Genomic DNA, 57,671 nt, shown 5'->3' with positions numbered 1-57,671 from the left:
CGACAGAAGGAGCATGGTGGGCAGCAGCCAAGATCATGGCGAGCTTTTCTGGGTCGACAGGGTCTTGACGAAAGGTACGAATATCGCGACGATTGCTGATGGCTTTATACAAACCGTTTTTTTCTTCCGCGGTTAAGCGTTTCATGAGAAAAACCTCCCTATGTGCATTCAGGTCTCTTTATTTTACTTACAAAGTATGCTTCCTTCCAGACATCTGCTTGACATATTCATGTCCTACGCTAAAGGGGAGAGTAGTCCGAGCAGAGGGGAGAGAGTACGAGCATGCAAAACATCTTAATCGTGGAAGACGAGTTACCCATCTCTCGGGTATTGAAAGCGTACTTGGAAAAAAACAATTTTCAGGTCGAACAGGCATTTAACGGCGAGGAAGCAGAGCGGAAGTTTGATTCACTCAATCCTGCGCTCGTCTTGCTGGATGTGATGCTGCCTGGACGAAGCGGATGGAGTATTCTCGAATATATTCGGGAGAAAAGCTCGTGTCCCGTCATCATGCTGACCGCGTTGGGACAAATCGATAACAAGCTGGCGGGCTTGAACAAAGGCGCCGATGACTATATCACCAAGCCCTTTATTGCCGACGAAGTGGTCGCTCGCGTACATGCGGTATTACGTCGTCCGAAACAATTGATAGAAGGCGATCATGTGAAGCAGTTCGGTAGTCTGAAAGTCGACTTCAAGGCGTATTCTGTCATGCTGCACGGCATCGAACTGGCGTTTACGCCTAAGGACTTGTGCCTGTTTCTTTTTTTGGCACAGTACAAAAACCAGACATTCACCAGAGAACAGCTCATCGAGCAGGTGTGGGGGATGGATTACGAAGGAAGTGATCGCGCAGTAGACCTCGCGATCAAACGCATCCGGCGATCCTTGGAGAATTGGCCGACATCCGAAGGGGAAATCCGTACCTATCGTGGCTTGGGCTACAAGCTGTGTGTATATGAGTGAGAAAAAACGCACCTCTTTATTTCGGTATTGGACGACGCGATACCTGATCATCTTGTGTATCGGCCTTTTCGTGATCGGGATTGCCTCCAGTTATTGGATTTCTTATAGCGAAACTCAAAAACGCCTTGATTTTATGAGACTGATGGCGGCGGAAGTAGCGGATCGGGTCGTTGATGTGGAAGGCAAGGTAAAAATGGCTCCGTTCTTGTTTCGTATAGTGGACAGTCGCCAGGAGTCACTCGGAGTCAATTACAAGCCAATTATGATGATTTTAGATGAACACAAGCAACCAGTATTTGGCGTACCAGGTCCTTTTTCCGGGGAACTGAAGCGCATCGCGCCTGATTTGGTGGAAGCGGATGACAGTCTGTCACGGTTTGAGCTTGCGCGGGGCGAAGAAGTGCTTTTCGTGAAGGAAAGCATTAAGGTTGATGAGCGAGTGGTTGGATGGGTCATGCTGTTCACCCCACAAAAACAGGTGATTCGAAGCATGACGGAATTCCAGTTGCTCGCGATCATGCTTCTGGGTCTCGGCTTGCTTGGCTGGCTCGTCATTTATTTGCTGACGAAAAAGCTGTCTCAGCCGATTAAGGATGTGGCGGATGCTGCCAAGCAAATCGTGCTGGGGAACTACGAGATTCAATTGGATAAAAACAAGCGCGAACAAGAAGTGTATGAGCTGATCCATTCCTTTGAAGAAATGGCAGAACGACTGAAGCAGCTGGAAATGATGCGTACCGAGCTATTGGCAGGGGTGACCCATGAACTCAAAACACCTGTTACGTCCATCAGTGGGTTGGTACAAGCCGTGAGGGAAGAGGTTGTGAGCGGTGAGGAAGCCAAGGAGTTTTTGGATATTTGTACGAATGAAACGGCACGTTTGCAAAAGATGGTAGAGGATTTGCTCGATTTTAACTCTTTTGCTGTCGGTGACATTCGCATTCGCAGGCAACCTCAAAACATACAGGAGCTGATCCGGGAAATTACGCACCAATGGGAAATTGTGCAGGAAGAAGAGAAGCTAAGCTTGCACATCGAAAATGCCTCTGATCCGATTTGGATAGAGACCGACCCACTGCGTGTGCAGCAAATCATGTACAATCTCCTAAACAATGCGGCACAAGCGATGGAATCGGAGGGGCGGATTTTCGTGTCGCTATCTGCAACAGCAGATGAGATTCGCATTGACGTGAAGGACAATGGACGTGGGGTACCGCTAGAAGAACAGTCTTTGATTTTTGAGCGATTCTACCGAGGCGAGGACAAGAAGCACATCATCCGTGGGCTTGGGCTTGGCTTGTCTTTTAGCAGAATGATTGCCCAAGCGTTAGGCGGTAGGTTGATTCTGACAGAAAGTACCTCGTCGGGAAGCACATTCACCTTGATTTTGCGTAAATAACATACGTATGGACAAAAAGCGACCAGGTTAGCTCCGGTCGCTTTTTTATACATCATGGACACCCCAAAGACCGCGATACGTTATTTTACAAATTCCAAGACCTGATCAATGATGTGATTGGCCCCAATCGGAGTAACGCCACGATTCCACAGTTGTTGTTCCACGATATAAACCTGATTTTTTTGAACAGCGGAGAGACCTTTCCATACCGCTGAGCTTTTCATTTCAGCCAATTTATTTTTTGCTTCTTTTTCTACATTCTCCATCAAAAAGATATGGTCTGGATTCAAGGCTGGCAGCTCTTCAAAAGAAATCGGCATCATCGGCTTGTTACCTTCCAGTTTCACCCCTTGTAGATCTAGTTCCTGATGAATGATTCTCCCGATACGTGTATCGTCGACCCCATATACTCGAAGCTCCTTTGGCATGACACGCATGACGACAAATACTTCATTGCCCGCGCGCTTATCCAATTCTATTTTGGCAGCCTCTACCTTGTCCAAATATTTCTTCAGTTCTTGTTGTGCCAGCTCCTCTTTTCCTACGATTTTACCGAACTCTAGAAGCATTTGACGCCAGTCTCCTTGCAGTTCACTACTTATGAATATCGTAGGGGCAATTTTGCGCAGTTGGTCGGCAACTTTTTCATGGGAAGGTCCAAAAGCGATAATCAGGTCGGGTTCAGACTCAAGCAGGCGCTCCATGTTCAACGACTCTGAGCTGCCAATGGGAATGACACCTTCCATCTCTTTGGCGATATAGGGTAAAAACTGATCATTCACTAAGGAAGTAGTGGCTGCGTAAGGCTTTATTCCAAGCGTTAATAACGGATCAGAGAAATAGTCGAGCAGAACGGCAATTTTTTGTGGGCTGGCTGGGATCTCCACGTCCGAATAAGCATCTTTATAGGTTCGAGTGAGCAGAGACTGACTTTCTGTCTGTTCGTTGGCGCTTTGTTCCTTTGGCGAAGCAGTAGAGCCACATCCTGAAATATGTAAAATGACTGCTAAAAGGAGGAGGAGAAAAAATAGCCTCAACTGGAATGCACGATACATGGGAATAACCTCCTAATGAAAAATGTCGGAATCAATATTGATTATCATTATCAATTAGATTCGAGCTAATTATAGGCTGACTTTATTCGATCGTCAATATTTACTGAGAATCGTTCTCTTTTATTGTATCCAGTATGAATTCATCTGACTTTTCCCTGACGTATTCGTTCCGTATAGTGATCGCAACCAAAAAGACAAGTCTTCAATCAAGTAGACGGTAGGAGGACTACGAGTGACACAAATGGAGAAAAAGCGAACGTTGTTTTCGAAGGTAGGAAGCAACAAGAAAAGATGGATGGTTGGTATATTGGCTGTCGGAGCCGTGGTCATTTCAGGTGGAATATTCGGCTACCAGTCGTTTTTTCCCTCACAAACGGCGCAGGCCGCTTTTCAAGTGGAGACGGTAAAAAGGGGAGACATCTCAGAAGTCGTGCAGGCATCGGGCACTGTCCAGGCTTCCAAGCGCTCGGCTCTCTCGTTTTCTGATGCAGAAGAAGCCAAGGATGCGATCTCTACCATTCAGGTCGGCGTGGGTGATGCTGTGAAGGCAGGGCAAGTTCTGGCGACGATGGACGATTCCGTAGCGAGAATCCAGGTGACCAATGCGGAAGCCAATCTTTTATCGGCACAAGCCAAGCTAGAAGAGGCACAAAAGCGGAAGAGTCCTGCTGAAATCACTTCCTTGCAAGCCACCGTCAATCAGACCAAGAACGAGTGGGAGCTCGCAAAGCAAAACATTGACGGGAAAAAAGCGACGAATGACGTGGAGAAGGCAAAGGCAAATCTGGAGAGTGCCCAAAAGACATACACTTCCCAGAAAGCATTGTTTGCGGCAGGTGCGATTGCCAAGAGTGAATTCGACAGTGCCCAGTCCTCGTTGGACCAAGCTCAGCGCGATTATAACTCGGCAGTCTTGACAGCCGGACAGACGACAGGGCAGGCCAGTGTGAAGGTAGAGCAGGCATTGGCTGCGTATCAAACAGCGCAAGAAGCGTTGCAGGAAGCGAAGGAAGGACCCGATGCCGCTACAGTATTATCGGCCAAAGCAGCGGTGGAACAGGCAAAAGCGGGGCTGCAACAAGCACAAAAGGCATGGAGGGCAGTCACCTTGAAAGCACCGATGGACGGAGTGATCGTCCAAGTGAATGGTAATGTAGGCGAAATACCCGGCAACGATTTCATTATCATGGATAATTCGAATAGCGGAGACTTAGAGGTATTGGCCCAGATTAGCCAGAGTGACATCGGAAAAGTGCAGGAAGGCTTGCCTGTGACGATTACGACAAGTTCTTATGCGGACGAGACGTTCCGTGGAAAAGTTAAGCTGATCTATCCAGAAGCGAAAACCGACGCTGGAGTCACTACTTACGATGTGCTTTTGTCTGTGGCAAATCAGGATAACAAATTGAAGATCGGGATGACGATGAACGTCGCGATCGAAAGAGGTACCCATAAAAATGTGCTTGTGGTACCTGCGCAAGCGCTGCAAACGCAAAATGGCAAAGATGGCGTATATGTGCTAAGAGATGCTGCTGCACAACAAGCCGGTGAAGGAGCGGAAGGGAATCAGGCTGAGGCGAAGCAAGTGAATAACCGCAGTGGAGGCAGAGCAAATATGCCGTATCGATTTGTTCCGATCAAAATGGGGTACTTCACTGCCGATCAGGTAGAAGTGACGGAGGGGCTTACCGAAGGAGAGCGTGTCGTTATCCTCGTGAATACACAGACCTCATCTGGAACGATTCAAAATGGAAATCGAATGGGCGGCGGTGGTATGCCGGGATTCGGCGGAATGGGCGTCCAGATAAGGGGACGGTAGGCAGATGAAACCGGTCATTCAAATAGAAGCGCTCAAAAAACAGTACGTCATCGGAGATCAGGAGATTTATGCGCTCAGAGGTGTCAGCTTGTCGATTGAGGAAGGGGATTTCGTGGCCATCATGGGGCCCTCCGGTTCAGGCAAGTCTTCCATGATGAATGTGATTGGCTGTCTGGATAAGCCCACCTCGGGAGAATTTTTTTTAGACGGCTATCCTGTATCACAAGCACATGACGATGAATTGGCGGTCATCCGCAATGAAAAAATCGGCTTTGTTTTTCAAAATTTTAATCTGTTGCCACGTACAACCGCAGTTGAAAATGTAGAGCTGCCTCTATTATATGGAGGCACGCCTGCACGGGAACGAAGAGAAAAAGCCATCCGAGCATTAACGAGTGTCGGGCTGGCAGAGCGATTGAACAACAAGCCCAATGAGCTGTCAGGTGGACAGCAGCAACGCGTGTCGATCGCGCGAGCTCTCGTCAATGATCCCGTCATCCTGCTGGCAGATGAGCCGACAGGGGCGCTGGACACAAAGACGAGTGAAGAGATCATGGGTATTTTTCAAAAGCTGAACGATGCAGGCAAAACGGTTATTTTGGTGACACATGAACCTGATATTGCGGAGTATGCCAAGAGGATCGTCCGATTTCGTGATGGGCAAATCATCGCGGATGAAGTGGTGGAGGATCGCAGGAGGGTGTCGATGGAGGGTAGAGCAGATGAGCTTTATTGAATGTGTACGCATTTCATTTCGCAGCATCAGGGCAAATGGCTTGCGCTCCGTTCTCACGATGCTGGGAATCATCATAGGTGTGGCTGCTGTTATCGCGATGGTGGCGATCGGAGAAGGGACTTCCACGTCTGTTACATCACAGATCAATGGTTTAGGGAGCAACCTGCTGATTGTCTCACCTGGTCAGGCGACACAAGGCAGGGTAAGCCTTGGGGCTGGCTCTCTGAATACGTTGACGATGGCAGATGCAGAAACCCTGATGCAAAAAGAGTCCATATCGGGTGTGGCTCCCAGTGTCAATGCGCGGGGCCAGATTGTCTGGGGAAGCAATAACTATTCCAGTACGCTCGAGGGGACGTCAGCCGATTTCCCTCAGGTGAGGAATGTAGAAATAGGACAAGGGCGTTTCTTTAGCAACTTTGAAGTGAAGATGCAATACAACGTGGCTGTCGTGGGGACAGAGGTGGTCAGCAACCTGTTTAAAGGAGCGAATCCGGTGGGGCAAACCGTTCAGATCAACCGGATTCCCTTTACGATCATCGGCGTATTGCAGAGCCAGGGAAGTACAGGCATGACAAACAACGACGATCGGATCATCATTCCGATTACCACTGCGATGAACAGGTTGACCGGAGATAAAAATGTAGGCTCGATCTACGTCTCGGCAGCATCGTCGGACTTGATGGAGAAGGCACAACAAGATATTCAGCAAGCCCTTCGTGCCAATCACAAGCTACGGCCTCAAGCTGCCGATGATTTCCGCATTACGTCTCAATCAGACATTTTAAGCACAGCACAGTCAGTCTCCAGCTCGATGACCGCGCTCTTATCTGGCATTGCTGCTATCTCGCTGATTGTTGGCGGGATCGGCGTGATGAACATTATGCTTGTATCAGTCACGGAGCGGACACGGGAGATCGGGATTCGCAAGGCGATTGGAGCCAAGCGGGGAGATATTCTCCGCCAGTTTTTGATCGAAGCGGTTACGCTTAGCCTGATTGGCGGGGTGATTGGTATTGCCTTAGGGGTAGGGGCTGCGTTATTGGTTAGCAAGCTCGGTCAGATGGCGACCTCCATTAGTCTGTCGCCGATCATGTATGCATTTTTGACCTCTACATTGGTTGGTGTCATTTTTGGTGTGTATCCGGCGAGAAAAGCAGCACAGCTCAAACCAATTGACGCACTGCGGTATGAGTGAGTGTGTAATTTTACCAATCCGGGCATACTAGCCGTGAGAGGTGTTGGTGCTGATGGAAAAAAGCGTTCAATTTTCCGTACCATGGCGAGAAGCGACACGCATTGTGAAAAGGATCAAAACAAGCAAATTGCGTTATTTTGTCAGACAACAAGAGGGCAAGACCAGTGTTGCGTTCGTCTTTCCTCGAGTTAGCGTCAGCCAATATGTCTATTTGTATATCATTTTTGGACCTAGAGCTGCTGATGTGCTCAACAACGATAGCAAATAGAATGATCCCTGATGGCCCGAGCAGGCGTCAGGGATTTGCAATAATTCACAGGAAAACAAAACCTGACACTTTTCGATAGGACTGTTTCATAGTACAATTCCAATATGAACGAACTTGGGGAAGTTCGGGATGGCGGCACCCAATCTGTGCAGAAGGGCCGCCTCTTTTTTTGCTATTGTACAAATGTTCGATTTCGACAGCATTTTTACTCATAGGATATATTAGGTACAACTACCTGAATATACAGCTAGAACGAGTGAGTAGTTGGATATAAAATGAGCGTATTCACGTGAATACAACGTACTACTCTCTCCCAAGATTTGATCTTGGGGCTTTTTTTTTGTTCAAAATGCATGAAAAAAAGCCGTTTCTCATAACAGCTCTGTTATCGATAGAGTAGGTTGAAAGCTTCCTTTCAGCAAGGCGTCAATCAATTGCTCTTGTGTGAGAGAAATCGTGATGCCCATCCCAGGTAGATCGACAGAAAAAACATTCTCTCGGTACAAATACCAAAGATCGCCTGTCGGCTCAATGGAATAGACGTGTATATTTTTCTGTGAATGCTGGCCTGCTTTCTGGATTTCCCGCAACGCTGTAAATAGTTCTCCCCATACAGGCAGATAAGGCTTCGTTTGGTACTGTACAATCGCTTGAATCAGTTGGTTTTTCACGAGAGAAATAGCATCCATGGTTGAGTGGTTCAACGAAAGCATGACCGTTATACTCCTTTTGCATGGCTTGGCGCATTAGTCTTGTGTGATGGCGATTTTTGTCGAAGTTATGAATAAGTGTAAAATAGTTATCAGTTCGATGCAAGAGAAGAGAAGGTAGAGATGAGCATTTGGATATTTGACGGTTGCTGCTGATTTGGATAGCATAGGAAAAGCGGTTTTGACAAATGGCAATAGCGAGAAGCGGGAGATGAGATTGTGGCAAAAAAACACCGGTTAATCATCGAGTTTTGCGGTGGATTTGGACAAGGGCTGGCCTTGCTGTATGCTTTGCGGTCGCCTGATGTTCAAGTGGCAGGAATCATTTGCAGAGACACGCAGTCAAGCTTGGCTAGTAAGCTGATTGATTTTGCGCAGCCAGGCTATGAAATTCCAATCGTTACAGGTGCCAAGCAACCGCTTTTCTCGGGAACGATAGAGACAACCACCTCGGAAGGTGTACGGCTCCTTGCAGAAAACACGCAGGATGAGGAAAGTGACTTGACGCTCGTGACGTTTGACCGTTTGACGACGCTAGCTTTGGCTGTCACGCGTGATCCATTGTTGGCGCGTAAATTTACGCGAATTGTGGTGCAGGGTGGAGCCATACGCGTACCAGGAGACGTTACGGCCATTGCTGAAACAAACATGCATGGTGATCCAGAAGCAGCTGCGTTCGTTTTGGCAGCCCGCTTGCCGCTGGTGCTTGTTCCATTAGATACAACCAGCTCGTTTCGTTTGACGGAAGAGCAAGTACATATGCTAAGAAGTCTCGCACAAGCAGTTGGCCTGATCGATAGACCGACGATGTCAGACATGCCATTCGCCGCTTCTGCTCGTGCGCTCCATGCATGGGTAGCGATGCTCGCGGCTCTCTCGCCAGAAAAGATGCGGATGGAGCAGATGAAGCTCTCAGTCGAATGCAAAAGCGAATGGTCACGCGGTGCCATTCTAGCCGATCTACGGGCGAAACCGAGTGTAGGAACCGATACAGCCGTATGTGTTGAAGTTGAGAGAGAAGAGGCAGAGCGCTTTTTGCAAACCGTTTTGGATCAGGGAGGGGTATAGGCGCATGGAAAAAATCATTTTGGATGTCGATACCGGGATTGATGATGCGCTGGCGATTGCTTATGCCGTTCACTCGCCTGCTCTTGAAGTGTGTGGGATTACCACGACTTTTGGCAATATTACGGTGGAGGAAGCAACACGCAATACCTTACAGGTGCTAGAACTGCTGGGTGCCTCTGCGATTCCAGTCTATCAGGGGGCATCGAAGCCGATTGTTCGCGATCTCACAGGAAAAGCAAGGCTGTTCCACGGTGAAAACGGGCTAGGCAATGTCGTCCTTCCTGAGCCATCGACAACGGCTCAGCCACAGTGTGCCACACAATTTCTCATCTCTACGATAAAGGAACATCCTCACGAATTGACACTCGTGACCGTCGGGAGCATGACCAATCTGGTGCAGGCGATTATAGCTGCTCCAGAAATCGTATCCCTTGTCAAAAGAGTGGTCGTGATGGGAGGAGCTGTAACAGTGCCGGGGAATCGCACACCTGTAGCAGAGGCGAATATTTGCGCCGATCCGGAAGCGGCAGCGTATGTCTTCCAGTCTGGTATTCCAGTGACGCTGGTAGGCCTGGATGTGACGATGCAAACGCTGCTCACCCGCGAACACTTGCAGGAATGGAGAACGAAGGATACACGCTTGAGCCATGTTTTCGCGGATATGTGCGAGGTGTACATGAATGCCTACGCCACAGTGGGTAATTTGCGCGGCTGCGGTCTGCATGATCCGTTAGCGGTAGGTGTTGTCATTGATCCGACGTTTGTGAAGGCAGTCCCGATGCATGTTGCGGTAGATACGTCCGGGGGAGCCAGTGATGCCCGTACGATTGGAGACAGACGGGAGCATCCAGCGCAGCCGCCGAATGTGGACGTGTGTCTAGAGGTTGACCATGAGCGCTTTGTCAGCCATTTTTTACAGAATGTATTAGGAAATTAGGAGGTAGTTATTGTGTTAAAAGAGTTTAAAGAGTTTGCGTTAAAAGGAAATGTGATGGATCTCGCTGTCGGTGTCGTGATCGGTGGGGCTTTTGGTAAGATTGTTACCTCCCTCGTTAATGACATCATTACCCCATTGATTGGGATGCTTTTGGGCAAGGTCGATTTCTCCGGTCTCTTCATCAATTTGAGCGGAGTTCCTTATAAGACGATCGCTGAAGCAAAATTAGCTAAAGCTGCAACGCTGAACTACGGGTTGTTCATCAATTCCGTCCTTGATTTTGTCATTATCGCTTTTTCTATTTTTATCGTCATCAAACAGCTTAACCGCTTCAAGCGCAAGCAAGAAGTGGAGAAAGCACCTGAGACAACGAAAGAGTGCCCGCATTGCATTTCGGCTATTCCGATCAAGGCTACACGTTGCCCGAACTGCACCTCCATGCTCGAGACAAAAGGAACATTGGCACACGAATAAGACAAATACACGAATCAAACGAACAGAGGAGGGCGATTATGCCTTCCTCTGTTTTCGTTTCACGCGGTTTTTATACTGAGAGTGAAGTCTTTTAATCGTATGGTAATAGGTCTTGTCTTTGAGCTTGGCAAACAACCCGTGGGATGGAAAGTCGTAATTGACCTCAATAATGGAGAGGCTTCCGGCTTTATCAATGGCAAAATCAACGCCGATTTGCGCACTGTGCCGATATTTATTAAAGTGGGCACATACACGGTGACTGATTTGGATCAAATCAGAGACGACACTTTTCAATTTGGCCGGCTCGACTGCTCCAGATTTTTTCAAGGCATGCGGGACTGTGACGGCATATCCGCCACCACGAGCGACATTGGTAATAATACTGTCGGAACCGGCTACCTTGGCTAGCATGCCGGCATACTGCCATTTGCCTAATCCATTGCGCATCATCATGACGCGAATATCAAAGGGGCGGCCATCGATTTCAGCTAAATCCAGCCCTTTTTGGATGACATAATTTTTTTCTGTGCACAGGCTGGTGAGCTGTTGCTTCAAGTCTGCCAAGGTCATAGCGTGCATCGGCTCTCCACGTTCCTTGACGAACTGGTAGCCCCCGTCGCCCGTTTTCCAGACACGAATAATGCCTTTTCCCATATGGGTTCGCGTCGGTTTGATATAGACGGTAGAATACTTCGCTACATACGAGTCCAAATGTGCAGGCTGATACAAGGAAGTAGGCGGGAGGTAAGGGCGAATGTGCGGACTTTTTGAAAAGAACTGATGAAGTTTCCACTTGGAAGAAGAGATCACACCATGCACCTCACTTTCGAAAAATCCATTCGTCCTAACATATGCAACTATATTCACGACCGTTTTTGCTGGCTCTCGATGAGACTGGCGTTTTTCAAAAAATGCCGAGGAGTGAGAAGGATTTAGAAAGTTGTGGGGGAATATATGTTCTAATCATTGGACAAGGATGGCGAAAATCATGCGGCAATATCGCCCAGTGCAACCTCCGACTCTGGAACGAGCGAACGTCCAAAATGAGTACCGTTACCGAGAATACATGCCCAGCAAAAGCCTGGCGAACTATATCGCCTGCTACTGGACCTCAGAGTACAACGGGGAGGGTATCGCACGTATGAGCCGAGTCATTCCGGATGGATGCGTCGATATCATTTTCAATCTCGGAGCTACTTCTGTAAAGAAGGGGGCATTTCTAACGGGACTGATGCGGACGTACGAAGACATGCTAGTAACCGAACCACAAGCCTTGATCGGCATTCGGTTTTACGTTGAGGGAGCAGCTCGCTTTTTGCGCTACCCCGTCGCTATAATCAACGGACATCATCCCCATTTGCAAGACATCTGGGGCAAAGAGGCGGATGAGGTGATAGAGGGCTTACTCGAAGCTTCCGACACGGCGGAGCGGATCGCTTGGTTGGAGCAGGAGCTAATCAAACGATTATGGATGGATGATCCAGCAGACCAGTTGCTATTGACAAGCATGAACTATTTATATGAATACAGAGGAAGTCTTTCCATGGCTGCGCTCGCCGAGAAAGTGAATTACAGCGAGAGAACCTTGCGCAGGACGTTTCAACAACAGTTGGGTATGAGCCCGAAGGAACTGGGCCGAATCATTCAATTTCAAGGGCTACTACAAATGCTGGCTAAAGGAACACACACTTCGTTTACAGATGCAGCTCTCCAGTGTGGCTATTACGATCAGTCGCACTTGATCAAGAGCTTTCACACTTTTTACGGTGTAGCTCCCAGTAAAATTGTCTCGCCAGATCGTACGAATCGATAGTCTTGAAAAGTTGTCCGTTTTTTACAATCTTCTTTTTGGGAGACTCGTTACCCTATAGAAAGGATGGTGAATTCATGTGAATGAACAAACATTAGATACATACTGCCGGAAGCAGCCCGGTGCCACTCACGACTATCAGATGGATTGGGAATGCGATCGCTACCATGTCGGAGGCAAAATATTTGCCATGATCGGAGGCGATTCCAAAGGTGTTCGCATCCTCACCTTGAAATGCGATCCGATGCGTGCGGAGGAATTGCGCGAGACCTACGAAGGGATCGTACCCGGCTATCACATGAATAAATCCCATTGGAATTCTGTCTACTTGGACGCTGCCATTCCCGAAGGCTTGTGGGAAAGGATGATCGAGCATGCGTACGAAACGGTGCTCCAAAAACTGCCCAAGCGCGTCCAGCAAGAAATCAAGAGCGAACAGGAGTGAATGATATGGGAATCAAGCTTGATATGGTAGGGATTGTTGTACAGGACATGAAAAAAGCGCTGGATTTCTATCGGGTTCTCGGTTTCGATATTCCGGAGGGAGCAAATGAAGAGCCACATGTGGAAGTAGCGCAGGAGGGTGTTCGTCTGGCCTTTGATACCATTGAAGTTGCCAAGGGTGTGTATGGAGGATGGGAAGCACCTGTTGGGCATCGAATTGAGCTGGCTTTTTTGTGTGAGGATGCTGCGGCACTTGATGCGTTGTATACAAAAATCGTTTCACATGGCTACGAGAGTCATCGTGAGCCGTGGGATGCGTTCTGGGGCCAGCGGTATGCCATTGTGAAAGACCCGGATGGGAACCTGATTAGTTTGTTTGCGTAATACGAACCTTACATAAGAAGACAAGCCGAGCCTATGTGAAAAAGGTTCGGCTTGTTTGCTTTTTGGACCGAATCATTGGCTGATATATAAAACTTTTTAATAGGAAAACATACCCATAACTTCACTGGTTTTCCTCACTATAACGGGTTAGTGCTGTGACAGCTTGAACGGGGAGAGGCTTGTCCATGGTTATTATTTCAAGAAATAAAATTTACTAATAATCGATTGACTTGTGTAATTTTGCTACATATAATGAAAGCGATAACAGGAACGAATTTTTCAACGATTCTCGATTTTTAAATGGGGGCTTTTGACATGGATCAACCTGCAAAATTGCTCGATTATCGTGCGAAAAATGAGCATGTACTCATCGGCCTCATGTCGGGAACTTCGCTGGATGGCATTGATGCCGCACTCGTAGCGATCCGCACAGATGAACAGGGCGAGATCGAAAAGGTGACTCTCCGCGATTTTTTTTATATGCCTTACTCCGATGAATTGCGTGAGTGGGTCATGAATCTGTGCAGTGTCGAAACAGCGAGAGTGGATCAGTTGACTGCGGTTCATTACGGCTTATCTGAATGGTATGCCTATGCGGTACAGCAATTGATGCAGAAAGCTGGTGTTACGACAGCCGAAGTAGATGCAGTCTGTATGCACGGACAAACCATTTGGCATATTGCCGGGCGCACGCCATTTCCCGGACCACAAGGAATGACAGAGGTCAGGGCGTCCTTGCAAATCGGCGAGCTGTCCACACTGGCAGAACGTACGGGTATTCCGGTAGTGGGGAACTTCCGCGCTCGAGATTTGGCAGCTGATGGAGAAGGAGCACCGCTTGTACCGTATGCGGACTATATTTTGTTCCGCCATCCGCAAAAAGGCAGACTGCTGCAAAACATCGGTGGAATCGCCAATGTCACATTACTTCCTGCAAGCGCAGCGATTGAACAGGTCGTCGCTTTTGACACAGGCCCTGGCAATATGATCATGGATCAAATCGTCCAGCTCATGACCAATGGACAGATGAGATATGACGAGGGTGGCAAGCTGGCCGCAGGTGGCACCGTCTCTTCGGTGCTACTGGAAAAATGGCTACAGGACCCGTATTACCAGATCAAGCCACCGAAGAGTACAGGCCGCGAAGTATACGGCAAAGCTTTTGCCCAAGAGCTGTTCCAAGATGCGGATCAACTCGGAATTAGTCAGACGGATCTGTTAGCAACCGTGACAGCATTGACTGCCACGACAATTGCGAACGCCTATGTGCAATTCGTATTACCCACAACCAAAGTGGAGGAAGTGATCGTCTCAGGGGGAGGCGCTCATAACCAGACGCTTCTCGCCATGCTGCAGCGTCAATTGCCGACAGGAATGACCGTGATGACGGCGCAGCAGTTTGGGATGCCTGACGATGCGAAGGAAGCCGTCGCTTTTGCCATTTTGGGTCATGAGACACTAATGGGACGACCATCCAATGTGCCATCTGTAACAGGGGCGAAGAGGGCCGTACCGTTAGGAAATATATGCTTCTAACATGAGATCAACAGAGGGGGTACCATCGTGAAAAAAAGAGTATTGGCAGGGTTTTTCCTATCATTGTCTCTCGTGCTTTCCGCTTGTTCTGGTGGAGGAACAGCACCCGCAGAGCAAGGCAAGTCAGCGGAAGGTCAAGCAAAAACAGAACTGATCGTGGCAGCCGAGCAAGAGCCAGTGGGCTATGACCCGCACAAGGTTCCAGCGGCATCCAGTGTGCGTGTCTATGCGCTCATTTACGATAGCCTGACCAAGCTGGACGAGAACATGAACATCATACCGAACCTGGCAGAGAAGTGGGAGATTGCGTCAGACGGGAAAACCGTCACCATGTTCCTGCAAAAAGGCGTCAAATTCCACAATGGCAAAGACATGACGGCAGAGGATGTAAAATTCAGCTTTGAACGAATCATGAATCCAGACACAGGTTCGATCGCGAAATCATATTTTTCCAGCGTAGAAGCAATTGAAGTGAAAGATCCAACGACAGTTGTCTTCAAGCTGAAAAATGCGGATGCCTCATTCGTTGCAAATACGGCAAGCGCCTATGCTTCCATCGTGCCAACAGGTTCCACAGACCTGACCAAGGAAGCAATCGGTACCGGTCCCTTCAAAATGGAAAAAAGTGAGTCGGGACAATATGTCCTGCTGAAGAAAAATGCGGATTACTTCAATAAAGAACTGCCAAAGGTAGAGTCCATCAAGTTCCAAATCATGAAGGACGAGGCTGAGCGTCTCGCTGCGATTCGCTCTGGTAAAGTCGACATCAGCATGGTGTCTGCTGATTCTGCGAAGCTCTTGGAAGGCAAGCCAGGTGTACAGATCAAGAACTACCAATCTTTGGAGTACAGTTACCTGGGCATTAACGTAAACAAAAAGCCTTTTGACAATCCAAAAGTGCGCGAAGCGATCAGCTATGCCGTTGACCGTAACCAAATTATCCAGACGGTCTGGAAAGGGGAAGCGACTCTGACTGGTCCGATCGCTCCTGCTTTGACCAACTCGGCTTTGGACCCAGCTACTTATCCGACCTATAAAACAGATGTAGAAAAAGCGAAGCAATTGCTGGCGGAAGCGGGCTATCCAAACGGTTTCGAGACTCAAATCGAAACAGCAGCAACTTACCCAGATATGGTGGAAACGGCACAAGTGATTCAACAACAGCTCAAAGCAATCGGCGTCAATGCGAAGATCAACCAGCTTGAGTGGGGGAACTACATCGAAACGTGGAAATCCAAGGACATGAACTTGATGGTAGGCCGCAACACTTCTGGTGTAGATGCTGACCGTTCCATGCGCTTCTTCTTCTCGACAACTGGTTCTGCTAACGTGTGGAACTACTCCAATCCTGCCTACGATGAACTGGTGCAAAAAGCACTGACGACAGTAGATCAAGGAGAGCGCAAAAAGCTGTATGACGAAGCACAAACCATGCTGGTAGCAGATGCACCAAACCTGTTCCTGGCATCTCCGAAAAACTACTACGCGGTACGTGACAACATTGATTTCACGCCGTCGGCAGCGGGCGAAGTATACTCGCTGATCAAAACTTCGATCAAGTAATGTAGCATACGTGTGAGGAAGGCTCCGCCAGAGGTTAGGCGGAGCCAAGTTTCTAAATATGGAGGGAAACTCGTGGGATCTTACCTAATCAAACGTGTCGCCAGCCTGATTCCCATCCTGTTTGGCATATCCGTCTTGATCTTCACGATCCTGCATCTGGTGCCGGGCGATCCAGCTTCCATCATGCTAGGAACGAATGCCACACCGGAAGCAATTGCGGCGTTGAATAAAAGCATGGGGCTGGATCAGCCGTTGATTAACCAGTATCTGCATTGGATCACAGGAATCCTGCAAGGGAATTTTGGTGTGTCGGTCCACACAGGAGAAGAGATTTTGCCCCAAATTCTCAAGCGTTTTGCCATCACCATGCAACTGACTGTATTTGGCGTTCTGATTGGGTGGGTGCTCGCGATTCCGTTCGGGATTCTTTCGGCGATTCGCGCTCATTCCAAAACAGACATCGTGGTTCGTGTGTTTACGCTGCTAGGTATTTCTGTTCCGAACTTTGCCATCGGGACCCTGCTATTGCTCGGTTTTTCCCTTTATTTCAACTGGTTCCCGCCCATTGATGTGGTGAACTTCTGGGAAGATCCGATCGAGGCGTTCAAGGTATTCATACTGCCTGCGACAACGATGGGGATTGTAGTGGCTGCTGGTGTGATGCGGATGACTCGTTCAGCGTTTTTGGAAACCATGGACAAAGATTTTATTCGGACAGCACGGGCCAAAGGTAACAGTAAGTGGACAATCGTCATAGGTCATGCGTTCCGCAACTCTTCGATTCCGATTGTCACGATCGCAGGTATGCAGATCGGTTACCTGTTGGGCGGGTCTGTGATCGTCGAGCAGCTATTCTCGATTCCTGGTTTGGGCCAGTACATTCTGGAGGGAATTTATCAGCGGGATTATCCGGTTGTACAGGGAGGCGTTTTGTTCGTCGCTCTGGTGTTTGTCCTGGTCAATCTGCTCATCGACCTGATCTATACCTGGATTGATCCGCGTATCAAGTATTGACAAGGGGAATGCGACATGAGCACATTTCGAAAGCGTTTTTTGGCGAATAAGACAGCCGTCTTCTGCTCCATTTTGCTGGCGTTGCTCTGTTTGACGGCAGTGCTGGCTCCAGTGTTGGCTCCGCATGACCCGACACAAATGTTTCAGGATCATCGGATGGAAGGCAGCTCAGGTGAGTTTTTGCTAGGTACGGACCAGTTTGGTCGTGATCTTTTGAGCCGCATCATCTACGGTGCGCGCGTATCGCTGGTGGTCGGGCTTTCTGCCGTTCTTGTCAGCGCCGTTTTCGGTACGCTGTTTGGCTTGATCGCTGGCTACTTCGGGCGCTGGATTGACGGTTTTATCATGCGCTGTATGGACGTTCTGTTTGCTTTTCCGGAAATTTTGTTGGCGCTGGCGATTGTAGCAGTATTAGGGCCGGGAACCTTTAACACGATCATGGCCATCGGAATCGTGAACATTCCGATCTTCACCCGGACGGTGAGGGGAGCGGTTCTCTCTATCAAAAATCTGGAGTACGTAGAAAGCGCTCGTGCCATCGGTGCGAGTACACCGCGTATCTTGTTTCAAGAAATTTTTCCGAATGTAACGGCACCGCTGCTGGTTCAATCCTCTCTGGCGATTTCAGGCGCGATCCTGACCGAATCGGCCCTCAGCTTTTTGGGCTTGGGGATTCAGCCACCAGACCCGTCATGGGGCGGGATGATTTCAGAGGCGCGTCGCTACATGGAGTTGGCTCCGGGCATGATTATCTGGCCATGTGTGGCCATGACGGTGACGATTCTTGCTTGTAACATGTTTGGAGATGCTGTCCGTGATATTCTCGACCCGCGTCATCGTGGGAAATAGGAACGATAGGCAGAGGTGAGAACGAATGAACGTACAACAGATCAGAGAACGAATGGAGTTCAGTCTGACGCAAGGGATTCATCAGGGCATTTTTCCGGGAGGCGCTGTCAGTATGCTGCGAAAAGGCGCGCCCGCTTTGACAGTCTGCATGGGAAAAACAAGCTATGGACACGATGGAAGGCCGGTTCATAGTCAAACGCTATACGATATGGCCTCTTTGACCAAGGTGATGGTGACATTGCCGCTCATTCTCATTAGTGTGCAGGAAGGCAAGCTCTCGTTGACTGACTCTGTGACGACCTACCTGCCAGAATTGGCGAGCGCCCACGATCAGGAACGCAAAGGGCAGATCAAAATCATTCACCTGCTCACACATACATCGGGACTTCCTGCATGGCGTCCGTACTTTTTGCTGGGGAAAAATCGGGAGGACTATTTGCGGCTCATCGCAAACGAGTCGATGCTGGACGCCCCGGGACGAAGCGTTGTGTACAGTGATCCGGGATTCATGCTGTTGGGCTTTTTACTGGAGCGCATCTGGGACGAGGAACTGGACGCGCTGGCGATGCGACTGATTTTTCAACCGAGCCAAATGTTTCATACGAGCTACTTGCCGCTGGAACAAACACGTATGCAAGGAATGGACATAGCTGCTACGGAGAAGGGCAATGCCTTTGAACAAGAGATGGCAGTGACTTTTTTGTCGGAGCTGGCAGAAGCCAGACATCCTTTGGCGCTGGAATGGCAGCAAGCTTTGACCGGATACGGTTGGCGAGAAGGAGTGATTAGTGGCACGGTTCACGATTGCAACGCGCACGATGGCTTGGAAGGTGTCAGTGGGCACGCCGGACTTTTTTCTACCTTGGCTGATACAGAGCGATACATGCACATTTGGATGAGTGGGAAGGCTTCCGTGCAGCTTGATCCGACGCTGTGTACCTTGGCTACTCGCTCACTCACAGACCATTCGATTCATCGCAGAGGATTGGGGTGGATCATTTCCCCGACAGGCGGCTCCTTAGAACAGCTTGCCGCAGGTTGTAGTGGGGGAGACCTTGTCTCGGAATGCGCTTTTGGGCATACCGGCTTTACAGGAACGTCTATCTGGTCGGACCCGGCGAGAGACGTGACGCTGATTACATTGACAAACCGCGTGCATCCTGTCGCGAACCCGTTGATCGGGGCGTGGCGGACCGCTCACCATAACCGATTATTTTCTGTAATCAAACCTGACCACACATCCTGATGAAAAGGGGGAGTACTCATGGCAGCAATGCTTACGATTGATGATTTGCGAACTTCTTTTATCCAAGCAGGCAAAAAGCTGACCGTGATCGAGGGTGTCAGTCTCTCTGTAGAGCCTGGTGAAACTGTCGGTGTGGTCGGTGAATCCGGATGTGGAAAAAGCGTGACCAGCATGTCCATCATGCAGCTCTTGGGACGGAATGTGGAGATGACCGGGAGCATCCGTTTTCAAGACAAGGAGCTGCTCTCACTTACGGATAAACAAATGCAGACGATTCGCGGCAATCAGATCGCGATGATTTTTCAGGAGCCGATGACTTCGCTCAACCCATTGCATTCGATCGGTAAACAGATTAGCGAGCCCTTGCGTCGGCATCTCGGACTATCGAAACAGGAAGCCAAGCGACGAACGATCGAGCTTTTGAAAGAAGTCGGGATTCCGCGTGCCGATGAAATCATTTCCGACTATCCGCACCAATTGTCAGGCGGGATGCGTCAACGTGTGATGATTGCGATGGCGATGTCTTGTGCGCCCAAGCTCTTGATTGCCGACGAACCGACAACGGCTTTGGACGTGACGATTCAGGCGCAAATATTGGAACTCATGAAAAAAGTCCGGCAAGAGCAAGGCACTTCCATCCTGCTTATCACACATGATCTAGGAGTCGTGGCGGAGATGTGTCATCGTGTCATCGTCATGTATGCAGGTCAAATCGTAGAGGAAGCCGACGTCAAGCAGCTGTTTGACGAGCCGAAGCATCCGTATACGAGAGGACTTTTGAAATCGATGCCTTCTGTCAGTGTTAACCAAGAGCGTTTGGATGCGATTCCGGGCTCGGTGCCCCTTTTGAGCGAAATGCCTGCGGGATGTCGTTTTGCACCGCGCTGCTCACAGGTCATGGATATTTGCCGCGAGAAAAATCCAGAACTGACGCCTGTCGCAGACAACCAAAAGTGCCGCTGCTGGCTGTATCGCGAGGAGGACGTGCAATGAGGCAACCACTGCTAGAAGTCAAATCATTGACCAAACATTTCACGAGCAAGCAAGGATTCTTCAGCAAGGAAAAAGTCGTCCGTGCCGTCGATGGGGTCAACTTGACGGTTTACCCGGGCGAAACCGTTAGCATCGTTGGCGAATCAGGCTGTGGGAAATCCACAACAGGACGCTGCATCCTGCGCCTGATTGAGCCAACTGACGGAGAAGTGTTTTTTGAAGGACAGGATATCCGCAAGCTCAATGAAACAGAGCTGCGCCGGGCAAGACGCAACATGCAGCTCGTGTTTCAGGATCCGTTTGCCTCGCTGAACCCGCGAAAAACAATCGGACAGCTTTTGGAGGACCCACTCATCATCCACGGAATCGGCAATTCAGTAGAACGCAAAAAGCAAGTAGAGGAGATGATCCAGATCGTCGGTCTCTCCAAGCAGCAGCTGGATCGTTTTCCGCATGAGTTTTCCGGTGGTCAGCGCCAGCGGATCGGCATAGCAAGGGCACTGATATTGCGCCCCAAGCTGATTGTGGCTGATGAGCCTGTATCTGCTTTGGACGTGTCAATTCAGGCGCAAATTTTGAATCTGATGCAAGATTTGCAAAAGGAGTTCAATCTGACGTATTTGTTCATCTCGCATGATTTGAGTGTCGTCCGCCATATATCGGACCGGGTAGCGGTGATGTATCTCGGAAAAGTGGTGGAGGTAGCGGATAAACAATCGTTGTATGAGAAACCAACACATCCATATACACAAGCACTGTTATCAGCGGTGCCTGTACCGAATCCCCATTTGACGACCCAGCGGATTATTTTGGAGGGAGACCTGCCTAGTCCAGCGAATCCGCCGTCTGGCTGCACATTCCATCCGCGTTGCCGCCACTGTATGGACATTTGCAAAACGGTTGCTCCTGTGGCTAGCGAGGTATCGAGAGGGCATTTTGTCACTTGCCATCTGGAGCAGTCATGAAGTGAGCATGGGGCAGTAAGATTGAAAAGGAGGTTCGATAGAGCATGAATCTGGAGAACTTGCAAGCATTGACGACTGAAGAAAAAAACGAGAGCAGCAGTGATTTGGATCAATTGAGTGCCCGAGGCATCGTGCAAATGATGAACGATGAGGACAAGAAGGTTCCTTATGCGGTAGAGCGCGTTCTCGATCAAGTATCCGATGCGGTAGAGGTCATCTCACACGCATTGGAAAAGGGCGGGAGACTGTTTTACTTTGGTGCTGGAACGAGTGGACGTTTAGGGATCTTGGATGCGTCCGAGTGCCCGCCGACCTTTGGTACACAGCCTGAGCTCGTTCAGGGTGTGATTGCAGGTGGACCATCTGCAATGGTACGCGCGGTAGAAGGCGCAGAGGATTCTTTTGAATTAGGTCAAGAAGATGTGCATAAATACGGCGTGACCAAAAATGATGTGGTCGTAGGAATCGCAGCCAGTGGACGGACTCCGTATGTTCTCGGTGTTTTGGCAGAGGCACAGAAGATCGAAGCCAAGACGGTTGCTGTCTCTTGCAACAAGCCTTCGTACATCAATGAAGGCGTAGATGTCGCGATTAATGTGGTCGTAGGACCGGAAGTATTGACCGGATCGACGAGACTCAAGGCAGGAACAGCCCAAAAGCTGGTGCTAAACATGCTGACGACAGCGACGATGATTCGTTTGGGCAAAGTGTACGGAAATCTGATGGTCAGCGTGCAAGCAACCAACCTCAAGCTGAAGGAACGAGTAAAGCGGATCATCATGGAAGTGACCGGAGCGAGTTACGAGGAAGCAGAGCAACTGGCTGATCAGGCAGATGGTGATGCGAAGACAGCTATTATCATGAAGCTGACGGGATCGAGCAGGGAAGAGGCCACTCGTTTGTTGAATGTTACCAATGGAAGAATCAGGGAAGCCATTCAGCAGTTGGACTAAGTTTTTGGGAAAGGATGGAGAGATTCCATGTTGCCAGAATCCATTCGCGAAGAGCTGCGTGCCATCGTCGGAGAGAAAAACTGTCTCGACAAACAGGAAGCATTGGTCGCCTATTCGTATGACGCGACGCCGATGCAGCAAGCATTGCCGGATGTGGTCGTCATGCCGAAGAGCACAGCCGAAGTCCAGCAGGTCATGCGAGTTGCAGCACGACATCACATCCCGATTGTGACGCGTGGAGCAGGCTCTAATCTATGCGGCGGAACGATACCAGTCGGTGGCGGAATTGTTTTGGTATTGAGCCGGATGAATCAGATCGTAGAGATTGACGAACAAAATTTGACGATAACGGTACAGCCGGGGGTTCGAACGGTCGATATCCATCAGGCGGTAGAGGCGCTTGGTTTGTTTTATCCACCAGATCCAGGCAGCATGGTCATCTCCACGATTGGCGGGAATATTGCGCTTAATTCGGGTGGACTGAGAGGATTGAAGTATGGAACAACCAAGGACTACGTGCTGGGTCTCGAAGCTGTGTTGCCGAACGGAGAGGTCATCCGTACCGGGGGCAAGCTGATGAAGGATGTGGCGGGCTATGATCTGACCAAGCTCTTGGTCGGTAGCGAGGGCACATTGGCGATCATTACCGAGGCTATTCTCAAGCTGATTCCGAAGCCGCAGACACAGCGGGTTATGCTGGCGATGTTCGCAGATATGGCACAGGCGGCGAGGTCTGTTTCTGATATCATTGCCAATCGTATCATTCCTGGCACGCTTGAATTTCTTGATCAGGGCACGATCCGTGTTGTCGAGGATTTCAAAAAGATCGGGCTTCCGACAGATGTGGCGGCGATCCTCCTGATCGGTCAGGACGGAGAGCCACAGACGGTTGATCGGGACATGGAGCAGATCGCTGTTATTTGCGAGAAGAATGATGCTGTCCAAATTAAGGTAGCGAAGACAGCCGAGGAAGCTGATGAGGTAATGACCGCCCGACGCAGTGCGCTCGCCGCATTGTCACGGATGCGTCCGACGACCATTTTGGAGGACGCAACAGTTCCCCGCGCCGCGATTGCGCCGATGGTCGCTGCGATTCAAGAGATTACGGAGCGTTACGGACTGCAAATTTGTACCTTTGGTCATGCAGGAGACGGCAATTTGCATCCGACCTGCATGACAGACGCTCGCAACACGGAAGAGATCGAGCGTGTGGAGCATGCCTTCGAGGAAATTTTCGCAGCGGCAATCGATTTGGGGGGAACGATTACGGGAGAGCATGGCGTAGGAATCGTTAAGGCACCGTATTTGGAGTGGAAAGTAGGGGCCGCAGGTATGGAGATCATGAAAGGCATCAAGCACGCTTTCGATCCTCACAATCTCCTGAACCCTGACAAAATGTTTGCCAAACAGTCCCGGAACAGAGTGGTGGTCCAGCGTGCTTAAAGAAGCCTTGGTGAATAAACTCGATTACGACGAGCTGTCCAACTGTATGCGCTGCGGCTTCTGTCAGCCAGCCTGTCCGACCTTTCGGGAAACAGGCTATGAGGCAGCTTCTCCACGAGGTCGCATCGCCTTGATGAAAGCCGTAGCAGACGGTGTCATGGAGCCGGACAAAGATTTCGTCGATCAAATGAATCTGTGTCTAGGCTGCCGGGCATGTGAGCCGGTATGCCCAGCAGGTGTTCCGTACGGTCAACTGATCGAGCAGACGAGAGAAGCGATCGAAGAAGTGCAGGAGCATCCATGGTGGGTCGAAGTCGTCCGCAAGCTCGCATTTTTCCACCTGTTCCCTCATCAGAAACGCATGTACCAGCTCGGCGGACTCTTGCGCTTCTATCAGCGCTCAGGAGTGCAAAAAGCCGTTCGCAAGCTAAGCGTGTTATCCATCCTGCCTAAGCAAATGCGGGAAATGGAAGCAATCATGCCTGAAGCATCTGGAAAAGGTATCGTGGACTTTTTCGGTGGCACGGTTATTCCAGCCGTGGGCGAGCGCAAGTATCGCGTAGGAATGTTTCACGGCTGTATCATGGATGTCTTATTCAATGAGACGAATCGCAACACCGTGCGGCTTCTGAGTGAGGCAGGCTGCGAGGTAATCATCGCTCCAGACCAGGTGTGCTGCGGTGCTCTCCATGCACATAGCGGTGAGCGTGAACAGGCTCGCCATCTGGCGCGAAAAAATGTGGCTGCTTTTCACACGGCTGATGTGGATATCATTGTATCCAATGCAGGCGGTTGCGGGGCGATGCTACAGGAATACGACCATTTGCTGGCGGAAGATGCAGAATGGCAGGAGAAGGCACAATGGTTCGCTTCACGCGTGAAGGATATTAGCGAGGTGCTTGCACTCCTCGTCGAACCAACAGAATGGCAGTCATTGCCCCAACGGATCACCTATCAATCCTCCTGTCACCTACGCAACGGGATGAAGGTGACCAAAGAGCCAGTGAATCTGCTGCAAGCCATTCCGGGAGCCACATACGTACAACTCCGAGAGGGAGATCGCTGCTGCGGCTCAGCGGGCATTTATAATCTGGTGCAGCCTGAGATGGCCGGAAGCCTTTTGGATGAAAAAATGGGTCATGTAGCGGCTACCCAAGCAGATATTCTCGTGACCTCAAATCCGGGCTGTCTGTTGCAAATGAAAGCAGGCATTCATCGAGCTGGGCTGGAAGGAAAGATGGAGGCCGTGCACATCGTCGATTTGCTGGCGCGTGTCAGTCAGAAATAATAGAATCGTATAGTCGAGAAAACGTGTAGGGAATCATTCTGCAAGACGGGGTGGTTCCTTGCACGTTTTTTTCATAGAAAAAGGGGATAAAAATAAAAGGACTATTAACGGAAATTGCATGTAAGAATGGCCAAATGCATGGCAGTAAAAATTCGGAGAGGAAGTGGTAGGAAGCGATGGAAATCAAAGGCGCAGTTATAGGTCCTTACGATTTGCTTGATGAGGTTTTGCGTATGGCAGCAACATTTCCAGCATTGAATCAACCTACTCGGAGATGGTCTCCGCGATTTATTGGACCCCCATATATCTATTTCCAATTCCTCGAAAAGAGAGAGCGGGATAACAGATTTTGTTAATCGTTGTCGAATAATGTATTATAATAGAAGGAAATAATGTAAAATTTTTAATGGAGGTAATAGGATGTCAATGACGAGTACGTTCACGAACTGGTTGAAATCGACAAAAGTTGGTTTGCAAGAGCAAGTGAAAAAGTTTCAAAACCGAGACTTTCTAGATGCAGTGGTAGCCGGCTGCGCATTGGTAGCGGCTGCCGATGGCAGTATTGATTCCGCAGAAAAACAAAAGATGGCTGCTTATATTGGAAGAAGTGAAGAGTTAAAGGTATTTAACATGAATGATGTCATTGCGAGATTTAATCACTTTGTATCTGGCTTTGAATTCGATCACGGTGTCGGCAAGATGGAGGCATTGAAAGTGATAGGAAAATATAAAAATAATGCTGAGGCTGCGCGTATTGTTGTCAGTGTTTGCTGCGCAATTGGTTCCGCGGATGGTCATTTTGATGAACAGGAAAAATCCGTTGTTCGAGAGATTTGTGGGGTTGTTAATCTCAATCCAGCAGAGTTTCAGCTATAAAAAAGAAGGGCGCCTGATCGGTAGCCCTTCTTTTTTACTTTTTCGCTCCAAATAGATGAAAGATAGAGGGAGACTTAAATTCTTCAGGTCCAACATCCATTTTAAAACTTCCATCCTTATAAAGGAGCGGAGACTTTTCTGAGTTATTCTTCGAGTATTTTTCTACGTGGCTGATTTTCATTTCACTTTGATCTGTAAAGTCAATGTGGGCAATGGCAACCCAATAGGCATATTTATTTTCTTCTAATAAGGGAGCGATCACAGTTTGTCCTACGTGATTCTCCACAACAGCCCTTGCATGCATAGATTTAAAACTTCCTATTCCATTACTTAATGCACTATAGGCGGCGAATAAAACATAGCGCAATTGATCTGGGCGATGAATGTGAATGGTTTCTCTACCGGCATTTTTGGAATCTCCATCTAATGTAATAAACGGTGACTTTGTTGAGGTGCCTTTATTTTTGTAATAGACTTTTCCTTCTACGCCATCCCGAGTAACAAAGAAACAATACAAATCCAGGTCTTTCTTGCTGGTCCATTCCAGATGAGTGGTGATCTTTTCAGATTTCCTTATTTGCACAGACTCTTTCTTTGTCAGTTCAATTTTGGTTAATGTAACGGGGAGAGGAGGCGGTAATGTCTCTTCCTCTTCGCTGACATCAAGTCCAAAATTGCGGCATAACGCAGCTAATCCTCCGTTAAATCCACTTCCAATTGCATTGAACTTCCACTCTCCGTTATAACGATATAGTTCAGCAGTAACAATTGCGGTCTCGTTCTCTAAATCTGATCCAAATTCGAAGCGCAATAATTCGGTTCCATCAGACGGGTTCACTATTCGAACGTATGCGTCATGAATTTGTCCGAAACGGTGGTCTCTTTTTTCAGCTTCATGAATGGTTAGAGTTAATGCGATTCGATGAATGTTAGGAGGAATTTTCTTCTCTATGATTTCTATTTGCTCTTTATCTTTACCAGGCGCTGTTGAGTGCTTTACTGCTTGGGTGATGCTCATGGTATTTCCGTAAAAAATGAAATCTTCATCCTGTTGGCAATTCCCGGAAATATCTAACAAGAATGCCGCAGAGTCAATCTCAATCTCCTCTTTTGATTCCCATCCTAAACATACGATCCACTTTTCTGCATTGATATTTTTGGTAATATCCGTTTTCTGCCCTTTTTTTAGTAGCATAGAATGTCTCCTATTCCAGCGTCATCAAAAAACAAGAAAAAATGACATTGTTTTCGTAATTTTTGTCGAAATTTAATTCGTTTCATATCGACATTTTTATTATACTGGAAAGAGTAAGTTATATTTACAATTGTTTTCTCTATTGGATGTAATGTTATTTAAATGTGTATAGCTTCCAAATGATAATGGTATGGATAAATTAGGAAAGGGGCGGGGTTTTTACTATTGTAGTAAAAACGTTTATTCATGAGACATTTCGATTATTTGAGTGTAGAAGAACGCGATGAATTATTTTATGGAAAACCGGTTTCGTTTAATAGAAACACGGAGAAGGAAATCCTTTCCTTTAGTCTGGGAGCCACATTATACATGCCTGCAACGAAGGCAACGATTTCTCAAGATATCGTTCGAAAGAAGCATGAAGGTCTTGTTTCGATGGTGGCTTGTCTGGAAGATGCAATCGGTGATCACGAAGTTGTGGAAGCGGAGCAAAGCTTGCTTAAACAATTTGCTACCCTGGCACACCAGCTGCGACTCGGTGAACTGGATATCAATGATGTTCCTCTTATTTTTATTCGGGTTCGGGACGCAGCCCAAATGAAACGTATAGCAGATACGCTGGGTGAAGATCTATATGTGCTCGCTGGTTTTGTTTTCCCAAAATTCACGAGCAGAAATGGCGAAGAATATTTTTCCATTCTCCATTCGATTAACGCCCCTCTTTCTTTTACGGTTTACGGTATGCCTATTCTGGAATCTGCTGAGGTTATTTATAAAGAAACGCGAGTGGACGAGCTTGTTTCGATTCGTCAAATTTTAGATAAATATGAAGATCTCGTTTTGAACGTCCGGATGGGTGCTACTGATTTTTCCAGCCTGTTTGGGTTGAGAAGGGGACCCGATGTGACTATCTACGACATTTCTACGATTCGGGATTGTATTAGTGACATGGTCAATATTTTTACCAGAACCGAAAAGGGGTATGTTCTCTCTGGACCGGTTTGGGAGTACTTCACTAATGGGGATCGACTGCTCAAGCCGCAGCTAAGAGAGTCGCCTTTTGAAAAACAGCTTGGTGGCGTACAAGGAAGAAAACTGAGATTAAAGCTTTTAAATAAATTTGAAGACGGACTGATAAAAGAAGTGCTCCTAGATAAAGAGAATGGATTGACGGGCAAGACCATCATTCATCCAAGTCATATCAAAATCATTCATTCTCTCTCTGTTGTTAGCCATGAAGAATACGAGGACGCCATGAGCATCCTGCAAAGCAATTCCAACGGAGTACTGAAAAGTCACTTTTCCAACAAAATGAATGAAGTAAAGCCGCATACTAATTGGGCAAAAAGAGTTTTGGTGAAATCAAAAATTTATGGGGTGTATCATGGACACAACAACTTTATCAACCTCTTGGCAAAATCCTCCAAGATACAGCTTCAATATTCTCGATAGTTTGGAAGTGGAAGTGATTGTGGAGAAGAATCCATTTGATCTTCCACTAGAGCTTCTTTTCGGAATGGCAGGTCGGATTAATAAGAAGAGAGGCTTTTTGTTCGTAAGTAAGGTACTAGGAAAGCATATTCCAGTCATTCCGGCTGTATCGTTGGTGAGTGGTGCTTTACTAGGTGCGCGTTTTTTAGAAGCCTACTACGGTCAGCAGGTGGATACTGCTCCACTCGTTCAAGGCTTGATGAATCAAGAGAGAAGTCAAGAGGTCTTCCAGCAACTGATGCAAAAGCGATTTGAACTGCCTGAGCAGGTGCTTTTTATCGGCTTTGCCGAAACTGCAACGGGCCTCGGTCATTCCATGTTTAGCTGCTTTCAGAACAATGCGTACTATATCCATACGACAAGAGAAATGATTCAGGATATACAGCCATCCATTACGTTTGAAGAGGAGCATTCTCACGCAGTGGCTCATCTTATGTACCCTCGTGAGGACCACTTGTTATCCACAGATGCGCCGATTGTTTTGGTAGATGACGAGATCACTACAGGCAAAACTGCGCTCAATATCATTCGAGAAATACAAAAGAAGTATCCTCGTAGTCATTACATTGTGGCTTCCTTGCTCGACTGGCGATCTGATGAGGATTGTCAGCGATTCAGGGAGTTACAAGAGGAATTAAACATCACAATTACTAACGTATCCCTCGTGAAAGGACAAATCAAAGTGGAGGGAGCACCGGTTGAAAAGAATGATAATGAAGAAAAGAGTATTGTTGAGCGAACCAGCAGCTTCCCTAAAATTATACAAATGGATGGGGCAGAATGGCCCCGTTTGAGCTATACCTCTATGGATTCAAGCGACTTTCCTAACCACCGTCCGTATTTGTTGCAAACGGGACGTTTTGGGATGATAAGCTCGGATCAAAACTTGCTGAATACGTACTGCGAAAAAACGGGAATCGAATTAGGCGCGTATAGGAGCGGAAAAACTTTATGCATGGGGACAGGCGAATTTATGTTCATCCCAATGATGATTGCGGCGCATATGGGTGATGACGTTTGGTACCAGTCGACCACAAGAAGCCCGATCCATCCTTCTGAGATGGAGAAGTACGCAGTGAAAAATGCATTCTCCTTCTCTTCTCCTGATGACCCACTTGTACCGAATTTTTGTTACAACATCCCTGATAACTACTATTCAGATATATTCGTATTTTTTGAGCGAGGGACGACGGGAGAGCGAATGCGCTCCTTTTATGACGTGCTGAATAATCTTTCCATCCCCAATAAATATATCGTATTTTTCGGATAAAGGTGGCGTAGACTCTTGAATTCACAGTTGTTACATCGCGTAATCCAAGAACCTTCACCAATGGGCAGCTACCCTCCAGGTGATGTGACATTTCTGCTTAAAGAGATAAACGGATTGATAAGGGAGACAGAGACAGAGGATCGTGAGGAATTAATTCAGACGGGACACCATTACTCAGAGATGCTACCGATCGAATACCGTCCAACAAAAGAATATATGGAATTGTTCCATCAAACCTTACAAACATCAGCCAAAAAGGTTGCATTGGCAGTTGCCATCGTAGCAGAGCTGATTCAGGCTACGAAGGGAAATAATGTAGTGATTGCCTCACTTGCCAGGGCAGGAACGCCAATTGGCATTTTAATAAAAAGGTATCTGGAATCCATTCATCGGTTACATATTCCACACTATAGCATCTCTATTATCCGTGGAAAGGGCATCGATGAGAATGCTCTTTTGTATATGCTAGACAAGCATCCAGGAGCCAAAATTCAGTTTGTGGATGGATGGACGGGAAAAGGTGCGATTACGCGGGTGCTGCAAAAAGCGATCAAATCCTTTAATGAAAAGCAGGGAACTCATCTTGATGACGATCTGGCAGTATTGGCTGATCCTGGTCATTGTGTGAGCAAGTTTGGAACACGGGAAGATTTTCTTATCCCGAGTGCATGTCTCAATTCTACGGTATCAGGCTTGGTCAGTCGAACTGTTCATCGCCAGGATTTAATCGGACCTACAGACTTTCACGGGGCGAAATACTATCGTGAATGGTTGTCTGAGGACGTTTCCAATCTTTTTGTTGATACCATCGCTAAACATTTCCACGAGCTGGCAGACACAGCGAAGCAACAGTGCAGCATGCACTTGATTCAAGATGAGGAGCAATGGATCACATGGAGTGGCGAACGTGATATCCAGCGAATACAACAGGATTACAAGATAAATGATATCAATCTAATCAAGCCTGGAGTGGGAGAGACCACTCGTGTCCTTTTGCGAAGAGTTCCGTGGAAAATCCTTGTGAATCGAATGGATAATCCTTATTTAGCCCACATTCTTTTGCTGGCCCATGATCGCGGTGTACCGGTTGAAGAACGTTCAGACCTTTCCTACTCTTGTTGTGGGATCATTCGTCCACAGGGGGAGGATAACCGATGATCTTTGCCAGTGATCTTGACCAGACGTTGATATATTCGGAGCGATTCTTAACGGACCCGACGCTGCAGGTACGCTTAATCGAGCAACTGGATGGAAAGCCAATTTCGTATATGACAGAGCGGGCACTATTGCTACTGCAAGAGATCCATAAGCACATGCTGTTTATTCCAGTGACTACGAGAACGATCGAGCAATATAGGAGAATTACGGTATTTCAGAACGAGTTGCGGCCTGCGTATGCGGTCACGAGCAATGGTGGGAATATCATCCGTAATGGGGCTGTCGATGAGTCGTGGAACAAAAAAATTCGTGAGCGTATAGAGGATGAGTGCATATCCATCACGGATATTTTGGCGCGTTTTGAAGACATAAAAGACTCAAGCTGGATTCTCAATGGAAAATCGGCAGAAGATCTGTTTCATTATTTCATCATCGATCGCCAAAATATGCCAACAAGCGAATGGGACGGTTTTGTGCAATGGATGGAGCAAGGCAATTGGACAGTATCCATCCAGGGGAGAAAGCTTTATTTTGTGCCAAGAGCCGTGAATAAACGCGATGCAGTCCTCTATGTAAAAGACATCGAAAAGAGGACAGAGATTTTCGCATCGGGAGACTCTTTGCTCGATTTGCCTTTGGTGTCCTGCACGAAAAACTCTCTGATTCCTTCTCATGGGGAAATCTATCATCTTGCTCAAATATCAGCACAAGACACACCGTTTCAGTTTACAGCTAAGAATGGAATACGAGCGTCAGAGGAAATTCTTGACTGGGTCATTGAGCAGATAAAGATAACACGTTAAATCTGTAAAATGTTATTACTTGTCAAAAAATTGCACATATCGTCGATTTTACGGGATTCATGTAGATATTTTGGTAGATTTATGAAATAATAGTGATGTCTAAAAAATTTTACTTCATTACATGAATCTGTAAAATTTTAATGAGGTTGGGAGGTAGAACATGTCAGTAGTCAGTTTGCAAAAAGGTCAGAAGATCGACCTGACAAAAGGGAATGCAGGATTAACTAAATTGTTAGTTGGTCTAGGCTGGGACCCGGTCAAGAAAAGTGGCGGGTTGCTTGGAGGCATTTTTGGTGGCGGGAGTAACGCAAACATCGATTGTGACGCTTCCGTAATTATGCTCGACCAGAACGGGAAAATAACTAAAGAGAAGAACCTTGTTTACTTCGGCAACAAAAAAAGTCAATGCGGCAGCGTATCACACTCAGGAGATAATCTCACCGGAGATGGTGAAGGTGATGATGAGCAAGTGAACGTAGACTTGAGCCGAGTACCCAATGATGTACATAAATTGGTGTTCGTTGTGAATATTTACGATTGTGTGAGTCGTCGCCAAGATTTCGGGATGATCGGCAATGCGTATATTCGCGTAGTCAATGCTTCGAACAATCAGAATTTGTGCAAGTTTAATCTAACCGATAATTATTCGGGAAAAACTTCGTTAATTATTGGAGAACTATACCGTTACGATGGTGAGTGGAAGTTTTCTGCGATTGGCGAAGGGACGACAGACACAGCTATCTCCCAACTTGTAAGAAGATATAGTTAATTTGAAAGTTTTTAAAATGAATGAAATATAAGGAGGTTTTTTAACATGGCAGTATCTTTGCAAAAAGGTCAAAAGGTAGATCTCACGAAAACGAATCCTGGTCTGGTTCAAATTCAGGTAGGTCTTGGTTGGGATACAAACAAGTATGACGGTGGACAAAGCTTCGACCTCGACGCTTCCGTATTTCTCTTGAATGATGCAGGAAAAGTACTGGATGACCAACACTTTATTTTCTTCAATAATGCAACTAGCCCTGACGGTTCCGTTGTGCACTCTGGTGATAACCGCACTGGCGAAGGGGAAGGCGACGATGAAGTAATCAATATTGATTTGTCCAAAGTATCGGCTAGTATTCAAAAAATCTCTTTTGCTATCACGATTTATGATGCGCAAACTCGTAACCAAAACTTTGGACAGGTTTCCAACGCTTATGCACGCGTGGTAAATCCTGCAAACAACGAAGAATTACTCCGCTATGATTTGGGCGAAGACTTCTCTATCGAAACTGCGATTGTAGTTGGAGAGCTGTATCGTAACGGTAGCGAATGGAAGTTCAGTGCAATCGGTTCTGGTTACAAAGATGGATTGGCAGGACTCGCTCGCGATTTCGGAGTAAACATCGGATAGGAAGCATACAAATCACAGATGAAGGATTGAATTTTTATGTCAGTTATTAGTTTAACTAAAGGTCAGAAAATTGATCTTACAAAAGGCAATCCGAATTTAACAAAAATCGTTGTTGGTCTTGGTTGGGACACAAATAAATACAGTGGCGGACAAGCTTTTGACCTCGACGCAGCTGCTTTCCTTTTGCGTACAGGTGGAAGAGCGTCCGGGATTCAAGATTTTGTCTTTTACAACAACCTTCAAGGCGGGAATGGATCGGTGGTTCACACTGGTGACAACCTGACTGGTGAGGGTGACGGCGACGATGAGCAAATCAAAGTGGATTTGAAGGCTGTTCCAGCTGACATTGAAAAAGTAGCGATCACGATTACGATTCATGAGGCTGATATCAGAAACCAAAACTTTGGACAAGTATCAAATGCGTTTGTTCGAATTGTAGATGAAACAACAGGCAGAGAAGTTCTGCGCTACGATCTTGGAGAAGATTTCTCTGTAGAAACGGCAATTGTTGTTTGTGAATTGTATCGCCATCAAGGCGAGTGGAAGTTTGCAGCCGTGGGTAGCGGTTTTTCCGGTGGTCTACGAGCGTTAGCCAATAACTTTGGTTTGCAAGTTTCATAATTTCCAGAAATGGGTGCTAGTAATTGCGCTAGCACCTGTTTTCTGACCTTTGAAATAAAGGGTGATCGAAATGGGAATGACGACGATTAAGGGACAAAAAGTCGATATAACGAAGTCAAATCCTGGACTTTCCAAAATTACAGTGGAACTGAGCTGGACTGCTAACGATGGGCTTGACCTGGATGCTTCGGCTTTCTTAATCGGGAAAAGTGGTAAAGTGAATAAAGAAGAAGATTTTATTTTCTACAGCAACCCCAGATCAACGAATGGCTCTGTATCTCTTCAAACAGGATCGAGCGAAAGACAGCGTTTTGACATTGATTTAATGAATGTACCACTTGATGTAGAAAAGATCGCTTTTACTCTTACCATTTATGATGCGATTGCACGTAATCATTCATTTAATCGTGTTTCGAGTCTTTATCTTCGTATTCTACATCCTTCTACTAACACTGAAATTATTCAGTTTCCGCTCGATAGTTTTACGATTGAAAATGCAATTGTGGCAGGAGAGCTATACAAACATCAAGGACAATGGAAATTTAATGCGATTGGCAGTGGCTTTCATGGCGGTCTGGCAGCTTTGTGCGGAAACTTTGGGATCGAGGTATCCCAAGAAAAAACGCCGGAGTCGAAAGCGCCAGAACCAAATCCTGCACCGAAACCCGAACCGAAACCCGAACCCGTCGTGTCTACTTCTCCCCCTATTTCGATCACAAAAATTGAGTTGAAGAAAAAGGGAGAGGCAATTAGTTTAAAGAAAACCTCGGCAAACCTGGGGCAGCTCTTAGTTAACCTCAACTGGAATAAAGGCACAAAGCAGAACACGGGCTTTTTTGGTAGAAGCAAAGGAATTGACTTAGACCTTGGCTGCCTTTATGAATTATCAGATGGATATAAAGGGTGTATACAAGCATTAGGTGGAAATCTTGGCGACTACCGCGACTTTCCTTATATTGCATTAGATGGGGATGACCGCACAGGCACCCGATCAGAAGGAGAAAATCTACGTATCAACGGAAATAATGTCAAGGAATTCGAACGAATCCTAATCTACGCTTTTATTTACGAAGGTGTTGCCAAATGGGCAGAAACCGATGGTGTGGTAACGATTACGCAAGCTGACAATCCAGCCATCGAAGTGAAAATGGATGTGCATGACCCGCGTAAAGGGGTGTGTGCCGTAGCGATGATTGAGAGACAAGGTGATACGTTCAATATCAGGAGATTGGTTGAATACTTCTCCGGTCATCAGGAGATGGATCGTTACTACGGGTGGAATATGCGCTGGACAGTCGGTTCGAAATAGCAAAAGATACAGTTACTATTTGCGGACATCATTAGAAATGGAGTGAACTGTATTTATGGAAATGATAGCTGATTTTTTAGTTCAATCATGGAGCGCGCTACTAGCGATCATCCTGATTGACATCGTGTTGAGCGGAGACAATGCTGTTGTAATTGCAATGGCAGCGAGAAATCTCCCGAAACAACAACAGAAGAAGGCCATTTTTATTGGTACTTTTGGTGCGATTGCGCTACGTATTGTTTTTGCTGCGATGGTGGTCTGGCTGATTCAAATTCCGCTTTTAAAAGCAATCGGTGGTTTACTGCTTCTTCAGGTAGCTTACAAGCTGTTAGCTGCTGATGAAGGCGAGGACAACATCAAGAGTGGAACGACCTTAATGGGTGCAGTAGGGACGATCATATACGCAGATGCGTTGATGAGTTTGGACAATGTAATCGCGGTTGCAGGTGTGAGTCACGGAAGTATTACGTTAATCGCAATTGGTGTACTTGTCTCGATTCCGATTATCCTGATCGGATCGGCATTTATTTTGAAGGCTTTGGAAAGATTCCCAATCATTGCTTACATTGGATCGGGAATTCTGGCTTGGACTGCTGGCGATATGATTGTGAAAGACAAAATCATTCAAAATTATATTTCTAGCACAGTTGGTCTGATTATTACCATCGTTTTAACGGTCGCTGTCATTCTGGCTGGGTGGTTGAAAAGTAGAAAAAGCAAAGAGGAAAAATCAGAAAAAGCTGTTGCCTAGTATTTGATCGTGTGAAAAGTGGTAAGTCCATAAAGAAGATACATGATAAGAGCGAGGTCATTGCGACTTTCGCTTTTCTTTATAAATAATGAAGAGTTGAAGGGAAGAACTTCTCATGAAGAAACGCATTTGGTTTAATCGTACTTTCTCTACAGCGTATCATTTTATTGATATGATTCGTACAAATCCGGACGGTATGGACTTTGAGTTTTATGTCACTCACCCAAAACGGTATAGCGTGATGCTGCAAAATGCTGATGTTGCAGAGATTGAACCAAGCTTGCCAATTCCAGAGTATATTGAATACTGCGTGCAGTTTTGTCAGAAGCATCAGATCGATATCTTTTTCCCGAATTATAGACTGGTGGAAATTGCAAAGCATATAGATCGGTTTGAACAAGTAGGCACATCTGTTCTAGTATGCAAAGATGCCGACTTATTAGAAACCGTATCAGACAAAGGAAAGCTCTTTCAAGCCTTGAGGGATACCCCGGGATTACACATACCTGATTATTTCATTGTCAACACAAGCGAGCAATTTAAGATTGCCTATGAGAAGCTAAGAGAAAAAGGACATAAGGTCTGCTTTAAACCTGCTAGTGGCGAAGGAGGAGCGGGCTTTCATATCATCGAAGAACACATGAATCCCCTAGACAAGCTGCTCGGATCAAGCAACCAAACGATCGCCATCGAAGAAGTTCTGAGCATCATAGGGGATCAAACCGTAGATGACATCATGGTCATGGAGTATTTGGATGATTGGGAATACAGTATTGATTGCCTGGCAACAGAAGAGGAGTTAATTGCGATCGTACCACGGAAAAAAGTAGAAGGACGAATTCGTTTGCTAGAGGATAATCAAGCACTTATAGATCTGGCAAAAGCAGTCCATGAACAGCTGCGACTTCCTTACCTTTTCAACGTTCAAGTAAAGTACAAAAATGGTGTGCCCAAATTATTAGAGATTAATCCGCGAGCGTCAGGCGGTTTGCATTCTTCATGCTTATCAGGTGTGAACTTCCCTTACCTTGCTGTGAAACTTCTACTGTCGGGGAAGGTTGAGGTAGCTGCACCAAAATTCGGGGTGTATGCGACTCATATTGAAAAAGAGATTGTATTACGACAATTGTTATAGAGAAAACTATCAAAGTGGAGAGTCAAAAAAATCAAGTTCCGTCCCATCCCTCAGTGGGGAACGTACCTTCGAAGGGAATGGGAGAACACAAATAAATTTGACCCGAACAAGATCGTAGACCGGGCAACATATGAGGCACCGATGCAGCAGCCAATGGGTATTCGACATGTGCTGATCAACGGGAAGATCATCGTGACAGATGGGCGTCTTACAAATGTGACTAGTGAACGGTAATTCGCAATCAGTTGTGAACATAATAAAAGCCGCTCGGGTATTATATTGACCCGGCGGCCTTTGTTTTTAGCTATGATAAATATCTAAAGCAGCTTGTACAGCCCGTCCTGCATGCACACGCGCTCCATGTCGGATGAGAACCGCTTCCAACGCCCCTAGCACATGCAAAATATTTTTCTTGCGGCAGCTGTAGCCCATTGTGCCAATCCGCCAGATTGTCCCTTTTAGCGGCCCAAAGGAACTGGCAATTTCAATATGAAAATCCTCGAGCAGCATAGCGCGGACTGACTCTCCGTCCAGTCCCTCTGGAATTTTGATGCAGGTCACAACGGGAAGCTTGCAAGCCGGATCGCCGTAGAGCTGCAATCCCATCGCCAATACACCAGCGACCAAGGCTTGTTCATGCAAGCGATGTCTGGCGAATCTCGCTGCCAGACCTTCCGTGAGGGCAATGCGCACTCCCTCGCGCAAGGCGTATAGCATCGTTGTCGCCTCCGTATGGTGGTTCAGCCGTGCAGGTCCCCAGTAATCCATGAGCTGGCTCAAGTCAAAATAGTTGCTGCGGATTGTTCGGGTTTGAGCAGATTTTGGAGTAGAGGGATCAGCGAGACCACGCTCGATCTTTTTCCGCTGGAGCAAGAGCGCTTCGACACGAGAATTAAACGTGATAGGAGCCATCCCAGAGGGGACAGACAAGCATTTTTGCGTGCCGCCAATACATGCGTCGATATACCAATCGTCTACCTTCACTTCTGTCCCGCCGATCGAAGCGACAGCATCGACGACAAATAGGACATCCATCCGGCGGCAAGCTTCTCCGATTTCCTTCAAAGGCTGAACGCATCCGGTGGATGTTTCGCCGTGAACCATTGCTACGATTTTGGGCTGAACTCGCTCGATTTCGGCAATGACGTCCTGCGGTTCAAAGACACTTCCCCAGCGCGTTTCCATCGTAATCACATCTGCTCCGTACCTTTCCGCAATCTCCGTGAGCAAGTGCCCGAAGCGTCCATAAATGGGCACAAGCACCCGATCGCCTGGTTCGATTATGCTACACAAAACGGCCTCAATGCCCGCCCGGGAAGTTCCGTCAATAGGGAATGCCCAATGATTGGATGTCTGAAACAATTTCCGAAGCATTTCCATTGTTTCGTTCATGATGTTCGTGAATTCTGGATCGAATTGTCCCAAAATGGGTGAACCCATTACGCGAAGAACACTAGGCTCGGCCTCGACGGGCCCTGGCGTCATGATCGTCCGTTGTGAAGTGGTCAGTTCTTTGTATGCACACATAAGCGCTCCCCCAGCTCTTTCTATATTAACGGCCGCTTTTCCGATTCATCACCGGAAAAAACGGCCATAGCACTACCTATCTTTTGTGCCCATCAAAAATCTATTTTGAAATTCAAGAACCCAGCTTTCCGCAGCGCCTCGTAGATGATGACGAGCGCTGGACCGAGTATCAGCCCGAAAAATCCCATCACCTGAAATCCAAGGAACAAGCTGACAAGAGCGGCAAGAGCGCTAATTCCCAGATTAGATGCGAGTACCTTTGGCTCAATAATGCGGCGGACGACCGTAATCACGAGGAAGATGACGATCAGGCCGATTGCCAAATAAGAGTTGCCCATCAAGAAGTTGTATATGGCCCATGGAACGAGGAACGAGCCTGCGCCCAATATGGGGAGAATATCGACGAAAACAATCATGAGCGAAATGACGGCTGCATACTTGACCTGCAAAATGAGCAATCCCAAAAAGGACAGCGTGAACGTCATCAGGCTCAAGATGATTTGGGCACGTAGAAATCCAACGGTGGCACGGTTCAACTGAGAGATAACCACCTCAACCTTTTCACGAGCAGACACCGTGAACATTCTCATGAAGCCCGCACGCAATTTCGGTAAATCGAGACTGATCAAAAACAAGGCAACCAAGTAAATAATCGTGGAGATCAAAAAGCCCGGAACGATGGCTGCCACACCGAGAATGCCTTTGGCAACCGTGGAGGCTGAAGTAAGCGCCCAGCTCTTGAGACCAGCGAAGACACTCTGGATTTCCGAGACGGTTTCGGCAGGTAGCGACTCATAGTAAGTTTCCCAGCTCATCAAATAGGATTCGACCAACTCGAAAATATGCTGCGAAAAAGCTGGTAATCGCTGAGCCAAATCAATTCCCTGAATCACGATCTGCGTACCGATCCAGTACAGCACGATTCCAAAAGAAATGAGGAACAGGAAAAAGGATGCGATTACCGCACTCATCCGGTTCATTCGTAGCCTTTTGATAAGAAACAAGACGAGCGGCTCAACCAGAATTGCTGTTAACAATGCTAGCAAAAAGGGAACGGAGTAAGGTAAAAGAAACAACCCGACTGCCAGAACCAGTAGCAGGATGATCATTTTCCGAATCGTCATGACTGCGCTCCATTCTTAATGAAAAATCGTTGAAAATTGATTCCCTTATTTTATCATTTTTCCAGAAGCGAACACAATGAGCCCAGTAATATCGCGATTCGATAGCGTATTATCAGAAAAAATAAAGAAATGAAAAGAATATAAAAAAGGGGAAAACACAAAAAGTCATGATATGATTCTCACCTATATACCACACAAGTTTGATGCGTGTAAGCATATCGACTTGAGAGTCACATCTTAATCTTTCATAGCGAGGTGTCAGAATGAAGCGGTTTGGATTAGCGATGCAGATTGTCGTCGGTCTCATTCTGGGTATCCTGGTGGGTGCTATTTTTTATGGCAACCCGGCAGTGGCGACCTATTTACAGCCTATCGGTGATATTTTTCTCCGATTGATTAAAATGATTGTCGTTCCGATCGTTGTTGCCACGCTTATTGTGGGCGTAGCAGGCGTAGGTGACATGAAGAAGCTGGGCAAAATCGGTGGTAAGACAATTCTGTATTTTGAAATCGTTACCACGATTGCCATTATCGTTGGTCTTTTGGCGGCGAACATTTTTCAACCAGGTGTCGGTGTGGATAGAACAGTTCTTACCAAAACCGATATCCACAAGTATGTAGACACGGCAGAAACGACACAAAGCCACGGCATGGTGGAAACATTCGTCAATATTGTGCCAACCAATGTGTTTGATTCACTGGCTCGTGGCGACATGTTAGCCATTATTTTCTTCTCCGTTCTGTTTGGACTTGGTGTAGCAGCAGCAGGAGAAAAAGGAAGGCCCGTTCTCAACTTCTTCAATGGGGTTGCAGACGCGATGTTCTGGGTTGTAAACACAATCATGCGTTTTGCTCCGTTTGGTGTTTTTGCACTGATTGGTGTTACCGTTTCCAAGTTTGGATTGTCATCGCTCATTCCATTGGGCAAACTGGTTATTTTGGTTCACTTTGCCATGTTGTTCTTCATTTTGGTGGTATTGGGCACCATTGCACGTATCAGCGGAGTCAAAATCACTTCCATTCTGCGTGTACTGAAGGACGAGCTGTTGTTGGCTTACTCCACTTCCAGCTCCGAAACTGTACTGCCTAAAATTATGCAAAAAATGGAGAAGATGGGCTGTCCGAAGGCGATCACGTCTTTTGTTATTCCGACAGGCTACTCCTTTAACCTGGATGGTTCCACACTGTACCAAGCACTGGCTGCACTGTTCATTGCGCAAATGTATGGTATTCACATGCCAATTAGCACACAGATCACGCTGATGCTCGTACTGATGGTTACGTCCAAAGGGATCGCTGGTGTACCGGGAGTATCGTTCGTAGTACTGTTGGCTACGCTCGGCTCTGTAGGTCTCCCAGTAGAAGGTCTTGCTTTCATCGCCGGTGTAGACCGTTTGATGGATATGGCTCGTACAGTTGTTAACGTAGTAGGTAATGCGTTGGCAGCAATCGTGATCTCTCGTTGGGAAGGTCAGTTCGACAAAAAGAAAGCAGACGATTATGTTCAGGCAGTAAAAGCCGATCCGACTGCTGCTTAATATAAGCAACAAAAAGTCTTTAAGAAGCCTCCTGTCAGTGAATGAGCTGGCAGGGGGCTTTTTTGCATTTGGTTAAAAAAGTGGCTTTGGTGGTGGAAGAAGCGCATTTCCAGTCTACGCTTCGGCCTACGCCCCTCAAGGGGTATAAATGTCCGCTTCGTAATAAATGGCGGGAGCGCTTCAAACCTGACCCGCCATTTATTCCTACGCTGGGGCGGGCTCCAGAGGCACTTGGTCTGGAAATGCGCTTCTTCTACGTGTAGAGAGATAACAAATTTTTAGACTGATTAATAGAGTATGAGACTAGCAGTTTAGAACAATGAACCAAAAAAGGGGAATTGAATATTTTACCGAATATCGAACATTTGGGGGAAACTACTTAAAAGGGGTATTTTATTGAAGAACTATGAAATTAAGAGAGCGACCTTGAAGAAATTATCTTAGGTGGTCTCAAGGAGGAATACATGAATGATATATGCTGTTAGACATGGACAAACAGAATTAATATAGAGAAGGGAGATTACACCATGTCGGATGAGATCACAGTGCACCCCGTCACCTGGCCACCTGCCCCGATCAAGACCGAGCGGCTCGTGCTCCGCCAGTCCAAGGCCCGGGACCGTGCGGCGCTGATCGACCTCTTCGCCTCACCAGAGGTGGGCACCTACGTCGGCGGCTCCCGACCGCGTGACGAGCTCGAGCGCGCGCTGCCCGAAGTGCCCGGGCAACGCTTCGGCTTCTTCGTGGTCGAGCTCAATGGAACAACGATCGGAATGATCACGCTCGATCGGCGCGACCCGGAGCGTAAGGGTCACATCCGTCCAGAGGGCGGGGAGCCCGAGCTCGGCTACATGTTCCTACCGCAGGCGTGGGGACACGGGTACGCCACCGAGGCGTGCGCAGCGGCGCTCGACTGGTTCGCCGACGCGCATCCCGGCGAGCCGGTGGTGCTCTCCACCCAGACCGCCAACGAGGCCTCGATGCGTGTCGCGGTGAAGCTGGGGTTCACCGAGGTGGAGCGGTTCGAGGACTACGGCGCCGAACAGTGGCTCGGCGTATGGTACCCGGGCACGCCGTCCGATTGAGCTCATGCCCGACAGCGCGACGGCTCGCCGAGGCCACCGATCGGCCGTCTTGCCCTGATCGAATGGCTAGCGTGGAGCTGTCGCAAGGACAGATCCTATTTGATGTAATGAAGTGAATTACATTAATACAGATTCGTATATTGTTAGTTCGAACATACGAAAGCATACAATTATCGACTATACATATCAAAACGAAAATCACCGTTATAAAATGACAGCTTGTCATCCATCAGCACATCATTTGCCTTCTTTAGAAAGAGATGTTCAGATGGTTAGAGACGGTTTAGATTTATATACGATAGATACTTATTATGTGAAGAGCGAGGTTTATTTGATTTAAAAATTTACTTTTATACAGATGGTGAAACGGAATTAAAGAGAAGATTGAGCCGTGATATTGTTGAAAGAGGAACCGATATCAACTATTTAAAGCAGTCACATGAAGAACGTTGGATTCAGTACGAAGTGTTTATGCATCCGTACAGTCAGCGGTTTGATATTGATTTTAAATTATTCAGCTAACGGGATCGATAGTTAAAATGAGTCAGTCTAAAACTAATTTTCAAATATCTAGTGATATAGAAGACCGGAACTCCTTGTACCATAAGGGGTTCCGGTCTAATACTTTATTTTCACTGAACACAACGTAGCTTTTTTGATAACAACCTACTCTGATTTTATTAGTTGACACCAAAAACAGGAAAGAGTAATATGATACCAACAACTTGATAATAACAATTCGTTAATAACAAAAAACAACAACAATTCAGCAGCTAAAAGAGGCGATTGCATGAACGATAAACCTTATGTCAATAAACGAGGTCAAACCGAACGGGAGTACTTGGAGGCTTATGATGTCAGCCAATTCGAGCGGCCGTCTGTGACAGTCGATATGCTGGTATTCACCGTGATGGATGAGCTGGAGGAGAATTACCGCAAGCTCTCGCCCAAGTCGTTGAAAATATTGCTTGTGAAGCGTGGGGAGCATCCGTATATCGGCCAATGGGCGTTGCCAGGCGGGTTTGTTACACCTGGGGAGAGTCTGGAGGAGGCAGCCAGACGCGAGTTGCGTACGGAAACAAACGTAGACGACATTTACTTGGAGCAGCTCTACACCTGGGGAGATACGGGCAGAGATCCGCGGACATGGGTCATCAGCACGTCGTACATGGCCTTGGTAGATAGCTCGTCTTTACAGCTGCAAGCAGGGGATGATGCAGATGAAGCGGAGTGGTACCGCATCGAGGACAGGTGGCTGAAAGAAACGAAGACGGCGACATCGGACGGCTCCATTACTGAAAAATGGCTGGAGCTGCGCCTTGTGCACGAGAGTGAAGAGCTGTCTGCCACCATTAAGATCACCAAAACAGTAACGGGCCGTACCGTACGTGAGACCCGCGAAATTGTAGAGACGAACAACATTGCATTTGATCACGCCAAAATCATTCAATACGCACTGGAGCGATTGCGTAACAAGATTGAATACACGGACATCGCCTTTGCCTTAATGCCGGAGCTGTTCACGCTAAGCGATCTGCAACAGGTGTACGAGGTGGTTTTGGGACGTGAACTGTTGGCTGCGGCGTTTCGGAGGAAGGTAGCCGACAAAGTGCTGGAAACGAATCAATATCGAAAACACGCCGGGCACCGACCATCCAAGTATTTCCGCTTTAATCCGGAATGGATGGATCAGACGTAGCCCCGTACTAGGGAGGAAATCGCAATGAATCAGGGACACAATCGAAGCGTGCGCGTGCGAATCGCGCAAGAGACGCTGCAAATCATAGAGCAGGGCTATTACCTGAACAAAGCGGGAGAAAAGAAGAGCATTACGGAGGATCTAGCAGCTGCAATCAGCAAGTCGGTGCTGTATCGTCCAAATGATTTGGAAGCAGACACAGTGCAACTGCCATCGCATCAAACAACGGCTGCACAGCTGCGTGCCAAAGTCGAGGTTACCTCGGAATCCAGCCTGGATGCAGCCAAGCGCCTCGTCGTTCACGAGAAACGAGCAGATGCCGTATGCTTGAATTTTGCTTCCGCCAAAAATCCGGGCGGAGGATTCCTCGGGGGAAGCCAAGCGCAGGAAGAGAGCTTGGCGCGTTCCTCCGGGCTGTATCCTTGCATCGTGCAAATGCAGGAAATGTACACCTATCATCGCCAATTGAAAACCTGCTTTTATTCCAACTACATGATTTATTCACCGCTGGTCCCTGTGCTCCGCGACCAAAGCGACCAGCTTTTGCACGATCCATACCTCTTGTCTTTTGTTACGGCGCCTGCTGTGAATGCGGGGGTTGTTCGTGAGCGAGAGCCTGAAAATATCGCGAAGATTGGCCTTGTCATGAAGGAGCGCATCCGGAAAATTTTGCGGGCAGCAGCCATTCACAACCACCGGACGATCATTTTGGGAGCGTATGGCTGCGGAGTATTCCGCAACAAAGCGGAGGACGTAGCAGATTACTTTGCGACTGTTTTGATCGAGGAGCAGTATGCACAGCTTTTTGACCACATCGTTTTTGCCGTCTATGACAATTCTGCGCGCCAGGAAAACCTGCGAGCGTTCAAGGAGAGATTCGCATGAATGCGAAAAGCACCGGCTTTTTAGCAGACTGGAATTGGTTTGAAAAAATATGGCTCATCTCGTTTACACTCGTTACCCTCTACTTGTATTTCGCGCTGGATGATACATTAATCGGCTTGATCGCGTCTTTGACAGGGATGCTGAGTGTCGTGCTCGTCGCCAAAGGAAAGACGTGGAGTTACTACCCGGGTATCATCAATGTGGTTTTGTACGCATTCGTGGCGTATGGGCAAAAGTACTATGGTGAAGTAATGCTGAATCTTCTCTATTTTTTGCCGATGCAATTCATAGGTCTCTATCTGTGGCGCAAAAACCGCGTGTCCGAAGTCAAACAAAATGACGTCAAGATTACGATTTTGTCCAACCGAGCACGCATCTGGTGGACGATCTTGAGCATCATCACAACGATTGTCTACGGGTTTGTATTGAAGCAAATGGGCGGGGCCTTGCCTTTTGTCGATTCCTTGACGGCTGTTCTCTCCGTCATCGCGATGCTCTTTATGGTGAAGCGTTTGGTCGAGCAGTGGGTGGTCTGGATCATCATTGATTTGTTCACGATCTACATGTGGCTGGTAGCGTTTTTGAAGGACGGAAGTGATATCTCGATGCTGGTTATGTGGTCCGCTTATTTGGTAAATGCCATCTACGGCTTAATGAACTGGGTGAGACAGTACCGCAAGCAAAGGGAGGAGCAGACATGGGGGGCGTAGGCTTCATTGGCGGCAAATTTTTGCCACTGCATCAGGGACATGTATACGCGATTACACAGGCGGCCTGCCGCTGCGACGAACTGTACGTCGTTCTCTCGCATAGCTCGATTCGCGACCGAAAGCTGTGTGAGGAGGCAGGAATCAAGCCAATTCTCTATGAAGTGCGCTTGAGATGGCTGTCCACGCTGGTCAAGGACATGGAAAATGTCCGAGTGCTTGCTGTCGAGGATTGTGCGGATAGCGATGAGAACTACGAATGGGAGGCGGGAGCAGCGGACATCAAGCGCAAGATCGGGAAAAAAATCGATCTGGTCTTCAGCTCCGAGTCCGCCTACGATCCGATATTTCGCCGTTTATACCCGGAGGCATCGCACATCATTCTCGATGAATCACGCAGCCAAGTGCCGATCTCCGCTACCCAAATTCGCAACGAAGGTGTCTACACCCATTGGCAGCACATTCCTGCTGTTGTTCAGCCCTATTTCGTCAAAAAGGTAGTGGTGGTAGGCACAGAGAGCTGCGGGAAATCGATCTTGACCCGTTATCTAGCGAAAATCTACAACACCGTGTTTGTCGAGGAGTATGGACGTACAATCTGCGAAGAGGTCGGGGGCTGCGATACGATTTTGACACCGGAGTATTTTCCGCATATCGCGTACGGTCACAAAATGAAAGAGTACGAAGCGCTCCAGAAAGCCAACAAGCTCTTGTTCATCGATACCGAAGCGATTGTCACCCAGTTTTACTCCGAACTGTACACCGGGCAAACCTTCCCTATTCTCGACCAGATTGCCAAAGAGCAAGCGTACGATTTGTGGCTGTTCATGGAGCCAGATGTCGCGTGGGTAGATGATGGACTGCGTGTGCACGGAGAGGAGCAAGTGCGCCTGCACAATCATGAAAAGCTGCGCCAGATGCTGGATGAGCGGGGAATTACGTACGTGACACTGCGAGGAAATTATGCCGAGAGACTGCAAGGAGCTATGCAGCATGTCGATCAACTGTTGAAGACGACTTCTCAACGAGCTGGAATTGGGCTAGACTAAAGTCATCAAACGATTCTGACAGTAGAAGGGAGCCGTGCTGCATGCAGTCGTTCGTACAGCCGCTATCCCCCCTTAGCTTGAAGGAATGGGCAGTCGCCGTCAAAGCACTTGGAGAAGGTGAGCAGATCATCACGATCCGCAAGGGTGGATTATACGAAGAAACACGAGAATTCCGCTTGGAAAACAATCAATTTTATTTGTATCCGACCTATGAGCACCAGAAGCGCGACATGGTAAAGGCAGACTACCAACACCTTTTGGACGCGACCCTTGAAGGCTGGACAATGGATAAGAAGACGGTGACGATCGAATATTTTGCCGAAGTAACCGACGATGTAGAGTTGATGGACGAAGCCAAACTGCGTGCGCTATCGCCCTTCCATATCTGGACGGATAATTTTGCAGATGTGCGTTTGCATTGGAAGAAAAAACAGCCGTTGCACATTTTGTTCGTGCGGATGTATCGATTAGAGCAGCCGATAGAAATCCCGATTGACGTTGCTTATCAAGGCTGCAAATCTTGGCATGATCTATTGGTGGACATTCCGCGAGCTGCGTTTACCCCTGTGCTTTCCGACGAGGAGTTCGCAGCGAAAAAAGCTGCGATCATGACCATTCTGCAAAACTAACATTCCATTATGATCTTGCCTGGAGGGTTCTCATGAAAGCGATCTTGGTAACGGAATTAGGCGGGCCGGAAACGATGAAGTATACGGAAGTCGAGATGCCGACCATGTCACCTACACAGGTCCTGATCCGCGTCGAGATGACCAGTGTCAATTTTGCCGATATCAAATCCAGATATGGAAAAAAGGGAGCAGCCAAGCTACCGTTTATTCCGGGACTCGATGCGACTGGCGTGATCGAACAGGTAGGGGCAGAGGTGCAAAGTCTGAAGGTGGGACAACGAGTCATCGCATTTCCGGCCAAAGGATCTTACGCTGAGTATATTGTGGCGGATGAGAGCTTGACCTTTGTCCTGCCAGATCACATCAGCACGGAAACAGCAGCCGCTTGCCCAGTCGTGTCATTTACTTCGTATCAGCTGCTTGCGAAGGTTGCACGCATTGCCAAAGGGGAAACCGTACTGATTCACGCTGCGGCAGGCGGAATCGGGACGACGGCGATTCAATTAGCCAAGCTGCTTGGAGCAGGACGTGTCATCGGCACAGTTGGTAATGAAGCAAAGGCGGAACTTGCCTTGTCAGCCGGTGCCGACCATGTGATTTGCAATGATCGCGAAGATTTTGTGGAAAAGGTACGTGAGCTGACAGATGGTGCGGGAGCCGATGTCATTTTGGACTCGATTTCCGGAACGGTGAGCGAGCGTAGTCTCGAGTGTCTCGCATGGTACGGTCGACTCGTCCATTTCGGCAATGCCAGCGGCGAAATCGGTCAGATCAAGACCATCGACCTGCATGCCAGCTGCCGCTCTGTATTAGGCTTCAGCTTTGGTACGACACGTAAGCTGCGTCCAAACTTGTTGCAGGATACAGCAAAGCAAGTCTTGGAGTATTTGGCGAATGGCCAGCTCGACATCAAGATCGGTAAGCATTTTGCATTGGAAGACGCAGCGAGCGCCCATGCGTGGGTCGAGAGCAGGGCGAGCACGGGAAAAGTACTGCTGGATGTGCGCTCGTAATGATGTAGAGCCCTTGCTGACTCACAAGCAGGGGCTTTCTCTTTATCATTTTTGAGAGGTGAATGCTATGCAGTGAAGGGTGAAGATGGTGCAATCAACGGATTTATTTCCTATGTACTCGAAGATCAGGAATGTGAAATCATTTCCTTAGACAGCGTGATCGAAAACAAAGGAATCGGGACCGCCCTTCTCAATCGAGTAGAGCAGACCGCCAAAGAAAAAGGCTGCCACCTCATGAAGCTCGTCACCACCAACGATAACCTGCACGCCATGGGCTTTTATCAAAAAAGAGGCTATCAGCTTCACGAGCTGTACATCAATGCCGTGGACAAGGCCCGCCAAAGCAAACCAGAAATCCCCCTCATCGCAGACAACGGCATCCCCATCCGCGATGAAATCCTTTTTATTAAAAAAATCTCTTTCAAAAAAGAACCACAGAAGCAATAGCTGTCTGAAAAGCGCAGGTACATGTTTGGAAGGAGACCGCCCGAACGAAGTGAGGAAAAAGGCGACTGGAAAACATGTGCCTGCGCTTCCCCGCGACCACCGCAGAATGAAAGCCTCCGGCTTTATAAAAAGTTTGCCCCCACACAATTGTTGACATTCGTAACTGTACGAATTATTATTACAGTACTCTTCGCAAGGAGGCCGTCTGTGACGTGAATAGTGAATTTACCATAGCTGTTCACAGCTTGGCTTTGTTGGCTCATATCCCAGAGCATATGGCAAGCAGTGAGCTCATCGCAAAAAATGTATGTACGAATCCTGCCAGAATCCGCAAAATTATGAGCATTCTGCGTAAGAACGGGTTTGTGAAGACCAAAGAGGGAATTGGCGGCGGTTATATACTCGCATGCGACCCGAATGAGGTCACCTTGGCCGAGATTTATTGCTCGATCTCGAACGGTACGCTTAAGCCGCACTGGTGTTCGGGAGATCCGCAAGAAGCGTGTCAGGTTTCTGCGAATATGCACGGAGTCATGGATCAGATTTTTACCGAAGCAGAGATGTACTTCACGAAGTATTTGGAACAAATCACGATCCAGACCGTATTAGATAAGGTCCGTCAAGGATGTCAGGAGAGTTCGCAACAGTAACGTTACAAATTTTTAACATGGAAACTGTAATTATTTCCGTTACAATTAGGAGGTGCACGGGAATGAATCGAGATGAGTTATTGGAAGTCGGAGAATGGGTATTGGGCAAAACCAAATTCGGCGAGTTAGTACAAGGCTTCGTCGAAACAGATGATTCATTGCGAGGTACCGCGAAAGTTTATGTGGTTCAATGCGACAATGAAGAGACGATCGGCAAGCAGGTGGTGATTCCAAGACAGTGGATGGAACGCATTCCAGTAGGTTCTTTTGATGATGAAGAACACATGCATGATTTGATCGACCTCGCCCTCGCAACCAAAGATAGAGAGTGGTTTATAAACCTGACTGCCAAGGCAAGCAACATGAAAAAGACGTCAGGGAAAGAAGCCCGCCAAACAAGAAGCTCTTCCATTCGCAATCGCTTGGGAACTTCTGCTATTTGGGAGCAATAATTTTTCACTATACAGGAGGAGTACGGAGTATGTCTAACGTGAATCAGAACAGTTGGTTTGAAAAAGGAATGAGCTTTGCTGCGTACAAAGAAAGCATGAACGTCAACAAAGAAGAGCTGTCCCGCGTATACGATCAGCTCACATTTACAGACGAGGATCTTGCGTTCTTTGGTGATCTCTCCCAACGCAATTGGAAAGGGATCGTGCTGACCGCAGACTGGTGTGGGGATGCTTCCTTGTGCGTTCCTGTCATTCAGCGAATTGCCGAGGAAAGCAACATCGAATTGCGCTTTCTTATCCGCGACGAAAATCTGGAGTTGATGGATCAATACCTGACCAATGGCACAGCACGTGCGATCCCGATCTTTATCTTCCTCGACCAGGATGGCTACGAGGCAAGAGTTTGGGGCCCGCGCTCTCCAGAAGTGCAGGAAATGATTACGACTGCCCGTGCAGGATTGCCGGCTGCAGACGCTCCAGATTTTGAGGAAAAGCAAAAGGAGTTGTACCGCAACTTCAAGCAAAAGATATCTACAGACCCTGCCATTTGGCGCACGGTGATTGAAAGTGTGAAAGCGAAACTGCAAGGCTAAAGAGAAAAATCTATAGGATAGGAATGGATAAATGAATATGAGTAAACAAGAGAATAGTCAGCGATCGATTCTCTTCCTAATGATCAACATGTTTATCGCCATGCTGGGAATTGGCTTGATTATTCCAATTTTGCCCGAATTTCTTAAAGAGTTCGGCGCGGGTGGGGAGACAGCCGGATACTTGGTGGCGGCCTTTGGTGTGACCCAATTTCTGTTTTCTCCGATTGCGGGGGAATGGTCAGATAAGTACGGTCGAAAAATCATGATTGTATCGGGACTCGTCCTGTTTACGATCTCCAATCTGGTCTTTGCCTTAGCTGAACAGACTTGGGTGCTCTACCTTTCTCGTCTGATCGGCGGAATCGGGGCAGCAGCGATGATTCCGTCCATGCTGGCGTATGTAGCAGATATCACGACAGAGGATAAACGTGGAAAAGGACTGGGGATGCTCGGAGCTGCCATGTCGCTCGGATTTGTTATCGGGCCTGGTATTGGCGGGTTTTTGGCGGAGCTTGGCTTGCGTATGCCATTCTACATTTCTGCGGCAGTTGGTGCGGTAGCCACACTTGGTTCCATCTTTTTCTTGTCAGAATCACTTCCGAAGGAAAAGCAGCTCGCGGCACGAAAAGGCAAAGAGAAGCAGGAAAACATCTTCGTACAACTCGGCAAATCGTTTCAATCGTCGTACTTCATCATGCTGGTGCTGATCTTTACGATGACATTTGGCTTGGCGAACTTCGAAGTTATCTTCCCGCTGTTCGTCGATGCGAAGTTCGCTTATACTCCGCGTGATATTTCTATCATTATCACAGTGGGAGCACTTGCTGGTACGATTGTGCAGGGAGCGCTAATCGGCAAGCTCATTACTCGTTTTGGCGAGAAGAAGCTCATTAACGTGACGTTCTTCTTGTCTGCTGTATCGATGGTGCTGATGCTGTTGTCTGGTAACTTCTGGTATATGCTGATTATGACAGTTATCTTCTTTACCCTGACGTCGATTATGCGTCCGGCAATCAACACGCTGATTTCCAAGCGAGCAGGGGATGAACAGGGCTTCGTAGCAGGGATGAACAATGCTTATATGAGTCTGGGGAATATTTTCGGCCCAGCAGTGGCAGGTACGCTGTACGGGGTTCATTTGAACGCACCGTATTTGTTCGGCGCGATTATCCTGATTCTCAGCTTGTTCTTGTCGCAGGTGGAAAGCCGTCGCAGCGTGAAGCGCGTCGTGGCCTAACCCTTGACATTTTTTTGAAACCAGTGTAAAAAGTAAGGTAATAAACAAAACACCAACAAATTCATTGACGAGAAAGAGTAAGCTAATCCCCTTGTTCCCCAGAGAGTTGGCCCTAGCGCTGAAAGCCAACGTTCAAGACTTAGCCGAAAATCCTCTCCGAGAAGGAAAGCTGAAGCATTTGGAGTAAGCTGACCCGGAATCCCACCGTTACAAGGGACGCGTATGATGGTACGTAGTAGAGGTGCCGGAAAATCATGATTACATGAGCTTTTCGGAACAAGGGTGGTATCGCGAGATCAAATCTCGTCCCTTAGGGGGCGGGATTTTTTTGCGTTCTATGAACCTACACTTCTACGCAAACTACAGAAGAAGGAGTGTACATGATGAGGAAAGTAGACGTAAAAGAAAAAGCAAGGACACGAGAGTTACGTGTTCTGGATCAGTGGAGGAAAGACGATACATTCCGCAAGTCGATGGACAATCGGCTAGGTAAGCCTAATTTCGTTTTTTATGAAGGGCCTCCAACCGCTAACGGACAGCCGCATATCGGTCATGTGCTCGGACGGGTCATCAAGGATTTTATCGGACGCTACAAAACGATGTCTGGCTACCGCGTCGTCCGCAAAGCAGGCTGGGATACACACGGTCTTCCGGTAGAGCTCGGGGTGGAGAAGCGACTCGGCATTTCCGGCAAGCAGGAGATCGAAAACTACGGAGTGGCCAAGTTCATCGAGGAGTGCAAAAATAGCGTATTCGAGTACGAAAAACAATGGCGAGAGTTGACGGAAGGGATCGCTTATTGGACAGATATGGAGCATCCATATGTGACGTTGACCAACGACTACATCGAAAGCGTCTGGCACATCCTTTCAGAAATTCATAAAAAAGAACTGCTGTACAAAGGACATCGTGTCAGTCCGTATTGCCCGGATTGCCAGACGACGCTCAGCTCCCATGAAGTGGCACAAGGCTATGAAGACGTGAAGGATTTGAGTGCGACGGTCAAATTCAAAAGCAAGACAAGCGATGACATCTTTCTCGCGTGGACGACGACACCATGGACACTTCCAGCAAACGTGGCTTTGGCTGTTAACAAAGAGCTCGATTACGTGCGGGTCAAGTACAAGGATGAAGTGTACGTCGTAGCAAAAAATCTGGCGGAGAAAGTGTTCAAGGAAGGCTACGAGGTTTTGTCCACGCACAAAGGTGCAGAATTCGTAGGGACCCAGTATGAGCCACCTTTTGGCTATCTAAAGGTAAACCATGGGCATATTGTCGTCGATGCGGATTATGTCAGTGATACGAGCGGAACTGGGATCGTGCATACGGCACCAGCGCACGGGGAGGATGATTATCGCACGACCCGTCAGCATGGACTTGATTTCGTGAACGTCGTGAATTTGGCTGGCCGCTATACCGATCAAATCTCGGATTTCGCGGGTCGCTTCGTTAAGGACTGCGACGTCGATATCGTAAAAGACTTGTCGCATCGCGGTCTACTGTTTTCCAAGGAGCGCTACGAGCATAGCTATCCGTTTTGCTGGCGCTGCAAATCACCGCTGCTCTACTACGCGATGGAGAGCTGGTTCATCAAAACGACAGCGATTAAGGATCAGCTGATCGAAAACAATAGCAAGATCGAGTGGTATCCGGGCCACTTGCGCGAAGGGCGCTTTGGGAAATTCCTCGAAGAGCTTGTAGACTGGAATATCAGCCGTAATCGGTATTGGGGAACGCCGCTCAATCTATGGCTTTGTCAGGATTGTGGCTGCGAATATGCACCAGGCAGTGTAAAAGAGTTGCGTGAGAAATCTGTGCCACCACTCGAAGAGAATCTGGAGCTGCACAAGCCGTTTGTGGATGAGGTGAAGCTTCGCTGCTCCTGCGGCGGTACGATGGAGCGAACTCCTGAGGTCATTGATGTGTGGTTTGACAGTGGTTCGATGCCGTTTGCTCAGTACCATCATCCATTCGGCGACGAAAAGGTATTTCAGGAGCAATACCCTGCCGACATCATTTCGGAAGGAATCGATCAGACGCGGGGCTGGTTCTTCAGCTTGTTGGCGGTCTCCACACTCTATAACGGAAAAGCGCCTTACAAGGCGGTCATCTCTACCGGGCACGTTTTGGATGAACACGGCCAGAAGATGTCCAAAAGTAAAGGAAACGGAATCGATCCGTGGGAGGTTATCGAAGAATTCGGAGCAGATGCGTTCCGCTGGGCGCTTTTGTCTGACAGTGCGCCGTGGAGCAGCAAGCGGTTCTCCAAGCGGATTGTCGCCGAGGCGAAGTACAAAGTGATCGATACGATTCATAACACGCATGCTTTTTATTCGTTATACGCCTTGATCGATTCGTTCAAACCAGAAGAGCATCTGCCGCAAGCGCCTGTAAACGAATTGGATCGTTGGATACTTTCCCGCTTGAATACCACCCTGCAGCACGTGATCAAAGGTCTGGAAACCTACGATTTCATGAATCCGGCGGGGCATATCGAAGCATTCGTCGACGAGCTGAGCAACTGGTACATCCGTCGTTCGCGGGATCGTTTCTGGAGTAGTGGGATGACGCCTGACAAAGTGTCTGCTTACCAGACGCTGCGCGAAGTGCTACTGACGCTGGCGAAGATGATCGCACCATACGCTCCGCTGATCGCGGAAGATATGTATGGCAATCTGGGGGGAGAAGGCAGTGTTCATTTGACTGACTATCCGGTGGTGAACACAGAAGCAATCGACGAAACCCTTGAGCGGGACATGGAAACGGCTCGTCACATCGTGGAGCTGGCGCGAAATGTCCGCAACGAAACTGGACTCAAGACCAGACAGCCTCTGTCCGAGCTGATCGTATCGATGGAGCAGCCATTTAATCTCGAGCGTTTTGCTGGCATTATCCAAGACGAAATCAATGTCAAAGACATTCGAGTGGGGCAAAGCGACAGCAGCTTCGTGACGTATCATTTCAAGCTCAACCTGAAGGTAGCTGGGAAAAAATACGGCAAGCTCGTTGGGCCAATCCAAGGGTATTTAAAGGAATTGAACGATGCCGATGCAGAGAAAGCAGTGGACAATGGCTACTTGGATGTGGAGGTCGCAGGGGAGAGCGTGCGGCTTACGCTAGATGAGCTGCTCGTGGAAAAGCAAGGGAAGCAAGGCTTTGCTTCTGCATCTGGCTATCAGCTCCACGTGGCCTTGAATACGACACTCACAGAAGAGCTTGAGCAGGAAGGCTTGGTTCGTGAAGTCATCCGTGTTATTCAGGATGCACGCAAAAAGCTGGATTTGCCTATCGATAAACGAGTCCAGCTCGCACTGGATGTGGACGATGAGCTACGAGCCGCATTGGAGCGTTTTGATCATGTTTTGCGTGAGAGTGTACTCGTTTCGGGCGTGTCTTTTGCGAAAATAGCTGATAGGGAGATCGTTTCGTTCGGAGATAAAACATTTGGTTTGTACATTGGGTAACGAAGCGGTTAGATAAGCAACAGCTAGGGAGCATGATTGGTACACCGGTTCCCTAGCTGTTTTCTTCAGTCATGTAAGATCTCTGGGTCAAACCAAACGTCTTCATAATCGTCCGCAACTAAAATTCTCCAGCCCAAATATACCAACCAGTAGTGTCATGCTCCGGATGGATGCGAAGACCATTAAGAGGTAAAACACCCTCTCTTACATTCCTTAGCTTTCTATAGACACATCTTTTTCCAATGTTAATTCATGAAATGATTTCACACGTAGTTGTAAAAATGGGGTGAACAATAATGTACAAGCAGAAGCTAACAATCCAATGCCACCCGCAAATAAAGCGAACCGTAACCCCATTGCCCCCGCTATCATCCCTCCAATTAACGAACCAAGCGGTAAAGAACCCCACGAGATAAATCGAAATGTAGCATTCACGCGACCTTGCAGGGCATCGGGTACAATTACTTGACGTAAACTGATGGTACTAATGCTAAACATGGAGACACCTATTCCGAAAAGAAGCTGTCCGAGCATCATAATCAACGCAATACTTAATTCTGATCCTACTGCTAATGGAGCAAGCAAACCGCCACTTGCTGCGATCGTAGCGGAACCCACAATTGTTGGACCTACTCCAAAAAGACGTACAGCCCTTTGGGCAAGCAGAGAGCCAAATAGGTACCCTACTCCTAGCGTTCCATAAATGATGCCAAGAATGCTCGCACTGATTTTGAGTTCTTGCGATGCATATAGAACATAAATACTAAAAATAACATTCCAGGAAAGGTTAAAGACTGTTGAGCAGCGCACCACTCCCCACAGCAACGGTTTTGTGTAAACCGTATGCAGCCCTTCTTTAATTTCCAGCCACATGTTTTTTTGTTTTTTCGCATCTGTCACGACTGTCTCCAACTTGCGAATCCGGGCTATGTACACAGCGGATATAAAAAAGGATACCGACGTGAACAATATTGCAAAAGGAGCGGTGATTAACTGTTCCAGTCCACCTGATAAACCCGGCCCAGCAATTTGTGCAGTAGATTTACTTGTCTCTAGTTTGCTATTCCCATCAACAAGCTGCTCCTTGTTCACAATGGAAGGCAAAAAGGATGTATAGGCAACATCAAAAAAGACAGTACAGATACCCACTATGAAGGCTACCAAATATAGAACGGTCATATTCAAGAATCCAGTTAAGGCTGTCAGCGGCACAATGAGCAGTAATACACCCCTGAAAAAGTTAGCGGCGACAAGAATTGGTCGCCGGGGAAATCTGTCTATCCATACACCAGCGAGCAAACCGAAAATGATAAATGGCGCATACTCGGCAAAACCAAGCAACCCCATTTGCATGGGACTGGCCCCTAAATAGAGAGCTGCCACTAATGGCATTCCTAATAAGGCAACCTGAGTCCCAAACTGTGATGCAGTTTGCCCAATCCAGAGCCTGCGAAAATCTGTGTTAGTTAACAATCCTTCCACCTTGTTACTCATGTTCGTTCCCCCATTTTTCGTCACAACTAATTGCCATTTTTAGTATAGGGGAACTTACGTTTCAAGATCTTGCGTTTTCATTATCGCAAATGAACCTATATCAATTGCCCGCAAATTCTTCCATTATCCTACCGTTAACGTAGAAAAGGCAGCCGGTTAATTCGACTGCCTTTCCATATTGTTATTGAACTATCGACCCCGTTAGTTTAATCACAACTAGCATGTAGTGTTATATCTTATCCTCCTGATATGCCTGCCTTACCCGCTCAATCTGGGCGAGGTGGTCACGGACATGCCGGACGCGAAATTCCAGCAGCTCTTTGAACGTGAACCGCGCTCCATCCGGATATTGCCCGACGCGTTCAAGCTGCTCGGGAGTCAGATTTACCAGAAGCGGCAGCATGCTGGCCCGCAGCATTTGGAACAGGAGCAGATGCTGCTCGCAGTCCAACCGTTCATATCCTAGGTTATCCGCCCAGGCTTCCTGATCAAATGATAGTAGAAGCGGTTCTTCCTCCGCCAAGACTTTTCTCAGCCGATGTGTCGACAGGACTTCGCTATCGGTCACATGGATCACAATCTGATGGATGCTCCATTTGTCCTGTGCAGGTTGGAAACGCAGCTCTTCCTCAGACAATCCTTCGACGGCTTCTCGCAGCAGCGCATAGTCTTGGCTATACTCCTCGATCAACTTTTCCATCCGATCCTCTCCTTCATTATTATTTTTGTGGGAGGGTGCATTCGATAATAATTATTATTCTTCGTTATAGAACAAGTACCTTCTGGGTTTTAGCCAACAATAAGTCACCCTTAAGTGATTTCTTCGAAAAGTCCCAAAATGTTTATTCCACTATTGGGACTTTAGAGATTAAGCAAAACTGCCCGTTCGTATTATGAGGTCAGCCAGTTTTTACTGGTTGACCATTTTTAATATGGTTCTACGATTACGGTAGCT

58 protein-coding genes, 1 pseudogene and 1 other annotated feature (1 of these 60 running past the window's edge) are annotated in these 57,671 nt (G+C 47.7%); of the genes and pseudogenes, 49 read left to right on the top strand and 10 right to left on the bottom strand.

Features of this window, described 5'->3' with window-relative positions; genetic code table 11:
- Nucleotides 1–145: the 5' end (the start) of a 5,6-dimethylbenzimidazole synthase gene (bluB, locus tag HP398_RS27025; RefSeq protein ID WP_173624172.1), read on the bottom strand. The gene continues 509 nt to the left of window position 1, outside the view; 145 of the gene's 654 nt are visible here — the first part of the coding sequence; it begins with the start codon at nt 143–145; its stop codon lies beyond the left edge, outside the window.
- A gap of 137 nt (nt 146–282) precedes the next feature.
- Here bluB and HP398_RS27020 point away from each other — a divergent pair, with 137 nt between their 5' ends.
- On the top strand, nt 283–966 hold the full coding sequence (locus HP398_RS27020; RefSeq protein WP_017250893.1) for a response regulator transcription factor: 684 nt from the start codon (nt 283–285) through the stop codon (nt 964–966).
- Nucleotides 932–2,365 carry a HAMP domain-containing sensor histidine kinase gene (locus tag HP398_RS27015; protein ID WP_173624171.1) on the top strand — a complete coding sequence of 478 codons (1,434 nt, stop codon included), beginning with the start codon at nt 932–934 and terminating at the stop codon, nt 2,363–2,365. The genes HP398_RS27020 and HP398_RS27015 overlap by 35 nt, the downstream gene beginning before the upstream one ends.
- Before the next feature lie 80 nt (nt 2,366–2,445).
- On the opposite strand, the gene HP398_RS27010 is transcribed toward HP398_RS27015, so the two are convergent.
- Nucleotides 2,446–3,420, bottom strand: a complete 975-nt coding sequence (locus HP398_RS27010; protein ID WP_173624170.1) for an ABC transporter substrate-binding protein — start codon at nt 3,418–3,420, stop codon at nt 2,446–2,448.
- A 232-nt stretch (nt 3,421–3,652) separates the two neighbouring features.
- On the opposite strand from HP398_RS27010, the gene HP398_RS27005 reads away from it, so the two are divergent.
- The 4 genes from HP398_RS27005 to HP398_RS26990 are packed head-to-tail and all read left to right on the top strand — an operon-like array spanning nt 3,653 to nt 7,441.
- Nucleotides 3,653–5,239 (top strand): efflux RND transporter periplasmic adaptor subunit, encoded by a 1,587-nt coding sequence (locus HP398_RS27005; RefSeq protein WP_173624169.1) that lies wholly within the window; start codon nt 3,653–3,655, stop codon nt 5,237–5,239.
- 4 nt (nt 5,240–5,243) lie between these two features.
- Nucleotides 5,244–5,975, top strand: coding sequence for an ABC transporter ATP-binding protein (locus HP398_RS27000; protein ID WP_017250897.1), 732 nt, complete (start codon nt 5,244–5,246; stop codon nt 5,973–5,975).
- Entirely contained in the window at nt 5,962–7,173 is a 1,212-nt protein-coding gene (locus HP398_RS26995) for an ABC transporter permease (protein WP_017250898.1), read from the top strand. The genes HP398_RS27000 and HP398_RS26995 overlap by 14 nt, the downstream gene beginning before the upstream one ends.
- A gap of 52 nt (nt 7,174–7,225) precedes the next feature.
- Nucleotides 7,226–7,441 (top strand): hypothetical protein, encoded by a 216-nt coding sequence (locus HP398_RS26990; RefSeq protein WP_017250899.1) that lies wholly within the window; start codon nt 7,226–7,228, stop codon nt 7,439–7,441.
- 371 nt (nt 7,442–7,812) lie between these two features.
- On the opposite strand, the gene HP398_RS26985 is transcribed toward HP398_RS26990, so the two are convergent.
- On the bottom strand, nt 7,813–8,154 hold the full coding sequence (locus HP398_RS26985; RefSeq protein WP_173624168.1) for a hypothetical protein: 342 nt from the start codon (nt 8,152–8,154) through the stop codon (nt 7,813–7,815).
- A gap of 216 nt (nt 8,155–8,370) precedes the next feature.
- Here HP398_RS26985 and HP398_RS26980 point away from each other — a divergent pair, with 216 nt between their 5' ends.
- Genes HP398_RS26980 through mscL form a run of 3 tightly spaced genes read left to right on the top strand, consistent with a single transcriptional unit; the run spans nt 8,371 to nt 10,630 of the window.
- On the top strand, nt 8,371–9,219 hold the full coding sequence (locus HP398_RS26980; RefSeq protein WP_173624167.1) for a nucleoside hydrolase: 849 nt from the start codon (nt 8,371–8,373) through the stop codon (nt 9,217–9,219).
- A 4-nt stretch (nt 9,220–9,223) separates the two neighbouring features.
- Entirely contained in the window at nt 9,224–10,156 is a 933-nt protein-coding gene (locus tag HP398_RS26975) for a nucleoside hydrolase (protein ID WP_173624166.1), read from the top strand.
- Nucleotides 10,157–10,168: 12 nt separating this feature from the next.
- Nucleotides 10,169–10,630 (top strand): large-conductance mechanosensitive channel protein MscL, encoded by a 462-nt coding sequence (mscL, locus tag HP398_RS26970; RefSeq protein WP_017250903.1) that lies wholly within the window; start codon nt 10,169–10,171, stop codon nt 10,628–10,630.
- 36 nt (nt 10,631–10,666) lie between these two features.
- On the opposite strand, the gene HP398_RS26965 is transcribed toward mscL, so the two are convergent.
- On the bottom strand, nt 10,667–11,440 hold the full coding sequence (locus tag HP398_RS26965) for a YheC/YheD family protein (RefSeq protein WP_017250904.1): 774 nt from the start codon (nt 11,438–11,440) through the stop codon (nt 10,667–10,669).
- Between the two features lie 166 nt (nt 11,441–11,606).
- Between HP398_RS26965 and HP398_RS26960 the strand changes: the two genes are divergently transcribed.
- From HP398_RS26960 to HP398_RS26895, 14 genes are all read left to right on the top strand, one after another.
- On the top strand, nt 11,607–12,443 hold the full coding sequence (locus HP398_RS26960; protein WP_017250905.1) for an AraC family transcriptional regulator: 837 nt from the start codon (nt 11,607–11,609) through the stop codon (nt 12,441–12,443).
- 76 nt (nt 12,444–12,519) lie between these two features.
- Nucleotides 12,520–12,885, top strand: coding sequence for an MmcQ/YjbR family DNA-binding protein (locus HP398_RS26955; RefSeq protein ID WP_017250906.1), 366 nt, complete (start codon nt 12,520–12,522; stop codon nt 12,883–12,885).
- 5 nt (nt 12,886–12,890) lie between these two features.
- Complete coding sequence (locus HP398_RS26950; RefSeq protein ID WP_017250907.1) at nt 12,891–13,268, top strand: VOC family protein; 378 nt, start codon at nt 12,891–12,893, stop codon at nt 13,266–13,268.
- A 315-nt stretch (nt 13,269–13,583) separates the two neighbouring features.
- Nucleotides 13,584–14,804 carry an anhydro-N-acetylmuramic acid kinase gene (locus tag HP398_RS26945; protein WP_017250908.1) on the top strand — a complete coding sequence of 407 codons (1,221 nt, stop codon included), beginning with the start codon at nt 13,584–13,586 and terminating at the stop codon, nt 14,802–14,804.
- Between the two features lie 27 nt (nt 14,805–14,831).
- Complete coding sequence (locus HP398_RS26940) at nt 14,832–16,367, top strand: ABC transporter substrate-binding protein (RefSeq protein WP_173624165.1); 1,536 nt, start codon at nt 14,832–14,834, stop codon at nt 16,365–16,367.
- Nucleotides 16,368–16,439: 72 nt separating this feature from the next.
- Complete coding sequence (locus tag HP398_RS26935; RefSeq protein ID WP_017250910.1) at nt 16,440–17,381, top strand: ABC transporter permease; 942 nt, start codon at nt 16,440–16,442, stop codon at nt 17,379–17,381.
- 15 nt (nt 17,382–17,396) lie between these two features.
- Complete coding sequence (locus HP398_RS26930) at nt 17,397–18,230, top strand: ABC transporter permease (protein ID WP_017250911.1); 834 nt, start codon at nt 17,397–17,399, stop codon at nt 18,228–18,230.
- Nucleotides 18,231–18,255: 25 nt separating this feature from the next.
- Nucleotides 18,256–19,476, top strand: coding sequence for a serine hydrolase domain-containing protein (locus HP398_RS26925; protein WP_173624164.1), 1,221 nt, complete (start codon nt 18,256–18,258; stop codon nt 19,474–19,476).
- 18 nt (nt 19,477–19,494) lie between these two features.
- Nucleotides 19,495–20,469: an ABC transporter ATP-binding protein gene (locus HP398_RS26920; protein ID WP_026043275.1), complete on the top strand. Its 975-nt coding sequence runs from the start codon at nt 19,495–19,497 to the stop codon at nt 20,467–20,469.
- Complete coding sequence (locus tag HP398_RS26915; protein ID WP_173624163.1) at nt 20,466–21,434, top strand: ABC transporter ATP-binding protein; 969 nt, start codon at nt 20,466–20,468, stop codon at nt 21,432–21,434. The genes HP398_RS26920 and HP398_RS26915 overlap by 4 nt, the downstream gene beginning before the upstream one ends.
- A 44-nt stretch (nt 21,435–21,478) precedes the next feature.
- Entirely contained in the window at nt 21,479–22,387 is a 909-nt protein-coding gene (gene murQ, locus HP398_RS26910; protein WP_017250913.1) for an N-acetylmuramic acid 6-phosphate etherase, read from the top strand.
- Between the two features lie 27 nt (nt 22,388–22,414).
- Nucleotides 22,415–23,830 (top strand): FAD-binding oxidoreductase, encoded by a 1,416-nt coding sequence (locus HP398_RS26905; RefSeq protein WP_100169662.1) that lies wholly within the window; start codon nt 22,415–22,417, stop codon nt 23,828–23,830.
- The gene (locus HP398_RS26900; RefSeq protein WP_173624162.1) at nt 23,823–25,118 is read left to right on the top strand and encodes a (Fe-S)-binding protein; all 1,296 of its coding nucleotides are present in this window, start codon (nt 23,823–23,825) and stop codon (nt 25,116–25,118) included. The genes HP398_RS26905 and HP398_RS26900 overlap by 8 nt, the downstream gene beginning before the upstream one ends.
- Before the next feature lie 420 nt (nt 25,119–25,538).
- Nucleotides 25,539–25,994 (top strand): tellurite resistance TerB family protein, encoded by a 456-nt coding sequence (locus tag HP398_RS26895; RefSeq protein ID WP_069845765.1) that lies wholly within the window; start codon nt 25,539–25,541, stop codon nt 25,992–25,994.
- Nucleotides 25,995–26,028: 34 nt separating this feature from the next.
- Here the strand turns inward: HP398_RS26895 and HP398_RS26890 are convergent, their stop codons facing one another.
- Entirely contained in the window at nt 26,029–27,189 is a 1,161-nt protein-coding gene (locus tag HP398_RS26890; RefSeq protein WP_173624161.1) for a TerD family protein, read from the bottom strand.
- 246 nt (nt 27,190–27,435) lie between these two features.
- Here HP398_RS26890 and HP398_RS26885 point away from each other — a divergent pair, with 246 nt between their 5' ends.
- The 10 genes from HP398_RS26885 (at nt 27,436) to HP398_RS26845 (ending at nt 37,123) form a co-directional block, all read left to right on the top strand.
- On the top strand, nt 27,436–28,641 hold the full coding sequence (locus HP398_RS26885) for an HpcH/HpaI aldolase/citrate lyase family protein (RefSeq protein ID WP_173624160.1): 1,206 nt from the start codon (nt 27,436–27,438) through the stop codon (nt 28,639–28,641).
- The gene (locus tag HP398_RS30740) at nt 28,574–29,950 is read left to right on the top strand and encodes a phosphoribosyltransferase family protein (protein ID WP_254476406.1); all 1,377 of its coding nucleotides are present in this window, start codon (nt 28,574–28,576) and stop codon (nt 29,948–29,950) included. Before HP398_RS26885 ends, HP398_RS30740 begins: the two co-directional genes overlap by 68 nt.
- Before the next feature lie 60 nt (nt 29,951–30,010).
- Entirely contained in the window at nt 30,011–31,108 is a 1,098-nt protein-coding gene (locus tag HP398_RS30735) for a cysteine protease StiP family protein (protein ID WP_217368909.1), read from the top strand.
- Nucleotides 31,105–31,911 carry an HAD family hydrolase gene (locus HP398_RS26875; RefSeq protein WP_017250919.1) on the top strand — a complete coding sequence of 269 codons (807 nt, stop codon included), beginning with the start codon at nt 31,105–31,107 and terminating at the stop codon, nt 31,909–31,911. Before HP398_RS30735 ends, HP398_RS26875 begins: the two co-directional genes overlap by 4 nt.
- A gap of 160 nt (nt 31,912–32,071) precedes the next feature.
- Nucleotides 32,072–32,680, top strand: coding sequence for a TerD family protein (locus HP398_RS26870; RefSeq protein WP_017250920.1), 609 nt, complete (start codon nt 32,072–32,074; stop codon nt 32,678–32,680).
- A 45-nt stretch (nt 32,681–32,725) separates the two neighbouring features.
- Nucleotides 32,726–33,307, top strand: a complete 582-nt coding sequence (locus tag HP398_RS26865; RefSeq protein WP_017250921.1) for a TerD family protein — start codon at nt 32,726–32,728, stop codon at nt 33,305–33,307.
- A 36-nt stretch (nt 33,308–33,343) separates the two neighbouring features.
- Entirely contained in the window at nt 33,344–33,928 is a 585-nt protein-coding gene (locus HP398_RS26860; protein ID WP_017250922.1) for a TerD family protein, read from the top strand.
- A 70-nt stretch (nt 33,929–33,998) separates the two neighbouring features.
- Nucleotides 33,999–35,237: a TerD family protein gene (locus HP398_RS26855; protein ID WP_173624159.1), complete on the top strand. Its 1,239-nt coding sequence runs from the start codon at nt 33,999–34,001 to the stop codon at nt 35,235–35,237.
- Nucleotides 35,238–35,292: 55 nt separating this feature from the next.
- Entirely contained in the window at nt 35,293–35,988 is a 696-nt protein-coding gene (locus HP398_RS26850; RefSeq protein WP_017250924.1) for a TerC family protein, read from the top strand.
- Nucleotides 35,989–36,103: 115 nt separating this feature from the next.
- Nucleotides 36,104–37,123: an ATP-grasp domain-containing protein gene (locus HP398_RS26845; RefSeq protein ID WP_173624158.1), complete on the top strand. Its 1,020-nt coding sequence runs from the start codon at nt 36,104–36,106 to the stop codon at nt 37,121–37,123.
- 300 nt (nt 37,124–37,423) lie between these two features.
- On the opposite strand, the gene HP398_RS26840 is transcribed toward HP398_RS26845, so the two are convergent.
- Together HP398_RS26840 and ytvI are read right to left on the bottom strand one after the other, a co-directional pair.
- Nucleotides 37,424–38,650, bottom strand: a complete 1,227-nt coding sequence (locus tag HP398_RS26840) for a pyridoxal-phosphate-dependent aminotransferase family protein (protein ID WP_069845755.1) — start codon at nt 38,648–38,650, stop codon at nt 37,424–37,426.
- Nucleotides 38,651–38,742: 92 nt separating this feature from the next.
- The gene (gene ytvI, locus HP398_RS26835; RefSeq protein WP_017250927.1) at nt 38,743–39,774 is read right to left on the bottom strand and encodes a sporulation integral membrane protein YtvI; all 1,032 of its coding nucleotides are present in this window, start codon (nt 39,772–39,774) and stop codon (nt 38,743–38,745) included.
- Nucleotides 39,775–40,037: 263 nt separating this feature from the next.
- Between ytvI and HP398_RS26830 the strand changes: the two genes are divergently transcribed.
- The 16 genes and pseudogenes from HP398_RS26830 (at nt 40,038) to ileS (ending at nt 55,222) form a co-directional block, all read left to right on the top strand.
- Nucleotides 40,038–41,312 (top strand): cation:dicarboxylate symporter family transporter, encoded by a 1,275-nt coding sequence (locus HP398_RS26830; RefSeq protein ID WP_017250928.1) that lies wholly within the window; start codon nt 40,038–40,040, stop codon nt 41,310–41,312.
- Between the two features lie 62 nt (nt 41,313–41,374).
- On the top strand, nt 41,375–41,575 hold the full coding sequence (locus HP398_RS26825; protein WP_173624157.1) for a hypothetical protein: 201 nt from the start codon (nt 41,375–41,377) through the stop codon (nt 41,573–41,575).
- A 264-nt stretch (nt 41,576–41,839) separates the two neighbouring features.
- Entirely contained in the window at nt 41,840–42,397 is a 558-nt protein-coding gene (locus HP398_RS26820; protein ID WP_173624156.1) for a GNAT family N-acetyltransferase, read from the top strand.
- A 106-nt stretch (nt 42,398–42,503) separates the two neighbouring features.
- Nucleotides 42,504–42,919, top strand: a pseudogene (locus HP398_RS26815) (phosphoribulokinase); the annotation flags it as partial.
- Between the two features lie 268 nt (nt 42,920–43,187).
- Complete coding sequence (locus tag HP398_RS26810) at nt 43,188–44,096, top strand: NUDIX hydrolase (protein ID WP_017250930.1); 909 nt, start codon at nt 43,188–43,190, stop codon at nt 44,094–44,096.
- A 24-nt stretch (nt 44,097–44,120) separates the two neighbouring features.
- Nucleotides 44,121–44,981 (top strand): TIGR02452 family protein, encoded by an 861-nt coding sequence (locus HP398_RS26805; protein WP_173624155.1) that lies wholly within the window; start codon nt 44,121–44,123, stop codon nt 44,979–44,981.
- Entirely contained in the window at nt 44,978–45,691 is a 714-nt protein-coding gene (gene pnuC, locus HP398_RS26800) for a nicotinamide riboside transporter PnuC (protein ID WP_017250932.1), read from the top strand. Before HP398_RS26805 ends, pnuC begins: the two co-directional genes overlap by 4 nt.
- Nucleotides 45,679–46,737 carry a multifunctional transcriptional regulator/nicotinamide-nucleotide adenylyltransferase/ribosylnicotinamide kinase NadR gene (gene nadR / locus HP398_RS26795; RefSeq protein ID WP_173624154.1) on the top strand — a complete coding sequence of 353 codons (1,059 nt, stop codon included), beginning with the start codon at nt 45,679–45,681 and terminating at the stop codon, nt 46,735–46,737. Before pnuC ends, nadR begins: the two co-directional genes overlap by 13 nt.
- A gap of 41 nt (nt 46,738–46,778) precedes the next feature.
- Nucleotides 46,779–47,366 (top strand): DUF1802 family protein, encoded by a 588-nt coding sequence (locus HP398_RS26790; protein WP_173624153.1) that lies wholly within the window; start codon nt 46,779–46,781, stop codon nt 47,364–47,366.
- A gap of 32 nt (nt 47,367–47,398) precedes the next feature.
- Nucleotides 47,399–48,379 (top strand): quinone oxidoreductase family protein, encoded by a 981-nt coding sequence (locus tag HP398_RS26785; RefSeq protein ID WP_173624152.1) that lies wholly within the window; start codon nt 47,399–47,401, stop codon nt 48,377–48,379.
- A gap of 72 nt (nt 48,380–48,451) precedes the next feature.
- Nucleotides 48,452–48,826 (top strand): GNAT family N-acetyltransferase, encoded by a 375-nt coding sequence (locus HP398_RS26780; RefSeq protein WP_371736800.1) that lies wholly within the window; start codon nt 48,452–48,454, stop codon nt 48,824–48,826.
- Nucleotides 48,827–49,038: 212 nt separating this feature from the next.
- Nucleotides 49,039–49,476, top strand: coding sequence for an RrF2 family transcriptional regulator (locus HP398_RS26775; RefSeq protein ID WP_017250937.1), 438 nt, complete (start codon nt 49,039–49,041; stop codon nt 49,474–49,476).
- Between the two features lie 62 nt (nt 49,477–49,538).
- Nucleotides 49,539–49,928, top strand: coding sequence for an IDEAL domain-containing protein (locus HP398_RS26770; RefSeq protein ID WP_173624151.1), 390 nt, complete (start codon nt 49,539–49,541; stop codon nt 49,926–49,928).
- Nucleotides 49,929–49,957: 29 nt separating this feature from the next.
- A complete protein-coding gene (locus HP398_RS26765; protein ID WP_017250939.1) occupies nt 49,958–50,521 on the top strand; it encodes a thioredoxin family protein in 564 nt (187 codons plus the stop codon).
- A 31-nt stretch (nt 50,522–50,552) separates the two neighbouring features.
- Nucleotides 50,553–51,758 carry an MFS transporter gene (locus tag HP398_RS26760; RefSeq protein WP_173624150.1) on the top strand — a complete coding sequence of 402 codons (1,206 nt, stop codon included), beginning with the start codon at nt 50,553–50,555 and terminating at the stop codon, nt 51,756–51,758.
- Between the two features lie 55 nt (nt 51,759–51,813).
- Nucleotides 51,814–52,072, top strand: a binding site (T-box leader).
- 69 nt (nt 52,073–52,141) lie between these two features.
- Complete coding sequence (gene ileS, locus HP398_RS26755) at nt 52,142–55,222, top strand: isoleucine--tRNA ligase (protein ID WP_173624149.1); 3,081 nt, start codon at nt 52,142–52,144, stop codon at nt 55,220–55,222.
- A 118-nt stretch (nt 55,223–55,340) separates the two neighbouring features.
- Here the strand turns inward: ileS and HP398_RS31500 are convergent, their stop codons facing one another.
- From HP398_RS31500 to HP398_RS26745, 3 genes are all read right to left on the bottom strand, one after another.
- Nucleotides 55,341–55,466, bottom strand: coding sequence for an immunity protein Imm33 domain-containing protein (locus HP398_RS31500; protein WP_442869623.1), 126 nt, complete (start codon nt 55,464–55,466; stop codon nt 55,341–55,343).
- Nucleotides 55,436–56,716 carry an MFS transporter gene (locus HP398_RS26750; protein WP_173624148.1) on the bottom strand — a complete coding sequence of 427 codons (1,281 nt, stop codon included), beginning with the start codon at nt 56,714–56,716 and terminating at the stop codon, nt 55,436–55,438. Before HP398_RS26750 ends, HP398_RS31500 begins: the two co-directional genes overlap by 31 nt.
- A gap of 229 nt (nt 56,717–56,945) precedes the next feature.
- Nucleotides 56,946–57,416: a DinB family protein gene (locus HP398_RS26745; protein WP_173624147.1), complete on the bottom strand. Its 471-nt coding sequence runs from the start codon at nt 57,414–57,416 to the stop codon at nt 56,946–56,948.
- Nucleotides 57,417–57,671 lie beyond the last annotated feature (255 nt).

Origin of the sequence: Brevibacillus sp. HB1.4B (assembly GCF_013284285.1) — a bacterium.
Taxonomy (GTDB): Bacteria; Bacillota; Bacilli; order Brevibacillales; family Brevibacillaceae; genus Brevibacillus; species Brevibacillus porteri.
The sequence above is the reverse complement of the archived record's forward strand: the minus strand, read 5'-3'. Positions and strand labels throughout refer to the sequence as shown.

What these genes read in the sequence shown, in the direction of transcription:
- HP398_RS27020 (WP_017250893.1), top strand. Translation starts at nt 283, where the DNA reads ATGCAAAACATCTTAATCGTGGAAGACGAGTTACCCATCTCTCGGGTA.
- HP398_RS27010 (WP_173624170.1), bottom strand. Translation starts at nt 3,420, where the DNA reads ATGTATCGTGCATTCCAGTTGAGGCTATTTTTTCTCCTCCTCCTTTTA.
- HP398_RS27000 (WP_017250897.1), top strand. Translation starts at nt 5,244, where the DNA reads ATGAAACCGGTCATTCAAATAGAAGCGCTCAAAAAACAGTACGTCATC.
- HP398_RS26995 (WP_017250898.1), top strand. Translation starts at nt 5,962, where the DNA reads ATGAGCTTTATTGAATGTGTACGCATTTCATTTCGCAGCATCAGGGCA.
- HP398_RS26990 (WP_017250899.1), top strand. Translation starts at nt 7,226, where the DNA reads ATGGAAAAAAGCGTTCAATTTTCCGTACCATGGCGAGAAGCGACACGC.
- HP398_RS26985 (WP_173624168.1), bottom strand. Translation starts at nt 8,154, where the DNA reads ATGCTTTCGTTGAACCACTCAACCATGGATGCTATTTCTCTCGTGAAA.
- HP398_RS26975 (WP_173624166.1), top strand. Translation starts at nt 9,224, where the DNA reads ATGGAAAAAATCATTTTGGATGTCGATACCGGGATTGATGATGCGCTG.
- HP398_RS26960 (WP_017250905.1), top strand. Translation starts at nt 11,607, where the DNA reads ATGGCGAAAATCATGCGGCAATATCGCCCAGTGCAACCTCCGACTCTG.
- HP398_RS26950 (WP_017250907.1), top strand. Translation starts at nt 12,891, where the DNA reads ATGGGAATCAAGCTTGATATGGTAGGGATTGTTGTACAGGACATGAAA.
- HP398_RS26945 (WP_017250908.1), top strand. Translation starts at nt 13,584, where the DNA reads ATGGATCAACCTGCAAAATTGCTCGATTATCGTGCGAAAAATGAGCAT.
- HP398_RS26930 (WP_017250911.1), top strand. Translation starts at nt 17,397, where the DNA reads ATGAGCACATTTCGAAAGCGTTTTTTGGCGAATAAGACAGCCGTCTTC.
- HP398_RS26925 (WP_173624164.1), top strand. Translation starts at nt 18,256, where the DNA reads ATGAACGTACAACAGATCAGAGAACGAATGGAGTTCAGTCTGACGCAA.
- HP398_RS26920 (WP_026043275.1), top strand. Translation starts at nt 19,495, where the DNA reads ATGGCAGCAATGCTTACGATTGATGATTTGCGAACTTCTTTTATCCAA.
- HP398_RS26915 (WP_173624163.1), top strand. Translation starts at nt 20,466, where the DNA reads ATGAGGCAACCACTGCTAGAAGTCAAATCATTGACCAAACATTTCACG.
- murQ (WP_017250913.1), top strand. Translation starts at nt 21,479, where the DNA reads ATGAATCTGGAGAACTTGCAAGCATTGACGACTGAAGAAAAAAACGAG.
- HP398_RS26905 (WP_100169662.1), top strand. Translation starts at nt 22,415, where the DNA reads ATGTTGCCAGAATCCATTCGCGAAGAGCTGCGTGCCATCGTCGGAGAG.
- HP398_RS26895 (WP_069845765.1), top strand. Translation starts at nt 25,539, where the DNA reads ATGTCAATGACGAGTACGTTCACGAACTGGTTGAAATCGACAAAAGTT.
- HP398_RS26890 (WP_173624161.1), bottom strand. Translation starts at nt 27,189, where the DNA reads ATGCTACTAAAAAAAGGGCAGAAAACGGATATTACCAAAAATATCAAT.
- HP398_RS26885 (WP_173624160.1), top strand. Translation starts at nt 27,436, where the DNA reads ATGAGACATTTCGATTATTTGAGTGTAGAAGAACGCGATGAATTATTT.
- HP398_RS30740 (WP_254476406.1), top strand. Translation starts at nt 28,574, where the DNA reads ATGGACACAACAACTTTATCAACCTCTTGGCAAAATCCTCCAAGATAC.
- HP398_RS30735 (WP_217368909.1), top strand. Translation starts at nt 30,011, where the DNA reads ATGGGCAGCTACCCTCCAGGTGATGTGACATTTCTGCTTAAAGAGATA.
- HP398_RS26875 (WP_017250919.1), top strand. Translation starts at nt 31,105, where the DNA reads ATGATCTTTGCCAGTGATCTTGACCAGACGTTGATATATTCGGAGCGA.
- HP398_RS26870 (WP_017250920.1), top strand. Translation starts at nt 32,072, where the DNA reads ATGTCAGTAGTCAGTTTGCAAAAAGGTCAGAAGATCGACCTGACAAAA.
- HP398_RS26865 (WP_017250921.1), top strand. Translation starts at nt 32,726, where the DNA reads ATGGCAGTATCTTTGCAAAAAGGTCAAAAGGTAGATCTCACGAAAACG.
- HP398_RS26860 (WP_017250922.1), top strand. Translation starts at nt 33,344, where the DNA reads ATGTCAGTTATTAGTTTAACTAAAGGTCAGAAAATTGATCTTACAAAA.
- HP398_RS26855 (WP_173624159.1), top strand. Translation starts at nt 33,999, where the DNA reads ATGGGAATGACGACGATTAAGGGACAAAAAGTCGATATAACGAAGTCA.
- HP398_RS26850 (WP_017250924.1), top strand. Translation starts at nt 35,293, where the DNA reads ATGGAAATGATAGCTGATTTTTTAGTTCAATCATGGAGCGCGCTACTA.
- HP398_RS26845 (WP_173624158.1), top strand. Translation starts at nt 36,104, where the DNA reads ATGAAGAAACGCATTTGGTTTAATCGTACTTTCTCTACAGCGTATCAT.
- HP398_RS26840 (WP_069845755.1), bottom strand. Translation starts at nt 38,650, where the DNA reads ATGTGTGCATACAAAGAACTGACCACTTCACAACGGACGATCATGACG.
- ytvI (WP_017250927.1), bottom strand. Translation starts at nt 39,774, where the DNA reads ATGACGATTCGGAAAATGATCATCCTGCTACTGGTTCTGGCAGTCGGG.
- HP398_RS26830 (WP_017250928.1), top strand. Translation starts at nt 40,038, where the DNA reads ATGAAGCGGTTTGGATTAGCGATGCAGATTGTCGTCGGTCTCATTCTG.
- HP398_RS26820 (WP_173624156.1), top strand. Translation starts at nt 41,840, where the DNA reads ATGTCGGATGAGATCACAGTGCACCCCGTCACCTGGCCACCTGCCCCG.
- HP398_RS26810 (WP_017250930.1), top strand. Translation starts at nt 43,188, where the DNA reads ATGAACGATAAACCTTATGTCAATAAACGAGGTCAAACCGAACGGGAG.
- HP398_RS26805 (WP_173624155.1), top strand. Translation starts at nt 44,121, where the DNA reads ATGAATCAGGGACACAATCGAAGCGTGCGCGTGCGAATCGCGCAAGAG.
- pnuC (WP_017250932.1), top strand. Translation starts at nt 44,978, where the DNA reads ATGAATGCGAAAAGCACCGGCTTTTTAGCAGACTGGAATTGGTTTGAA.
- nadR (WP_173624154.1), top strand. Translation starts at nt 45,679, where the DNA reads ATGGGGGGCGTAGGCTTCATTGGCGGCAAATTTTTGCCACTGCATCAG.
- HP398_RS26790 (WP_173624153.1), top strand. Translation starts at nt 46,779, where the DNA reads ATGCAGTCGTTCGTACAGCCGCTATCCCCCCTTAGCTTGAAGGAATGG.
- HP398_RS26785 (WP_173624152.1), top strand. Translation starts at nt 47,399, where the DNA reads ATGAAAGCGATCTTGGTAACGGAATTAGGCGGGCCGGAAACGATGAAG.
- HP398_RS26770 (WP_173624151.1), top strand. Translation starts at nt 49,539, where the DNA reads ATGAATCGAGATGAGTTATTGGAAGTCGGAGAATGGGTATTGGGCAAA.
- HP398_RS26765 (WP_017250939.1), top strand. Translation starts at nt 49,958, where the DNA reads ATGTCTAACGTGAATCAGAACAGTTGGTTTGAAAAAGGAATGAGCTTT.
- HP398_RS26760 (WP_173624150.1), top strand. Translation starts at nt 50,553, where the DNA reads ATGAATATGAGTAAACAAGAGAATAGTCAGCGATCGATTCTCTTCCTA.
- ileS (WP_173624149.1), top strand. Translation starts at nt 52,142, where the DNA reads ATGAGGAAAGTAGACGTAAAAGAAAAAGCAAGGACACGAGAGTTACGT.
- HP398_RS26750 (WP_173624148.1), bottom strand. Translation starts at nt 56,716, where the DNA reads ATGAGTAACAAGGTGGAAGGATTGTTAACTAACACAGATTTTCGCAGG.
- HP398_RS26745 (WP_173624147.1), bottom strand. Translation starts at nt 57,416, where the DNA reads ATGGAAAAGTTGATCGAGGAGTATAGCCAAGACTATGCGCTGCTGCGA.